General features: G+C 45.6%; 47 protein-coding genes and 1 riboswitch (1 of these 48 running past the window's edge). Of the genes, 26 read left to right on the top strand and 21 right to left on the bottom strand.

Translation table 11 applies throughout. From position 1 onward, the window contains the following. On the bottom strand, positions 1-733 hold the 5' portion of the coding sequence (locus NXS07_RS02420) for a LysR family transcriptional regulator (RefSeq protein WP_038208047.1). Its footprint begins 158 nt before the window's first position; only the first 733 of its 891 coding nucleotides appear in the window; it begins with the start codon at positions 731-733; its stop codon lies beyond the left edge, outside the window. Between the two features lie 199 nt (positions 734-932). Here NXS07_RS02420 and NXS07_RS02415 point away from each other — a divergent pair, with 199 nt between their 5' ends. Both NXS07_RS02415 and NXS07_RS02410 read left to right on the top strand, forming a co-directional pair. Next, a complete protein-coding gene (locus NXS07_RS02415) occupies positions 933-2,120 on the top strand; it encodes an MFS transporter (protein ID WP_038197197.1) in 1,188 nt (395 codons plus the stop codon). A gap of 339 nt (positions 2,121-2,459) precedes the next feature. Further along, a complete protein-coding gene (locus NXS07_RS02410) occupies positions 2,460-2,933 on the top strand; it encodes a MarR family winged helix-turn-helix transcriptional regulator (RefSeq protein WP_038197215.1) in 474 nt (157 codons plus the stop codon). Between the two features lie 67 nt (positions 2,934-3,000). Here NXS07_RS02410 and NXS07_RS02405 read toward each other — a convergent pair whose 3' ends face one another. The 10 genes from NXS07_RS02405 to NXS07_RS02360 all read right to left on the bottom strand — a co-directional run bounded on the left by NXS07_RS02405 (position 3,001) and on the right by NXS07_RS02360 (position 14,330). Continuing rightward, positions 3,001-4,128: a DUF4056 domain-containing protein gene (locus NXS07_RS02405; protein WP_046338104.1), complete on the bottom strand. Its 1,128-nt coding sequence runs from the start codon at positions 4,126-4,128 to the stop codon at positions 3,001-3,003. A gap of 8 nt (positions 4,129-4,136) precedes the next feature. After that, positions 4,137-5,288 (bottom strand): BamA/TamA family outer membrane protein, encoded by a 1,152-nt coding sequence (locus tag NXS07_RS02400; protein ID WP_038208044.1) that lies wholly within the window; start codon positions 5,286-5,288, stop codon positions 4,137-4,139. After that, positions 5,288-6,280, bottom strand: coding sequence for a putative outer membrane beta-barrel protein (locus NXS07_RS02395; protein WP_258086100.1), 993 nt, complete (start codon positions 6,278-6,280; stop codon positions 5,288-5,290). Before NXS07_RS02395 ends, NXS07_RS02400 begins: the two co-directional genes overlap by 1 nt. A 218-nt stretch (positions 6,281-6,498) precedes the next feature. Beyond that, a complete protein-coding gene (gene cas6e, locus NXS07_RS02390) occupies positions 6,499-7,173 on the bottom strand; it encodes a type I-E CRISPR-associated protein Cas6/Cse3/CasE (RefSeq protein WP_046337604.1) in 675 nt (224 codons plus the stop codon). Further along, on the bottom strand, positions 7,160-7,912 hold the full coding sequence (gene cas5e / locus NXS07_RS02385; protein WP_046337603.1) for a type I-E CRISPR-associated protein Cas5/CasD: 753 nt from the start codon (positions 7,910-7,912) through the stop codon (positions 7,160-7,162). Before cas5e ends, cas6e begins: the two co-directional genes overlap by 14 nt. 12 nt (positions 7,913-7,924) lie before the next feature. Continuing rightward, the gene (gene cas7e / locus NXS07_RS02380) at positions 7,925-8,962 is read right to left on the bottom strand and encodes a type I-E CRISPR-associated protein Cas7/Cse4/CasC (RefSeq protein WP_258086099.1); all 1,038 of its coding nucleotides are present in this window, start codon (positions 8,960-8,962) and stop codon (positions 7,925-7,927) included. A gap of 27 nt (positions 8,963-8,989) precedes the next feature. Further along, positions 8,990-9,541, bottom strand: a complete 552-nt coding sequence (gene casB, locus NXS07_RS02375; protein ID WP_046337601.1) for a type I-E CRISPR-associated protein Cse2/CasB — start codon at positions 9,539-9,541, stop codon at positions 8,990-8,992. After that, positions 9,534-11,138 carry a type I-E CRISPR-associated protein Cse1/CasA gene (casA, locus tag NXS07_RS02370; RefSeq protein WP_258086098.1) on the bottom strand — a complete coding sequence of 535 codons (1,605 nt, stop codon included), beginning with the start codon at positions 11,136-11,138 and terminating at the stop codon, positions 9,534-9,536. The genes casB and casA overlap by 8 nt, the downstream gene beginning before the upstream one ends. Then, positions 11,135-13,879 carry a CRISPR-associated helicase Cas3' gene (cas3, locus tag NXS07_RS02365; RefSeq protein ID WP_258086097.1) on the bottom strand — a complete coding sequence of 915 codons (2,745 nt, stop codon included), beginning with the start codon at positions 13,877-13,879 and terminating at the stop codon, positions 11,135-11,137. The genes casA and cas3 overlap by 4 nt, the downstream gene beginning before the upstream one ends. A gap of 64 nt (positions 13,880-13,943) precedes the next feature. Further along, positions 13,944-14,330: a bleomycin resistance protein gene (locus NXS07_RS02360; RefSeq protein ID WP_046337598.1), complete on the bottom strand. Its 387-nt coding sequence runs from the start codon at positions 14,328-14,330 to the stop codon at positions 13,944-13,946. 906 nt (positions 14,331-15,236) lie between these two features. On the opposite strand from NXS07_RS02360, the gene NXS07_RS02355 reads away from it, so the two are divergent. From NXS07_RS02355 to vapC, 3 genes are all read left to right on the top strand, one after another. After that, positions 15,237-15,407, top strand: coding sequence for a hypothetical protein (locus tag NXS07_RS02355; protein WP_258086096.1), 171 nt, complete (start codon positions 15,237-15,239; stop codon positions 15,405-15,407). Between the two features lie 72 nt (positions 15,408-15,479). Beyond that, entirely contained in the window at positions 15,480-15,722 is a 243-nt protein-coding gene (vapB, locus tag NXS07_RS02350; RefSeq protein ID WP_038208019.1) for a type II toxin-antitoxin system VapB family antitoxin, read from the top strand. After that, positions 15,715-16,119: a type II toxin-antitoxin system tRNA(fMet)-specific endonuclease VapC gene (vapC, locus tag NXS07_RS02345; protein ID WP_238098540.1), complete on the top strand. Its 405-nt coding sequence runs from the start codon at positions 15,715-15,717 to the stop codon at positions 16,117-16,119. The genes vapB and vapC overlap by 8 nt, the downstream gene beginning before the upstream one ends. Positions 16,120-16,297: 178 nt before the next feature. Here vapC and NXS07_RS02340 read toward each other — a convergent pair. Next, positions 16,298-16,994, bottom strand: a protein-coding gene (locus NXS07_RS02340) for an IS6 family transposase (RefSeq protein ID WP_258086095.1) whose coding sequence is annotated in 2 segments (ribosomal slippage) — positions 16,298-16,525 and positions 16,527-16,994 — 696 coding nt in all. Because the reading frame shifts where the segments join, the coding sequence is not laid out codon by codon here. A gap of 463 nt (positions 16,995-17,457) precedes the next feature. Here NXS07_RS02340 and NXS07_RS02335 point away from each other — a divergent pair. From NXS07_RS02335 to gntU, 8 genes are all read left to right on the top strand, one after another. Then, complete coding sequence (locus NXS07_RS02335) at positions 17,458-17,763, top strand: PTS sugar transporter subunit IIB (RefSeq protein ID WP_038194529.1); 306 nt, start codon at positions 17,458-17,460, stop codon at positions 17,761-17,763. A 27-nt stretch (positions 17,764-17,790) separates the two neighbouring features. Further along, positions 17,791-19,101, top strand: coding sequence for a PTS sugar transporter subunit IIC (locus NXS07_RS02330; protein ID WP_258086094.1), 1,311 nt, complete (start codon positions 17,791-17,793; stop codon positions 19,099-19,101). A 23-nt stretch (positions 19,102-19,124) separates the two neighbouring features. Continuing rightward, positions 19,125-19,472 (top strand): PTS lactose/cellobiose transporter subunit IIA, encoded by a 348-nt coding sequence (locus NXS07_RS02325; RefSeq protein WP_080717492.1) that lies wholly within the window; start codon positions 19,125-19,127, stop codon positions 19,470-19,472. 12 nt (positions 19,473-19,484) lie between these two features. After that, on the top strand, positions 19,485-20,795 hold the full coding sequence (locus NXS07_RS02320; RefSeq protein ID WP_258086093.1) for a 6-phospho-beta-glucosidase: 1,311 nt from the start codon (positions 19,485-19,487) through the stop codon (positions 20,793-20,795). 46 nt (positions 20,796-20,841) lie between these two features. Further along, positions 20,842-21,816, top strand: coding sequence for a LacI family DNA-binding transcriptional regulator (locus NXS07_RS02315; protein WP_038194535.1), 975 nt, complete (start codon positions 20,842-20,844; stop codon positions 21,814-21,816). A gap of 141 nt (positions 21,817-21,957) precedes the next feature. Continuing rightward, positions 21,958-22,953, top strand: coding sequence for a gluconate operon transcriptional repressor GntR (gene gntR, locus NXS07_RS02310; protein ID WP_038208000.1), 996 nt, complete (start codon positions 21,958-21,960; stop codon positions 22,951-22,953). A 221-nt stretch (positions 22,954-23,174) separates the two neighbouring features. Further along, positions 23,175-23,714, top strand: a complete 540-nt coding sequence (gene gntK / locus NXS07_RS02305; protein ID WP_258086092.1) for a gluconokinase — start codon at positions 23,175-23,177, stop codon at positions 23,712-23,714. Further along, a complete protein-coding gene (gene gntU / locus NXS07_RS02300) occupies positions 23,711-25,051 on the top strand; it encodes a gluconate transporter (RefSeq protein WP_258086091.1) in 1,341 nt (446 codons plus the stop codon). The genes gntK and gntU overlap by 4 nt, the downstream gene beginning before the upstream one ends. A gap of 380 nt (positions 25,052-25,431) precedes the next feature. Here gntU and NXS07_RS02295 read toward each other — a convergent pair whose 3' ends face one another. The 8 genes from NXS07_RS02295 to thiB all read right to left on the bottom strand — a co-directional run bounded on the left by NXS07_RS02295 (position 25,432) and on the right by thiB (position 35,831). Next, complete coding sequence (locus tag NXS07_RS02295; protein WP_258086090.1) at positions 25,432-26,643, bottom strand: SGNH/GDSL hydrolase family protein; 1,212 nt, start codon at positions 26,641-26,643, stop codon at positions 25,432-25,434. Beyond that, positions 26,630-27,766 carry an SGNH/GDSL hydrolase family protein gene (locus NXS07_RS02290; protein WP_258086089.1) on the bottom strand — a complete coding sequence of 379 codons (1,137 nt, stop codon included), beginning with the start codon at positions 27,764-27,766 and terminating at the stop codon, positions 26,630-26,632. Before NXS07_RS02290 ends, NXS07_RS02295 begins: the two co-directional genes overlap by 14 nt. Further along, entirely contained in the window at positions 27,753-29,174 is a 1,422-nt protein-coding gene (locus NXS07_RS02285; protein WP_258086088.1) for an MBOAT family O-acyltransferase, read from the bottom strand. The genes NXS07_RS02290 and NXS07_RS02285 overlap by 14 nt, the downstream gene beginning before the upstream one ends. A gap of 341 nt (positions 29,175-29,515) precedes the next feature. Beyond that, positions 29,516-30,289, bottom strand: a complete 774-nt coding sequence (locus NXS07_RS02280; protein ID WP_038194549.1) for a protein bax — start codon at positions 30,287-30,289, stop codon at positions 29,516-29,518. A gap of 1,593 nt (positions 30,290-31,882) precedes the next feature. Continuing rightward, a complete protein-coding gene (locus NXS07_RS02275; protein WP_230579980.1) occupies positions 31,883-32,224 on the bottom strand; it encodes a DUF3761 domain-containing protein in 342 nt (113 codons plus the stop codon). Positions 32,225-32,549: 325 nt separating this feature from the next. Then, on the bottom strand, positions 32,550-33,245 hold the full coding sequence (thiQ, locus tag NXS07_RS02270) for a thiamine ABC transporter ATP-binding protein ThiQ (RefSeq protein WP_258086087.1): 696 nt from the start codon (positions 33,243-33,245) through the stop codon (positions 32,550-32,552). Further along, positions 33,238-34,842 carry a thiamine/thiamine pyrophosphate ABC transporter permease ThiP gene (gene thiP / locus NXS07_RS02265; protein ID WP_046337578.1) on the bottom strand — a complete coding sequence of 535 codons (1,605 nt, stop codon included), beginning with the start codon at positions 34,840-34,842 and terminating at the stop codon, positions 33,238-33,240. The genes thiQ and thiP overlap by 8 nt, the downstream gene beginning before the upstream one ends. Further along, positions 34,818-35,831 carry a thiamine ABC transporter substrate binding subunit gene (gene thiB, locus NXS07_RS02260; RefSeq protein WP_438818360.1) on the bottom strand — a complete coding sequence of 338 codons (1,014 nt, stop codon included), beginning with the start codon at positions 35,829-35,831 and terminating at the stop codon, positions 34,818-34,820. Before thiB ends, thiP begins: the two co-directional genes overlap by 25 nt. Positions 35,832-35,904: 73 nt before the next feature. Further along, a riboswitch (TPP riboswitch) is annotated at positions 35,905-36,008 on the bottom strand. A 116-nt stretch (positions 36,009-36,124) separates the two neighbouring features. Here thiB and rppH point away from each other — a divergent pair. The 12 genes from rppH to recD all read left to right on the top strand — a co-directional run bounded on the left by rppH (position 36,125) and on the right by recD (position 54,750). Further along, on the top strand, positions 36,125-36,655 hold the full coding sequence (gene rppH / locus NXS07_RS02255; protein WP_038222283.1) for an RNA pyrophosphohydrolase: 531 nt from the start codon (positions 36,125-36,127) through the stop codon (positions 36,653-36,655). Positions 36,656-36,664: 9 nt separating this feature from the next. Beyond that, positions 36,665-38,911, top strand: coding sequence for a phosphoenolpyruvate--protein phosphotransferase (gene ptsP, locus NXS07_RS02250; RefSeq protein WP_258086086.1), 2,247 nt, complete (start codon positions 36,665-36,667; stop codon positions 38,909-38,911). Positions 38,912-39,052: 141 nt separating this feature from the next. Further along, the gene (gene lgt, locus NXS07_RS02245) at positions 39,053-39,931 is read left to right on the top strand and encodes a prolipoprotein diacylglyceryl transferase (protein ID WP_038194561.1); all 879 of its coding nucleotides are present in this window, start codon (positions 39,053-39,055) and stop codon (positions 39,929-39,931) included. Next, entirely contained in the window at positions 39,928-40,722 is a 795-nt protein-coding gene (gene thyA / locus NXS07_RS02240; RefSeq protein WP_038185291.1) for a thymidylate synthase, read from the top strand. Before lgt ends, thyA begins: the two co-directional genes overlap by 4 nt. 274 nt (positions 40,723-40,996) lie before the next feature. Further along, on the top strand, positions 40,997-41,512 hold the full coding sequence (locus NXS07_RS02235; protein ID WP_038194562.1) for a prepilin peptidase-dependent protein: 516 nt from the start codon (positions 40,997-40,999) through the stop codon (positions 41,510-41,512). After that, positions 41,509-42,120 (top strand): prepilin peptidase-dependent protein, encoded by a 612-nt coding sequence (locus tag NXS07_RS02230; RefSeq protein ID WP_038194563.1) that lies wholly within the window; start codon positions 41,509-41,511, stop codon positions 42,118-42,120. Before NXS07_RS02235 ends, NXS07_RS02230 begins: the two co-directional genes overlap by 4 nt. Before the next feature lie 4 nt (positions 42,121-42,124). Beyond that, positions 42,125-42,565, top strand: coding sequence for a YgdB family protein (locus tag NXS07_RS02225; protein ID WP_038194565.1), 441 nt, complete (start codon positions 42,125-42,127; stop codon positions 42,563-42,565). Continuing rightward, entirely contained in the window at positions 42,562-42,939 is a 378-nt protein-coding gene (locus tag NXS07_RS02220) for a prepilin-type N-terminal cleavage/methylation domain-containing protein (RefSeq protein ID WP_038207965.1), read from the top strand. The genes NXS07_RS02225 and NXS07_RS02220 overlap by 4 nt, the downstream gene beginning before the upstream one ends. Continuing rightward, positions 42,932-46,327, top strand: coding sequence for an exodeoxyribonuclease V subunit gamma (gene recC / locus NXS07_RS02215; protein WP_258086085.1), 3,396 nt, complete (start codon positions 42,932-42,934; stop codon positions 46,325-46,327). The genes NXS07_RS02220 and recC overlap by 8 nt, the downstream gene beginning before the upstream one ends. Positions 46,328-46,346: 19 nt before the next feature. Then, a complete protein-coding gene (gene ptrA / locus NXS07_RS02210) occupies positions 46,347-49,232 on the top strand; it encodes a pitrilysin (RefSeq protein WP_258086084.1) in 2,886 nt (961 codons plus the stop codon). Next, positions 49,229-52,846, top strand: coding sequence for an exodeoxyribonuclease V subunit beta (gene recB, locus NXS07_RS02205; RefSeq protein WP_258086083.1), 3,618 nt, complete (start codon positions 49,229-49,231; stop codon positions 52,844-52,846). Before ptrA ends, recB begins: the two co-directional genes overlap by 4 nt. Beyond that, positions 52,843-54,750 carry an exodeoxyribonuclease V subunit alpha gene (gene recD / locus NXS07_RS02200; RefSeq protein WP_438818359.1) on the top strand — a complete coding sequence of 636 codons (1,908 nt, stop codon included), beginning with the start codon at positions 52,843-52,845 and terminating at the stop codon, positions 54,748-54,750. The genes recB and recD overlap by 4 nt, the downstream gene beginning before the upstream one ends. Here recD and argA read toward each other — a convergent pair. Then, on the bottom strand, positions 54,744-56,078 hold the full coding sequence (argA, locus tag NXS07_RS02195) for an amino-acid N-acetyltransferase (RefSeq protein WP_258086082.1): 1,335 nt from the start codon (positions 56,076-56,078) through the stop codon (positions 54,744-54,746). The genes recD and argA overlap by 7 nt on opposite strands. A gap of 237 nt (positions 56,079-56,315) precedes the next feature. Here argA and amiC point away from each other — a divergent pair, with 237 nt between their 5' ends. Further along, positions 56,316-57,563, top strand: a complete 1,248-nt coding sequence (gene amiC / locus NXS07_RS02190) for an N-acetylmuramoyl-L-alanine amidase AmiC (RefSeq protein WP_038207947.1) — start codon at positions 56,316-56,318, stop codon at positions 57,561-57,563. Positions 57,564-57,671: the final 108 nt, after the last annotated feature.

Raw genomic sequence — 57,671 nt, 5'->3', positions numbered from 1 at the left:
TGATGGCTAAATCAGGAATACAAGTAATTCCAAGACTATTTTCTGCAAAAGACACGAGAGGGTCAAGTGTGTTAGTTACCATTCTGGTAGGCCATTCTAGCTGTAAAGTTGGGTTATCTTGACTTATTGGCCAAATATCCAGCTTGCCTGTGCTCTTATAACGATACATCATGCAGAAATGATTAATCAGTTCTTCTGGTTTTTTAGGTATTTCAAATTTTTGAAAGTAGGTGGGAGAACCGACGATAACTCTTTTGTAAGAGCCTAGTACACGCGCCATTAATCGTGAATCAGCAGGTTCTCCGGTGCGTATTACGGCATCGAATCCTTCTTCAATTAAGTCAACTAAGCCGTCAGTGCTGTCTATTTCTAATTCAATTTCTGGGTACTGCTGACTGAACTCGGCAAACTTGGGCATAAAGAGTACGCCAATTGATGGCATACTAACTTTTAACTTCCCATACGGTACAGATTGTGACTGGGAAAGTTCATTTTCTGCGGCTTCTATTTCATTCAGAATGCGGCGGCAGCGTTTGAGAAAAAGTGTACCTTCTGGAGTTAAGGTCACTGTGCGTGTGGAACGGTGGAAAAGTCGTACGCGTAGCTTTTCTTCGAGGCGACTTATTGCCTTGCTTATAGCGGAGGATGACACGCCGAGTTGATTGCCTGCTGCCGTGAAACTCCGTACTTCACTGACTCGAACAAACACTTCAAGGACGCTAAAGTTATCCATTACTCGTTTTCCTATTGATGACATATTTGTCATATATATTTTGAACTATAGCCTATTTTTAATACTAATATGCGCCTTCATACTGTCTACCTATGAGCCGATCTAGCAATCCACATATTCTGTGAACCTCATAGGGTGCGTATAATTTAACTCGCTCTTATGTATTTTCAGATAAAGAATTTTACAGGAGGGCAGTTAAGTGAGATCAACCACAAGTCACACGGGTGAAACAAATGCTTTGCCATTAGCGTCATTGCTTGCACTGGCAATGACGGGCTTTTTGGCGCTGATGACAGAAACTGTCCCTGCGGGAATGTTGGCGCAAATTAGTATGGGATTGAATATTTCGGAATCGATGGCAGGACAATTTGTCACGTTGTACGCCATTGGCTCTGTGATTGCGGCTATCCCATTAACGACGGCAACTCAAAGCTGGCGACGTCGTCCGCTTTTATTGGTAGTTTTAGGCGCGTTGTTTGTTTTTAATACACTGACTATATTGACATCTAATTATACTTTTGCGCTGATTGCCCGGTTATTTGCAGGGATGGCCGGAGGTTTGATTTGGGGTATGTTGGCGGGTTATGCGCGCCGGATGGCATCAGAACCACTAAAAGGGAGAGCGCTTGCCATTGCCGGGGTAGGAGCACCACTGGCACTTTCATTAGGCGTTCCTTTAGGGGCATTTCTAGGCTCACTGATTGGGTGGCGCATGACGTTTGGCCTACTCTCATTGTTGACTTTAGCGGTCATGGTTTGGATTCGTTTACGGGTGCCAGATTATCCCGGACAATCATCAGAAAAACGTTTATCGATAAGATCGGTATTTGCCACTCCAGGTGTTCGACCAGTATTAACGGTACTTATTTTCTGGGTGCTGGCACATAGTATTCTTTATACCTACATCATGCCATTTCTTGCTCCTGCGGGTCTTTCCCATCGAGTTGACATAATTTTGCTAATCTTCGGGGCTTCTTCAGTCCTTGGCATATGGTTGGTTGGGGTATTGATCGATAAATATTTGCGGTCGCTTGTTTTGATAAGCATCGGATTATTTGCTTTGGTCGCACTGGCATTGGGGCTTGCGGGTATTTTGCCTGCTGTAATTTATATCTCTATGGCGATATGGGGGCTAACTTTTGGCGGAGCAGCCGCGCTATTGCAGACGGCCTCTGCGGATGCTGCGGGTTCTGGTGCAGATGTCGCTCAATCAATCTTGGTTACCGTCTGGAATTTATCGATAGCTGCTGGCGGTATGTTGGGAGGCATATTGCTAGACACTCAGGGTGTTCATATCTTCCCTTGGACTTTGCTTGGATTGCTTGTGGTGGGATTGATAATCGCTTGGGGAGCTAAAAAACATGGCTTCCCTGCCACGCTGCAATGAGATTAATGTTATGTCTAACGTAGCCCACGCGATAACGATGGGCTGCGTTAAATTTTGTCATATAAATTAAAATCATCTCCGCCATAAACGTTCACTCGGCATCTGACCATAACGGGCTTTGTATCCGGCGCTGAAACGTCTCACGCTCGTTATCTCCCCATCTATTACGATAGCCTGCATGATATTGAAACAACTTGGGCTGCATACATACGTTCCGAGATTTGGCTCACTTTTATCAGGAAAACATTGATGGGGTGACTATTGTGAGCGTGTTTTTCACGGATGAACCTTTTAGAATTGGAAGACAAAACTTCCCGAAATAGAAAGGTTGTTGAAACTATGCCAGATTCAAAAGTGTTTGTTGATAATTACTTGCCTGCTTTGCTTGGGCAAGCATGGATGCTGGTTTCTTCTGAGTTTCATGACATCGTTGAGGCACGGGGGTTGTCCGTGCTGGAGTGGCGTGTTTTATCGGCGCTGGCTGGAAGTGGCCCGATTGGTATTAGCCTGCTGGCGCAAAAAACAGTCAGTAAACAACCGACAATTACCCGAGTATTGCAGCGTCTTGAATTGCAGGGGCATGTCACTCGTTTTTCCAATGGTGGTGGAGATCGCCGTATCACGTTAGTGCATCTTACCGACAGCGGCCGACAAGTGGTGGTCGGATTACTGGCAGAAGCAGAATCCCATGAGAAAAGTATACTGGAGCCGCTGGGAAGCGGTAAAAGTCAGTTACTGAAAGAGGTTTTGCAGGAACTGATTAAGCGGCATACGCCGATGCGCAGGGCGTTGGGGAGATTCGGGAAAGAGTAAGGAGATAGTGGTGCTATCTCCTTGCGAATTTAATCGAAAGGCTTTGCCGAGTCACTGGCTACGGTATTTATTTGCTACTCAATAACAACTGTCGCGCATCTTCATGCTGGGCATGTTCTGCCAGCATGTTAAAGTCTTTCATTGTCCAATAGGAATTGGGAACAGGTAAGTTTTTCATCTGTTCGGTTGGCCATAACTGTAGCTCAGCCAATTTATCCAGCGAAAACGGCTTATATTCATCAGGCAGGGACAGACGCAGCGCAAACTTTTCTTTGCCTGAAGGCATTAATGGATAACGATTGTCTTGGGTTTCATAATTCCTGCGCAGGACTAAAAATTTTTGCGGAATACGTTCATGACTATTCCACCATAGCCCGTCGATCTGATTAAACATCTTTTTTGTGTCTGATTTGGAATAAGGTTCGAGTTTATGCAAAGCAGAAGGCAATATGGCTGCCATTGAGGTAGTAAATTGAGTCACCGAAGAAGCATGACCTTGCAGGATCAGGGTCAGAGCCAGCCTTGCTCCCAAGAGATTGGAATAGAGGTCTTCCGGGGAAAACGCGGAAATGCCCTCGGGGAACCCTGGGACTGATTGATAGCCATACCATTGGGCGATTTCGTGCCAAGCCGCCAACTGAAATGCCAGTTTTGCCGCTAAATAAGCGCTTAAGGTGTAGCGCTCAACGAGATCTACCGGCGGAGTAAAGGCAAAAAAGTGAATTTTACGCGCCGCAAGCTCATTACTTAGGCTTAATTCCCGCTCCTGACCCAGGTGAGCATAAATCTGGCTAAAGAGATACAGCGTATAGTCTGCGGTATCTCTCACATGGGAGATATCAATAAACCCGCCTTTCTGGGTATATAACAGACCGATTTTTTCATTGCTTATCCCCAATAAAGCGGCACTGGCACCCAGAGCACTGTCGTTATAGTGATGTTCTCCCAGTTTCTCGGCCTCCACGATATTGTCGATATCATAGAAAGGAACGGGAACCCCCACCACCTCGGTTTTAAGATCGTAACCAAATGCGCAGCAGGCTCTTAAGCCTTCAGGTGGTTCAATAGGGGTCAACGCTGGCCAGTCGAGCTCTGGCTGTTCTTGAGTATCACTGACGAGTACAGGCTCTACAGGCATGACGGGAGCAGATTTACCCTGACATGCCATGAGCAGGAAGCTGAATAATAGCGTCATCAATGACTTCAAAATGCTTCCCCTACCTGAAAGTAGAATCCAGTGCTGTCTTTACCAACACCAAAATCTAATCTGACATTCATGCGTGGCTTAAACTCGAAACGATAGCCCACACCAATAGAAGGAAGCCAGTGCTTTGCACCTAGCTTTGAAGGGGAATCACTTAATGTGCCTGTGCCTATCCAGCCGACAATACCGTGGCGCCAGTCAAGTTTATGTCTTAATTCTAATTGTGATGTGAAGATATTGGTATCGCGATAGCGCCCTTCATAGTACCCGCGCATCCGTTGACTACTGCCCAGCAGGGATAATTGATTCCACGGCACATCGCCAGAGCTGAAACGGGCATAGTTATCGAAAGCCAGCACGGATTTTTCGGATAGCTGGTGATAGGTCGAAAACTGTAACTGTGTGGTATTGAAACGATTATCTCCCCCTAATTCTGGGGAAAAGTGGGTATAAACGATTTCAAATGCTTGCCCGTGCTTTGCATTAGGCAGGAAATCCCGCGTGTCATAACTGAAGTATGCACTTACACCGGAACTGATGACGGAGCGTCCGCCGACGGACTGCGCGAAATATTTTGCGGCACCGATATCCGGATCACTGGCGTTGAGGGATGAGAAATGCCAGCCTAATCCCATATACATAGCATCTGTCACGCGATAGAGCAGGCGAGGGCGAATATCAAATTCCTGAGCTCGATATTTTTCTTTATTGCCATTATTTTTACCGGCGTCATAACCCTTGCCCCAATAGTAAGTCGGCGTGTTATTTAGCGTCCCGGAAACAAATAACCGCCACTGATCACGAGCCAGAAAATTATAATTGGTAAAATTCAGGCCAAATGCGCCGGTAGATGAACCAAAACCGCTGAGACCCAGTGAGGAGGTCTGGCTGGTGTGGTCTGAGTTATCGGGACGGTAAAGCCCGACTACAGCGACCCCAATGCCCATTCCCATTTCAGGGGTGTAAAAAGGGCCGGGCAGCACGCCCCAGTCAACCTTCTTGCTGGCATCGAATTGATTACTGCCGCCTAATTCGCTGAGCCAACCATCGATTTTTTGCCGATCGGGCAAGATATCAGCCTGTGCTGATGATGCGGTAAAAATAAGAAGGCTGGATATCACCAGCCTCTTGATTGTCATGCGTCGGAACATTAGAAACGAAACTCACCGGAAACAAAGAGGCTGTTTCGGTTGCCGAAACCCACTTCAGATAGGATATTGAAGTTACGAGTGATTTCGAAACGCGCACCCACGGTGTTATTCCATTTATGTGCAAGGTGCTGTTCGACGTCGAATTTGATATCGGTTTGGCTTTGAACCATGCCAAATAACTCTGATATTTCGGAGGGTAAATTGAGTTTACTGACATCACCTTTAAAGCGCTGGGTGATATCTTGGTACATGGCACCTACCCACACCTGAACTTTGGCGTTTCCTTGACCAGTAAACAGCGGTTCAAAAACAAACTCATAACCAACGCGTGGAGTAACAACGAAGGCGGAAATATCACCGTCTAAAATATCCAAATTGGTTCGGGTATAATTTGCATCTAACGTGGCAAAAAATTGGTTATAACCACCAGCGAAAGTTGCTCCACCACCATAAGTTTTCCCTTTAAAACTCAGTTCAAAAGGAATATTTCTATAGGTTTCATCATCGCCAAAAGCGACAATGTTATCTAAATTTGTTTTTGATTTACCTTTGGTTGTTCCATAGACACCATATACATTTAAGAAGGGTAAAACCCATGTATCCAGTTTCAGCATATGGGTTTCATTTCTTTCCCGGGTATCACCCGCATTAACAATAATTTGGTCTTTCCAACGCTCTTCAATTAATGGATTGGTAAATTGAAATTTAATGCTGTCTATAATGATATCTTGGCGCAGATTCATATAACCATAACTTACGCCAAATGGCTCAGGCAGATCGTAGCCTTTAGCTCGCGCTTCATCACCCCAAATTGGCAGAATGCGAGATTCTGATTTTGTAGAATGAGATAAACTACCATCGCTATTTGTCTTCTGAACACCAGACTCTGCCATCGTTAATGAAAAAAGTGGGCGTTCACTATCTGCATGGCTGTATGAAGTCGCGAGGCAAAGTGTAGCGGCTAACAATTTGCTGAAGTTAGTTAAGGTCATAATAAACTCAAAGGAAAATGAAGGACGCAGTAGATTATCATAGCTTATGTTAAGCCCGTTAACGAATAATGCTGGGAAATGAGTAACTAAAGTTGAATGTTTCGGCTAGTGACTTTAGTAAAAACAATTTTGTCCTGATGAGTCTGAGTCATGGAGAACACTCAAACATTTCGCAGACGAAATTTCAGAAGGGTAGTTTAAATACCTACGGGGAACACTTACAGAGTCCTTATCAGCATCATCCCACAGCCAAAGGATTTCGCCCGACCAAAGCCCTTAGCGTATTGCGCCAGAAAAAGTTCATGATCTGAAAGGGTGAGCACGCCCTGAAAATCAACGCTCGAAAATGCCACTTTCTGGCCGGAAGGCTTGCGACAGCGATGTTGGGTATAGCGTTCAACATCAGGATCGAAATCAAACTGAATACCCCAGTTAGTCAGTCGTTTTTCATCCTGTATCCATGCCTGTACAGCCTGCATCATCAGCGGCTGGATTTCGTCAGTGCTAACACCCGCCAACTGTGCCTGACGTTTGGCATTCATCAGTACATCATGACGCCGCTGTTTGCCGGAATCCTTATCTGTGATGCAGATGGTGGGATTTAGCCGGAGCTTAAACGCCAGTTTCTGCCCGCTGCGTAATTGCGGGGTAAATGCCTTGCTCTGAATCTGGAACATCGCCGAGTTGGGTGTTGGCGCTGTATGGGACAGTACGAAGAACTCAGGTGTACCGTTGATGCTCATATCTTCCCTGAACAGAAAATTGCGCTCTGCCTGTTCCGTAAACAGTTGCCACAATAGCTGGTGGGAAGAATAAACACTGTTTTTCGCCATTTTTGACAAAAACTGTTCCCGATAGGCAGAAGGTCGTAAGGTGACTTTAGACAGGTACATGTGCCTTCTCCATCAGTGATAATTGGTGCATAGTACGTTGGGTGAACTGCCAGCGGGTTCGTGAAAGCGGTTCGTCCCACAATTGGCTGGTCAATACCGCCACATCAGGGATCTCAATCTCGTTTTTATCCCCTTCCCAGAAATAGCTCACGATACCGTTGTCGCCCAGCCAATAGTGATCGGCTTTCTCCGACTGCGTTAAAGGCGGAAATTCCGTATCCAGAGCCGCCTTCAAACAGGGAGATCGGGTTATTTGCGGCATCATAGGAATGCACAGAGGGCAGGATTTGCGCCCAAGGCTTAAGGTGAAAACCGGTTTTAACAGCGCATCACGCAAGGTTGCCAGCGTCAGATGGGCTTGGTCGGTCAGTGAAATTGCGATGATCCACAGCCCATCACTGCGGTAATCCCGTGAGGATAAAACCGTATTCAGTTCAGATTCACCCAACTCACTTTTACGGGTGAGGTGTTGCTGTTTGTTGTTTTGGGAGGGGACTTGACTCGTGTGATAATCCCTCATCAATGAACTGGCCACGATTTGTTTGATGGCGATGTTGACACTTTGCTGTAACTCGGCAAGGCGCATTTCATCATCACGCCGGATGCCCAGTGCTGCGCCCAATAGCCCCAAAATCGCTGAACGAGTCGGATACAGGCTGGTGGGGCGGCTTTCACCGACGGCTTCTACGCCCCAACTGGCCAGCACACCATATAATCGAAAAACCAAATAGGTTTGCATTCCGGCCTCCTTTTAATTCGTGATGAATTTAATCAGTTCGGCAAAACTGCCTTTTCCGGTGAGGGTATTGATACTATGGCGGGCGTCAGCACAGTCACCATAAACGTTATCGAAGTTTTCGACCTGTTCTTCCAATGCTCTAATGGCAGACGCAGCCTGCTCTTCATCGTTAATGGGTTTCAAAAATGCGACCGACAAGGAGCGGGGCTGATATTCCCCTTTTTCAGCCAGAACATAACTGGCATAGGCGCGGGAGCCAAAACTGTTTTGCTTGCCGGAAGGGGAGATTTTGACGGCGGCTTCGGTCAGGGCAGCAATGGCTTGATTGACCAGGATTTGGTTGTCTGCCAGATTTTCCATCAGCAGGGTTTTGTTGATACAGATATAGCTGTAGAACAGGGCCGCTGCAAATCCGTTTTCTCCGATGTGTGCTGAACCTGTGTCACTTTTGCCGTCGTTCAGATCATCCACCGCGGTAAAATAGTCATCTTCAATCATTACATCATGTACGCTGATGGCATGGGCAACCTGACAAGCGGCCTCAATATTATAGGCGGGGCTGGAAGCGAGCATACGGCCAAACAGGGCGATATCCACAGCCATTCTCTCTTTGCTCAACAGACTTAACTCTTCCTTGGTTGGCGCCCGATTTTCGTTGGCCAGTTGTTTTGCCAGGGAGATTGTGGCGGCTTTTTCTGTAGGGCTGATATGGGCCAGTTGTTCTATTTCCAGTGGCGTGTCTTTTTTATTTTTGCCAAATACACCCGCAATGGCAGAAGCACACTCTGTCGCCTGCTTTTCTTTAACGTCCGCTTCGATCAATTGTTGATAAATTTCGAGGCCAAAGCGTTTTGTCCGAAATCCAAGGTGTCCCGCAAGTGCTGATTGAAACAGATCTGAGACTCGCCAGTGGCGTTTCAGGCTTTGGGAGCTGATTCTTAATCGATCAAAACCCCCCATTCTGGCTGTTTTAGGGCGCCCTGTATCATCACGGTTCAGGTTGGCAGGCGGGTAGGAGGTTAGCAGATGTAATTGAATAAATTGGCTCATTTAGGATACCTCAAAGGTTAAAAGTGATTATTTTGCTGCTTTGTAATACTCCAGCGCCCATTGCACGCTGAGACGCTGATTCGCTCGACGGGGTCTTTGCTGGTGGCATTCGTGAGCCCATTGCTCAATATCTTTTGCCAGATCCAGCATGGAAACTTTTCCATCAATGAGCTGCAAGGTGCGTCGTAAGCGGGTAACAAATTCGTCGGGGGTTTTGGCGCCCTGCAATTGGGCGAAGCGGAGTGCACTGACGACAGGTTTATCATTTTCTGTTTTGGTGCCGGCTGCGGTTGCCAGTGTTGTGGTTACATTGTGTTTCACATGCACGCCCGTCATGGCAATCATTGCCCATTTTATGATGGTTTTTTCATCGACGGTTTCAGCGTTTCTTTCTTGCAAACTCAGCCACAAGGTGCGAAAGCCTCCGGTTAACATGGCCGCGTCGATATTCTGGCAGCGTTTTAACTGCGCTTTATACACCGTTGGAGCGGGGTATCTGCCTTTAGCTTTCAGTTCTGATGGTGATAGAAACATGCTTTCCCACCAGCGCAGCAAGGTACTTTCGCTCAACTTATTCATTGATCACCTCTTTCTGTTGGCGTTCGATTTGGTATTCAGTCATAAATGATTTGATCTCTTTGGCACCAAATAACCACTGAGTCAAAAAATGCCTTGCTTTGACTTTTTTCGGCAGCGTTTTCGGATCGACGCTTTCTGACAGCACATATTCATCAAACAGATCGAAACAGGTATTTCTCAGTTGATAGAGCCAGCTTTTGGCCTCCTCTGGCGAGAGATAAGAAGATGCTTGCTGGCTGCTGATAATCTGTTGTATCGCTTTAAAAAAAGCCGTTTGAGTACGTTGATAGAACGCAGCATCAATAAATGACATATCGCCTTTCACATCATTTGGGCGATTGAACCAACCACTTTTGATTTGGGAACGGCATTGGCTCAGTGCATTAGCAGAAAGGGTCTGTAAATTTCTGGCTCGCCGGAAAATGACATCCTGTTTTTCAACGGCGATGGAAAACAGGGGAAGTGTAGTGGAATACCAGCCTCTGGCTTTCATATTGTCCATATCATAGCCAAAGACCCATAGCCGGGGTGTTGCGCTGTGTTCCTCTGCAAAATAATCACAAATCTGGTGGAAATGATCGACGACCAGAGCGGCTTTTTGTCCCTCGTTATTTCTGGAAAATGCCAGACTATTCCATAGTTTATAAGTGATCCCTCCCGGTTGCCCTTTGATAGAAAGGTGATCGTCGTTGGCTTTTTTCGGATTCCATTTATAAGGCGTGAGTGGATGTTGCCAATTTCCGGCATAGTTGTTGCCATAGTTTTGGGTTCGATAGCGGGTAACAGATTGTTCGGTGGGTTGTCCGGTCAGTTGGCAAATAGCGGGTTTATCGTCGATCTGCAGACGGATACGCCGTGGCATCGCCCAATACATATAGAGTTCATGAACATCAGAAGCGTAAATTTCCGTACCGGCGGGCTGGCTGAGTTTGGTTTTGCCTAACCACGGAAAGACACTGGGGCTGTGGAGGTCTGCTTCGGGATAGCCGCAGTATTCTTGATTGACGATATTAAGCCAGAGTTTGTGCCAGAGTGGGGTATCCAGCGTTAGGGGTTGAACCAGAGTGGTCAGAGGGCCACCGCCCCGCAAGCCGACACGATGCCCGACACCACCGGCAGGTGCATTAATCTGCAAGGTGAAAAGTGCGATAGCCGCCATTTCAGGCGAGACGATTTCACATTGGCCGCGTTTAATAAAATGGTCGGTGTTAAGTTTGAGCGTATTCGCTCCAGGCGCTTCAATGAGTAACCCAGAAATCGTCGTTGATTTGACGCTATCCAGCGAATCAAAATCCTGCATAAATAGCGGCCCGTTACCTGACAGATTAAAGGCATGTTCCACGCGGTCAAAGGCTGTCTGTAAATCTGCTTGTGTTGGGGGAGCCTCATAAAAATCATGCCATTGAAACTTATCTACGGGAGCAAACACTGTTTGCAGCAAGCCGATGGCTAACTGATAGGCCGCGCCCTGAAAGTCTGCCCGTGGCAGGGCAAAATCCATGACGTTGGGATTGCAGATAGCCGCCAGTGGCAGTTTCTTTTGACTACCATCCCGCATTTTAAAGGTCAGCCATGCGTCTTTAATAAGGTTCATCATGCCTCCTGCTGGTGGATTTCATAAAAACCGATAGTAGGGTCGTAACTGAAATTGGGGTCGAGTTCGGGCAGCCAGATTTGCAGGTATTTAGCAGATTTGAATTGGCTCTTTAGCTGTTCTACAGCATGAGAAAACGATTCTGGAACCGCCAGTAACTTATCGGCAAATTTGTTTTTTGGTAGCCTGATGGTACTGAGTTGAACGGCAAATTTTCCCTCGTTCGCCCACGGTATTAATGCACCTTTGTCAGTCAGTTTAACAAGCAGAACCTCAACCGTTTCGATATCACTGAATCGCGTGCTGATATCGCTGTCATCGTCATACCATCCGCTGGCACTGTGATTGCAATATCCATGTTTCCATCGCAAGGTCTGTGATTCTGCTTTGGCCTCTTTGCTGTGGCCTTCTCCAATAAATTCATTTTCCTTATGTCTTAAGGTGTCAGGTATGTGTTCATACGCATCGTCACTGTAAACCGCTTCGATTAAAGTTCTGGCTTCGGCAGGCACTCTGATGGCGCCCAATCGCCGCAGTTCACGCAACCCCAGCCACAGGCGCCCCGGTGAGCGATAAACATATTGGGTATTGCGAAAATCTTTACTCAGCCAGTCTGCTTGTGGTTGATCGTCCCATTTTGGGGCGTGGAGATACAACACAGGGGCAGGACGACCATCGTTAATACCTTGCTGATACTTCCCTTCAGCATTGCGGGTATGGCGGTGCAGGCGGCCTGTCCGCTGGATCAAATCATCGATTGGGCAGATATCGGCAATCATCTCGTCAGCATCAGCATCCAGACTTTCCTGAAAAACTTGGGTGGTAATCAGAATCTTGCCTTGCCGATGCAGTTGGGTGCTATTTTTGCCAAATATCTCCAGTACAAGATCTTCGATCTTCTTGCGATCGTGCAAAATAAAGCGGCTGTGAAACAACAGGCAATCTTCTGGATTATTCATCTGTGACTGAATCAATCGGAAAGCGTGTAAAGCATCATCAACGGAGTTGCGTACCCAAACCACGCATTGCCCCTCTTTGGCGGCGTTAAGGGCGGTTTGCACACAAGCATCCAGAGAGTCCAGTGTTTTCACGATGACTTCACGGCTGACATCTGAGCGGCTGTGCAGGGGTTGTTCAATAATCGGATTTTCAGGAGTGAGCGTAATTTTGGTTGCCAACGGAAAGGCCGTTTGCCGCAGTTTCTGCGGTGTTTGGCCTGCGGAAGATAGCCAGATATCCGCCAGTTTCTGGCGTTGTTTCAGGGAAAGTGTGGCAGTAAGTAATATCACCGATCCCCCTTGATGAAGATGCAGGTTCAGCAGATTTTCCAGCAGGGCAAACATGTATTCATCCGCAGCATGGACTTCATCAAAAATCAGGATTTTACGATTCAAGCCAATCAAACGCAGCGACTGATATTTTCGGGGCAAGACGGCAAGCAGCGCCTGATCGATAGTCCCTACGCCAACGGGTGCCAGTAGTGCTTTTTTGCGCGAGTCCGCCAGCCATTGATGGCATTGTGCTGTCGCTGTGATCTCATCTTTGGTGTAGTCGTTATCGCTGTTTTCAGAGGTCAGGATGATGTCATTGAAAGCATCGTTCATCTTACTGGCGCCATGTGCCAGAACGATGCTCGGTGGCTTGCCGCTGGTATTGAACATTTCACGATAGTGTTTGGCGATGCGGCTAAACATGGCGTTAGATGTTGCCATTGTCGGCAGGCCAAAATAGAAACCTTCTGCGACTCCGGCCTGCATCAAGCGATGGGTTAAAGTGAGAGCGGCTTCGGTTTTTCCGGCACCGGTCACATCTTCCAGAATGAAAAGCTGGGGAGAATCATCAATCGGTACTTTTTCTGCCCATTGCTGTAATGGCGTTGGTGAAAAACCATAATAATGCTGGATAGATTTATACGGCGATATGGCTGGTGTGTATTGCATATCAATAGCATTCAGGGCAATTTGCGCCTGTTGTTCGGCGGTTTGCCAGTATTCTGCCAATGGCATGGAGCTGGTTTGATAGCGAAAGCGTGCACTGTCAGAGCCTATCCAGTCGGCCATGACAACGATGCCAGCCAACTGCCAACTTACTTGCTTCAGGTTATCTTTCCATTCTTTGGAAAGTAATTTTTCCAATGACAGGTGAGGTTGGAATAGGGCAATGAGATCATTTGTGAAGGCTTTTGCATCAGTTATATTTTGGGCTTCGGTAAAATCGCCAATTGCCTGCCAGTCGCTATCATCAATCGGTTTGCCGTGATGACCGAGCATACACTGCATTAAGACCATCAACGTATCCTGCGCCCGATCTTTATCTCTGCGTTGCAGGTTGTTGTCTCCCACCAAAGCAAACAGCACATCGTCCTGGATCTGTTTCCAGAAAAACAGCCCTAAACGATCATGGCGATAATGTTTGCCATCGTAGGGTTTGCAATGCTGAGGTTTCAGTAGTTCAGTGTGTTGTTCTGGGGAATATAATTGCTGGAATGCGGAAGAAAATTTACCGATATCATGCAGAAGCAAAAAAAATACAAATAGGTTTTGTAATTCTTCTTTTGATAATTCCAGAAAATCCGCAATATCGGCGGTAATTTTTTTGTGGGGAGCCAGTAGATATTTGCCAACTGCCGCAACATCCAGACAGTGATAAGCCAGAAGGTGATAATCGGCATCAGAATAGATATTTTTCTGGGCCTTGCCCCAATATCGGATGATATAACCAAAATTATTTATTAACGTAGGCATAGGTTTCCGAAATGAAATAAAGTTTTAACTGAGTTTTATTCATTAATTGAGGAAGACTTTATTTTTACTCTATGTATTGACTGAACCTTAGCAAATAACCATCAGGATCTTGAACGAGAAATTCTCTCTGACAGATGTGGGTATCGCCTGTGGCGTAGTTATTATCCTTCAATGGACGGTAAAGTTTTATCTTGTTGATTTGCAGGCGATTAAGAATGGAGTTGATATCATCCACTTCTATTTGCAAATTAATGCCACGTCCCAGCGGCTTATTAAGCTCTGCCGTATTCCAGCCAGTTTCGTGAAACGTTTCCAGCATCAGTTGAGCTTTCCCTAAATGAAGATAGGCAAAATCGGGATCTTTTCGCCGTATCATTATGTTGAATCCTAATATTTGTACATAGAAATCCAGGGACACAGGAAAATTTGTCACTGTGAGTTCCGGCACCATAGGGTTCCAGTAAGTCGTTTCTGTTGTCGTATTGATAGTCAACTGAGTTTCCTGATTGTAATATTTGAGAAAAAAGAGTTTTGGACAGTGGATGAACAGATATTTTATATTAATCAAGTAATAGAAAAATTCACCACCTTTTTTGTGTTGTTTTTATTAATTCAATTAGATTATGGAATGACGCTCACATTTAGAACTATATGAAGGGATAAATGTGAAAAGTTTATAGAGTTATGTTTTAAATGTGAATTCTTTGTTTTCTTATTTTCCTGCTGAAGCTGTTCTAAAATATTTTTACCATTCAAAACAAGAGCTTAGTTACGCCACCTGTTCAGAGTAGTTTTAGAAATACCTTCTGTTTTAGCTAACAAACTGACGCTTAGGTTATAGGGGGGAGTAATTTTTTTTGGAGCTCGTTTGAGTTTGAGTGGATAATGTTTCATTGGTTTACTTCCTATAGAGATTTTTCTGTATGGTAGCTTTTGTAAAAAGCTGGTTTGTTTTTTACAGACAATTAATCATGTTATTTAAATCAAAAAGAAAAAAAACTTTATTATTTTCAAGATTGTTCAAGCAAAAATCATAATTTGTAATATCTAATCGGTCATTTATCCCCGTACTTACGGGGAACACTGATAACTGATAATCAATCAAAGTGAAAATAACAACGATTTATCTCCGTATTGGCAGAGAACATATAATAGTGATTGATTACTGACAAGATTGTACTATTTTGTTCTAAACAGATGTAGAACCACACGAAAATAAGTTGGTAAATATAGCTTATTTAGGACTTACCTGTTTTTCGGCGGTATCCCGCACTCACGAGGAATACAATATGCCAGCAGGGAAAGAGATAGTGCATGTCGGTTTATCCCTGTACTCACCTATCTTGTTGTGCTTCCCGTGCCTGACGCACTTTATCCTCTTTATCTTGTTGTCAACCCCGTGGATCTGGAACACGTTTTTTGCCAAATCGATACCAATCGTTATAACAGTCATATCGCGCCTCCGCTGGTAGTGTTATCAACAACATCCTACCGCTGGTTCAGGGAAGGGGCGACCATTCCATTATAATGGGTCTTGTGCGTATCTTTAAAAATGCTATATACTTATGCTATATAGCAGAAATTTTAAAGGATAAACACTATGATCCAGCAAGGTAAAGTCTTTATGAGTAATCGAACTCAAAATGTTCGCTTACCGGCAGATACACGTTTCCCTGATAACGTTAAAGAGGTTATTGTTCGAGTTAGCGGAAAGGAACGTATAATCTCTCCCGTCCAAAACGCATGGGATAGCTTTTTCTTATCAGATCAGTCTGTAACAGATGATTTTTTGCCAAACAGAGCTGATCAGATAACAAGCGAAAGAGAATCCTTCGATGATTAAATATTTATTAGATACAAATATCGTAATATTTACGATTAAACGTAAACCAGAATCTCTATTACCTAAATTTAATCAACACACTAATCAACTTGCTATTTCTGCAATAACGCTCGCAGAGTTAATTTTCGGAGCTGAAAAAAGCATGAATCCCACTAAAAATCTAGCCACTGTTAATGACTTTGTATCACGTTTGACCGTTTTACCTTATGACGAACAAGCAGCATTTCACTACGGTGATATAAGGGCTATTCTTGAAAAAAAAGGAAAACGTATTGGTGATAACGACTTACACATAGCGGCTCATGCCAGAAGTAAAGGACTTATTGTAGTAACAAATAATACAAGAGAGTTTGAAAGAGTTGATGGATTAAGAATAGAAGATTGGACTAATCCCTAGTACGAAAAAGCCAGTAAATTACTGGCTTTTTAACATCAAGCTGTCTTAGGTGAATCTAATTTGTAGGTACTAAGTAGTAATGTCATTTTTCTCCAATATAGAAATGTCCCTTTATGCTGTGGGGACGGTTCTGTCGCATTAACAGAGAGATCGCGAGCAAAATCATCTTGAGTGATTTTTATGCAGTGAGTTGATAGAAAAAAGCGGCGGGTGAAATTGGGTATTCCGGTTCTTGTGGGTATTGTCCTTTACGCAACATACTGACCCGTTCAATCCCGGCTAACAGGGTCTGAGTCCCCCTAAAGTTTTTGAGTCCCAGCATAGGACGTGTTCGCCGTTTGACGTTGCGATGATCCTGTTCAATCAGGTTATTAAGGTACTTACTCTGCCTGATATTAATCGGCTTATTTTTTCGGTTTTTCCTTGTTTATTTCGCCCAACGCCGCTTTATTGGCACCGCTTTTATCAAGAGTTACCCCGTCAGGTTGTCCATGTTGACGCATCACCTTTTTGAAGAAACTCAATGCCGCTTTTTTATCCCGATGAGCTGTCAGCAAAAATTCAACCGTATTACCGTCTGAGTCTACAGCACAGTAGAGGTAACGCCATTGTCCTTTGATTTTGATATCAGTTTCATCCATTCGCCACCGACGCTTAACTTCGGGCTTGCTCCGCCGATAACGTTTAACGATCAACGGAACCCAGCGATGAATCCAACGAGAGAGCGTGGAATGATCAACGGCAATCCCGCGCTCAGCCATAATTTCTTTCAAATTACGCAGGCTCAGCGCGTAGGCCAGATACCCGCGAACGCACTGAGCGATGATATCAACAGGATAATGTCGGCGTTTGAACACATTTCGGATCAGGGACATCGTTCTGGATTCGCTAAAAAATAGGGAGCTTACCTGATGTTCCGTTAATGCGACAGAACCCCTGAAACGCAGGTCAATGAATTTTGTCGGCTACGGTTTATCCCCGTACCTACGGGGAACACATTCCTAACCTCCGTTATTTGCCCTCTGGTTCCGGTTTATCCCCGTATCTACGGGGAACACTCTAATTTCATCCATCTGTTTTATAACAATTTTTTTGACCTCCAAAATTCTACCATTTTTTAACCACCTAAATCAGCCAAATTCCTGCCGTATTTTTTGCCATACCGATCATCAGCAACGCTGATCGCATTTTGTCCATTTTCTAAGCTATTGCTTATCTATTATGCGAACCTCATCGCAGCAACGGAAAAATAACCTGTTAGCCTTAACCAAAATGAGAGCGCTCTCATTTTCGAATTAGACGAAATCATAATGGGACAACAACAAAGAGAACAAAATCATGAAAACCATTCTATTGTGTTGTGCGGCGGGGATGTCTACCAGCATGTTGGTACAGCGTATGCAGGCGGAAGCGGAAAAACGGGGGCTGGAAGTCGCCATTAAGGCAGTGCCCGCATTGGAGTTGGACATGTATATCAATGAAGCCGATGTGATTTTACTGGGACCGCAAATCAAGTATGAACTGCCTCGATTTACCGCTCTTGCTGAACCACTGGGTAAACCTATCAGCTTGATTGAGATGATGGATTACGGCGCCCTGCGTGGTGATAAGGTACTGGATCACGCCTTAAGCCTGCTGGAATAACCTTTTCATCATCAGATGGAGTGGATTATGAGTTTTTATACTTCCTTGACGCGTATTGTAGAAAATCATATTGCGCCCATTGCCGGACGAATCGGTAGCCAACGGCATATTATTGCGATACGTGATGGTTTTATCTCGGCCATGCCCTTTCTGATTATTGGCAGTATTATGCTGATTGTGGCAAATCCGCCATTTGATGTTCAAACCTCCTCTTCTTTTGGTCAGGCTTGGCTGGCGTTCGCCAAAGCGCATTGGAAAACCATCACCATGCCTTTCTTTATGACGATGGGACTGATGAGTGTGTTTGTCTCCATCGGTACGGCTTATAGTCTGGCGAAATCTTATGGCCTGGATGGACTGACATCGGCCTTGCTGTCGTTGATGGCGTTTCTGTTGGCAGCGGCTCCGCAGGTTGATAACAAAATGCCGCTCGATTTTTTGGGAGGAACCGGAGTATTTACGGCGCTGATCTGTGCGATTTGGTCGGTGGAATTAATCCGGTTGCTGAAAAAATACAATATTTCGATAAAGATGCCATCACAGGTTCCACCTGCCATTGCCCGCTCTTTTGAACTGCTGTACCCCGTTGTTGGTATTTTGCTGACGGTTTATCCCATCAGTCTGCTGCTGCAAAGCGAATTTAATTTGCTGCTGCCTGCGGCTGTTATGCAGATATTTGAACCATTGATTGCGATCGGGGATACGTTGCCCGCTGTTATGCTGGTGGTGTTGATTGCCAATTTATTGTGGTTCGCCGGTATTCATGGCGACAATATCGTCACTGGGCTGCTGAATCCCATTTTTATGGCGAATATCGCCGCTAATGCCGCCTTGATGACACAGGGCATGGCAACGACTCAAATCCTGACCGCGCCTTATTGGTCTTTTTACGTCTGTATCGGCGGCTCTGGTTCTACGCTGGTATTGGCGTTCCTCTATCTGCGTAGCCGCTCAATTCACCTGAAAACCATTGGTAAACTGAGTGTTGTACCCGCCATGTTCAATATCAATGAACCGTTGCTGTTCGGATCTCCGGTGGTGATGAATCCGACGTTATTGATCCCGCTGCTGGTTGTGCCGCTGATTAATGCAGTCTTGGCCTATGGCGCACTGCATCTGGATCTGGTGCAGAAGATGATCGCGATTGCGCCGTGGACGGCACCCGCGCCGGTGGGGGCGTTGATTTCTGCTGCCTGGGATTACCGTGCGGTCGTGTTGGTTGGGCTGTTGATGGTGATTGATCTGCTGATTTGGTATCCCTTCTTCAAAGTATATGAAAAACAGCTTTTGGCAGAAGAGCAACAGCAGGCAAAAAGCCTCGCTGACGCTCAGGCGTAGCGATAACCTCCGGAGGATGCAGTGTGAATATTAGTTTTGAACAGCAGGATTTTGAACAACAGATCGTCGAATTGCTGGTACATGCGGGCAGTGCGCGCAGCAGTGCGTTAATGGCTTTACAGCAGGCGAAGGCGGGAGATTTTCAGCAAGCAGGAATGTTGATGGAAGAAGCGCGACAGGAAACGCGTGCCGCTCATGCTATTCAGACTAAGCTGATCGGATTGGATGAAGGGTGCGGAAAATTACCGATTAATCTGATTACTGTTCATGCCCAGGATCACTTGATGAATGCGATGGTGATTCAAGATCTTGCCAGCAATATGATCGATCTTTATCAGCGCTTGCCGCCACAAGATCGCCAGTCAGAATAACAGGGGGATGACATGAAACCGATCAAAATTGCCGTTATTGGCGGCGGGAGCAGTTATACACCAGAATTGGTGGAAGGAATTATTCAGCGTAGCCAAACTATTCCGCTTTCTGAGCTGGCGCTGGTGGATGTGGAAGCCGGGCGGCACAAGCTGGAAATCATCGCTGCGCTGACTCGCCGTATGCTGGATCGTCATGATTTGGATTATGTTACTGTCACGGTGCATTATTCACCGGATGAAGCGATTAAGGGAGCCAGTTTCGTACTCACTCAACTGCGCGTTGGTCAACTTCCTGCCCGTGCCGCTGATGAGCGTCTGGGGTTGAAATATGGGTTGTTCGGGCAGGAAACAACGGGCGTAGGCGGGTTTGCCAAAGCATTGCGTACCATCCCTGTGTTACTGGATATCGCTCATAAAGTTGAACGCCTTGCGCCGGAGGCATGGATTATCAATTTCAGCAATCCCGCCGGCGTCGTCACGGAAGCGGTTTCCCGCTATAGCAAAGCTAAAATCATCGGGTTATGCAATGTACCAATCTCAATGCACCATATGATCGCCAATATGCTGCAACGGCCATATCAGGACGTGCAATTACGTTTTGCTGGCCTTAATCATATGGTCTGGGTACATCAGGTATTAGTGAATGGCAGGGATGAAACCGAGCAGGTATTGGAATTGCTGTGCAATGGCGCAGAGCTGACGATGAACAATATCAAGGAAGAACCGTGGCCGCCGGAGTTTTTACAGGCATTAGGCGCAATTCCCTGCCCGTATCATCGCTACTTCTATCAAACCGGCAAGATGTTACAGGAAGAGAAAGAAAGCGCGGCGAGCAAAGGGACACGGGCAGAGCAGGTGATGCAAGTGGAGCGGGAGCTGTTCGAGTTGTATGCCGATCCTAAACTGGATCACAAACCCGCTCAGCTCAGTTTTCGTGGCGGATCTTTCTATTCTGAAGTGGCGTTGGAATTGATCTCGGCTATTCATAATAATCTCGGTACGCAATTGGTCGTCAATACGGCGAATCGGGGCGCTATCATCGGCCTGCCAGATGATGCAGTGATCGAAGCCAACTGCATTGTTGATGCTCAAGGGGCGCACCAGCTGGCGTTTGGTCACCTGCCGGACAGTATGTCAGCCCTGACCCAGCAAGTGAAAGCATTTGAGCGCCTGACCATCGAAGCCGCCGTCCACGGTGATCGCAGGGCAGCACTGCTGGCAATGGTCGCTCATCCGCTGATTGGCGATGTTGCGTTGGATTCGACATTATTGGATGAAATCTTAGAGATTAATCACATGTATTTGCCCCAGTTTAAACGGTAAGTTGCGTCGATCAGGAATAGGAGCATGGAGTTAACAAGGAAAAAGTATGATAACACTGGAAGATGTGGCGAGTTATTCAGGCGTCTCGCGCGCCACGGTGTCACGCGTTGTTAATGGTGACAAAAAAGTGAAGGCAGCAACCCGTACCAAAGTTGAGAATGCCATCGTAGAATTGGGTTACAGTCCCAATCTGGCGGCGCGTGAACTGGCTTCAAATCAGAGCAATACGCTGGGGTTGGTGACCACTTCCTATCGTGGCGGCTTCTTTGGTGCCTTGATGGATAGCATCCAGACGGAAGCTGAATCACATGGCAAACAGCTTCTGGTCATGCAGGGGAGAAATCGTGCTGAAAACGAATGGCAGGCTATTATGCATCTGCATAGCCTGCGCTGCGGCGGGATGATTTTACATGTGCGTGCCATCAGTGATGATAAGCTGAGGCAACTCGCTCAAAGTGGCCGTTCGTTTGTGTTGCTGGATCGTCTGGTGGCAGGGCTGGAGCCGCGCTGTGTTGTGTTTGATCACCACAAGGCCAGCTATCTCGCCACGCAAACCTTGGTCGAGCATGGACATACTCGCATTGCCTGCGTGAGTGGCCCTTTGTCACGCAATCCAAGCCAGCAGCGCCGTCAAGGGTTCTTGGATGCCATGCAGGATGCGGGATTGAATCCTGTTGCTTGTCTGGAAGGGGAGTATGATCTGCAAAGTGGCTACCGGCAAACCCGAACCATTCTGGCAAAATCACGGCCTGATGCCTTGTTTTTCTGTAGTGAAGAGATGGCGCTCGGCGCATTGCTGGCGATTACAGAGCTGGGGCTGTGTGTACCAGAGGATATCTCTATCATCTGTTATGACAGCGGAGAGCGAGCGGCATTTGTCTATCCTGCACTGACTAGCGTCCATTTTCCCATTACTGACATGGCGTGTTTCGCGACGCGTTTATTGATCGAACCTGATACACCTCCCCCAGAATTTACGCCCCAAATTATTTATCGGAATTCTCTCAGACAGAGTAAGTGATCACAGTTCTATAACTACAGCTCTATGAGATGAGAGTAAGCCAGCATTTTTGGCTAAAAATCGTATTGTTGTGGTGTATAAATGTGTTAAAACCGCTTTTTATTAGTCTGAATATAGATAGCTGATTGCATTACATTGAAAATGAAGAAAAAACGTCCAGTTTTACAAGATGTCGCAGACCTCGTTGGGGTCACAAAAATGACGGTCAGCCGTTTCTTGCGTAACCCGGATCAGGTCTCGGAAGCATTGGGAAAACGGATCGCTGAAACGTTGGATCAACTGGGTTACATTCCCAATCGTGTGCCGGATATCCTTTCCAACGCTACCAGCCGAACGATAGGGGTTTTACTTCCTTCACTGACCAATCAGGTATTTGCCGAAGTCATTCGTGGGATCGAGCAGGTAACTGATCGCAATGGTTATCAGACGATGCTCGCCCACTACGGTTATTCCGCTCAGAAAGAAGAAGAGCGCCTGCTTTCTCTGCTTTCTTACAATATTGATGGCCTGATCCTGGCAGAGCGGACGCATACGCCCAAGACCTTGAAGGTACTGGAGACGGCAGGCATTCCGGTTGTGGAACTGATGGATAGCGTCTCTCCCTGCCTTGATATTGCTGTCGGGATCGATAATTTTGAGGCGGCGCGGCAGATGACGGTGGCTATGATCGAACGTGGCTGCCAAAACGTGATCTACCTCGGAGCGCGGCAGGATGAACGAACGCTGATCCGCTTGGATGGGTACGAAATGGCGATGCGCAGCGCAGGGTTGCAGCCGAGGAATGTGATGACGCCTGCCAGTTCGTCCTATTCACTGGGTGCGCAGCTTTTGCGGGAAACCTGCCAGAAATACCCTGATGTTGATGGTCTGTTTTGCACCAATGATGATATTGCGATTGGTGCGATTTTTGAATGTCAGCGACAGGGGATCAATGTCCCGGAACAGATCGCTGTCGCTGGATTCCACGGCCATGATGTTGGTCAGGTGATGATGCCAAAACTGGCCAGTGTACTGACTCCGCGTGATCTGATCGGACGCAGGGCGGCGGAAGCCCTGTTTGCTCGTTTGAAGGGACAAAAACTGGAACAAACCCTTATTGATGTTGGATTTACGCTTTCATTGGGAGAAAGTGTTTAATTTTTGTAGATCAAAATGATGCTTTCCTATCTTCAATTGCGATAAGCCTCACATTTTCCTTTTTTGCCGATCCTGATTAATTGCTCGCGATCTTGTGTTGCTGGTAATGTTACCGATAATAAGTTACCGGTAACATTTTATGGATAATATTTCATAGAGAAAATTTTGCAGGTACGTCACAGAGATAGCCAAGTAACAAGATCTGCACAAAGGAGTTTGATATGAGCAATACCCAACAGCCAAATCATGTTTTTGTATTGATGGGGGTATCTGGCAGCGGTAAATCTGCGGTTGCCAGTGGGGTTGCCCGTAAGTTGGGCGCGGCGTTTCTGGATGGTGACTTTCTTCATCCCCGCGCCAATATTATTAAGATGGCACAAGGCCACGCTTTGAATGACGATGATCGTCAGCCGTGGTTAAAAGCACTCAACGATGCCATTTTTGCCATGCAGCGTACAAATAATGTCTCTTTGCTCGTGTGCTCTGCCCTGAAAAAAAACTATCGGGATATGCTGCGTAATGGCAACAAAAACCTGTCATTTCTGTATATGCAGGGGGGTTTTGATTTAATTGAAAGCCGTCTGAAAGCTCGCAAGGGACACTTCTTCAAACCCCAAATGCTGATCTCGCAGTTTGAGGCATTGGAAGAGCCGACTGACGATGAAAAAGATGTCCATCACATTGATATCAGACCAGACCTTGATGAAGTAATCAAAAACACAATGACAACAATTGATCGCATTACCGAGGGGCATTCATGACTACATTAACTTTGGTGCTGACGGCCGTCGGTTCTGTTCTCCTACTATTGTTTTTGGTGATGAAAGCCAGAATGCATGCTTTTATCGCTCTGATGTTGGTTTCAATGGGAGCGGGGATCTTCTCTGGTATGCCATTGGAAAAAATCACCCAGACTATGCAAAACGGGATGTCAGGTACTTTGGGCTTTCTGGCCATTGTGGTGGCGCTGGGTGCCATGTTTGGCAAGATCCTGCATGAAACAGGGGCGCTTGACCAGATTGCCGTGAAATTGCTGGGTGGTTTTGGTGAAAAACGTGCGAATTATGCATTGGGCATCGCGGGGCTTATCTGTGCCTTACCACTGTTTTTTGATGTGGCAGTTGTGCTGTTGATTGGCGTGGTATTTGCCGTTGCACGTCGTACTGGCGGTAATGTGGTGAAACTGGCAATCCCACTGTTTGCCGGTGTTGCAGCCGCTGCGGCGTTTCTGGTTCCGGGGCCGACGCCGATGTTGCTGGCTTCTCAGATGGGAGCCGATTTTGGCTGGATGATCCTGATTGGCCTGAGTGCTGCGATCCCCTGCATGTTGCTGGCCGGCCCGATGTACGGCAATTTCATCAGTAAACATGTGACACTGGAATTACCAGAGGATCTGAATACACCGAGCATTGGCAAAAGCCAGATGCCTTCCTTTGGTTTCAGCCTGGCACTGGTGTTATTCCCGCTGGTATTGGTGGGTTTGAAGACTATTGCTGCACGTTTCGTCGATCAGCAGTCAACGTTGTATCAATGGCTGGAGTTTGTCGGTCATCCTTTCACCGCGATTTTAATTGCCTGTCTGGTGGCGATTTATGGCTTGGCGATCCGTCGCGGTATGAGTAAAGACAGAGTTATGGAAGTGTGCTCTGCGGCGATTCAGCCTGCGGGGATCATCCTGCTGGTTACGGGGGCAGGTGGCGTGTTCAAGCAAGTGCTGGTGGATTCCGGTGTCGGGCCAGCGCTCGGTAATGCTTTGGTGGGGGCTGGTCTGCCAATCGCACTGGCATGTTTTATTCTGGCAGGGGCGGTGCGCGTGATTCAGGGCTCGGCTACCGTAGCGTGTCTGACTACTGTGGGTCTGGTACTGCCAGTCATTGGCGAACTGGGTTATTCCGGTGCGCAAATGGCGGCGTTGTCAGTGTGTATTGCTGGTGGTTCGTTGATACTCAGCCATGTAAACGATTCGGGCTTCTGGCTGTTCGGTAAGTTTACCGGTGCGACAGAAGTACAGACACTGAAAACATGGACCATTATGGAAACCATTTTGGGTACTGCGGGTGCCATTATCGGCATGATCTATTTTGCCATGCTGAGTTAAATTTTCCCTGAAACATCGCTAACGGCATTTTACTGATTGATTAAAATGCCGTTTTTTTATATTTATTTTCGGGTTTTTCAATAAAAAATCCGATGGGTGTTTGCTGTGGGGATGGCGAGGTGATTTGAGTAAAAATCATAGAATTTCCCTCGGTTAATTTTGTGATTTAACGTGGTAGAATTTTTACGTCTAATAAAATATATTTAAAACAGACGGTTATATTTAGAGTGTTCCCCGTAGGTACGGGGATAAGCCGGCTAAATATAAATATGCGTCATTGGATGATATGTGTTCCCCGTAAGTACGGGGATAAACCTGCTGAAACTACGGTTCTGCATTTATTCCACTGAATGTCTTTGCTTTCCACACCTTGTCATTCACTACTCAATCAAACCAATAATCTGGCTATAAAGCGCTTCGGCACTGCGTTCATACCCTGCGGCGGAGAGATGAACATAGTCGGGACGAGCGAGATTCTGCTGCTGCCAGCTTCTGATTGAACATGACCCACCCATAAACTCCTGCCAATTCCAGAACAGGGTGTGCTGCTGTTTGGCGACGGTCTGCTGAGCCTGAATTATGCCATTGAGCAGAGCGGGTTGTTGTTCGGCACAGCTTGCGGCGGTTTTGTTTTTCAGCGAATCACTTGGCCCAATCAGCAGAATAACTACTTCTGGCATCGCCTTGCGAATTTCCTGCACTTTTGATGCCAGTTCCTTCTGATAGGCAACAAGATCCAGTGAATCGTTGAAGGCTTCATTGGTGCCATAAGCAAGGATCACCATATCCGGTTTCAATTGGACCAGTGTATTGATCCACTGTGGCTGCCATTTATCCAACATACTGATGGTGGCACCATTAATCCCCAACGCGGATAACATAATGCCGGAGCTTTGGCGTTTGATCAGCCAGCCACCGATTTTCAAATGCGTATCCTGTGCATCGACCCTGAGTGGGAAAGAAACACTGTGTTGTTGCGAAAACTGCCATTCGCTTTGTGTGGCCGGCAGATCCCACTGGCTAAACTGCGTCCTGATTTGGCTTGCCTCATGGGATTGATAAAGCGCGCTTATCCCGTACTTCTCAAAAGTAGAGGGTGATAAATTCATCCGTATTGTGCTGCTGACATTTTCTGGTGTGGCAATAAAACCCCCCAGTGGATAATCCGCACGATTATCTTTCCGGCTGCTCGAAAGCCACCAGTTTTTTTTATCATCCGTGAACCTGACGGTCGCCGTGCGCTGGCCGGGAATGCTGATCGGGCTGATAAAACCAGGGCCAGCGTCACCATAGCGATTCTGCAATAAGCTACGCAGCTTGCCGGTAAAAAAATCGGCGGCGGTATGTGAATCGCCCAGTTGCACGAAATGGAGTTGGCGCGAGTTGCTATGACGCAGCTTATCCGCCAGTAATGGGAAATTTGGGTCGCCAAAATTTGTCAGTTGATTTTGGCGATGTATTTGCGTCGTCTGCAATTCAGATGACGGTTTGGATTTTTTGCCGTGGCATGATAATAGGCTCACAGAGAGCGCGATAACCAGACCTGCACCCGTTATCCGATAAAACCAACGGAACGGTCTAAATGGTTGCATCTTTTTTAACTGGCTCCTGAATAAATGTCATTAATGAAAAGATAGCGTTCGCGATGGTCTGCTGCCCATTCAAACTGAAATGAATACCGTCGCCACTTCGGAGTTTGATTGCACTACTGCCATCACCAATATAGTCTGAATAATCTTCTGACCGATATTTGAACATATCATTAACTGAAACATAGATCTCACCCATTTTTGCCACCTCTGCCTGATACAATTTATTGAGATAAGCCATGCTGCCGGAAAGTTTTTTCTGCCGCATATTGGGTGGGCCAACCCAAATCACATCCACCTTATGCTGGTGAGCATCATTTAAAATCGTTTCGATTCGCTGACGATAAAGGTTTTCCCAATCTTCACTCGCGAATTTCAAATAGGCTCCTCCGCGTTTTGTCGGCATATCCCAGGGATCATTGGGGCCTAAAAACACCACAACCAATTTAATATCCGGATTTTTCCTTAGTGTATCGCCGATTGTTTTGGGCCAATCAAAGAAACCGGGATAGGCCAACCCTGTACTCTGCTTGCTCAAATTAATACTGGCGATGCCATGTTCCTGGTAAAGACGGCGTTTTAAATGCGGAGCAACGCCTTGCATCATCGAATCCCCTGCAAACAGTACCTGATCTTTTTTCCCCAAACTGACATTGGTTTTTGGGGTAATTTCGATAACCGCATTTGATGGTGAATGATTTCGTAATAAGGATGATTGAGTGTGCCGGACATCTTTGTGCAGTAAATCAGGGAACGTCAAATAGCGACTCTCGATAGAGTACGTATATCCTTCCAGAAAACGCAGACCAACCTGAAAATCAGGAAGAATCACGCTTGGAGTAGCATCAATATTCATGGCCTGTCGCTTATTATCCTGATGAATCCCCCTTGCATATGCCATAAATGTTTCGCTGGCGGCAATGGCACCTTGCTGCATATTGCTGCCCAAATCCCACATTGGCTCTCCCTTAAGGGCTGTCCACGGACTATTACGGTGATACTTCTGTTGCCAGAAACTATCCAGCGAACGTTGATTCAGCCAGATCAGCAGCAGGCTGGTTAAAGTGACGATAAACATCACCTGCCCGACTTTTTTAAGATTAAAGGTAAATTCAGAAGTTGGCATAGATAAATCCCGGCATTCCAGAAGGTGACAGCATAAATACCAACGTGAGGATCAGGGCTAAGGGAATGGGGTAATAAGCCCATGATATTAAGCTATGGTTCTTTTCCATCGTGTCTCTGATATTCACCAGCCAAGGATAGATAATAAAGAATCCCCAAAAAGCGACTAATAAAGTGCTGCTGGACAACAGTGCCGTGAACACATCTCCTGAGCACAGTTGGTTTAATACAGCCAGAGCGTCATTAAATGTTGGGCTGCGGAAGAATACCCATGCAAAACAGACAAAATGGAATGTCATCACGCGTGATAAAAATAATGAAATCGGATTTTTATTTCGCGTCTTATTGCGATTTCCGGCGGAGGGAAACAGTGCGTTTTTAATATTGTGGAAAATTAACCCTAACCCATGAATGGCGCCCCAAATAATAAAGCTCAATCCGGCACCATGCCATAGACCGGAAATGACCATTGCCGAGAATAGATTCATATTCTTGCGGACAGTGCCTTTTTTATTACCGCCCAGTGGAATGTAGACGTAATCGCGGATAAACGTCGACAGGCTGATGTGCCAGCGCCGCCAAAATTCCTGTAAATTCTCAGCAAGATAAGGGGCATTAAAGTTCTGTGGCACTGTAAAACCTAATAGCAGGGCAATACCCGTCACGAGGTCGGTATAACCTGAAAAGTTGAAATAGATATTCCATGCATAAGCATAAATCGCGACAAGGACTTGTCCTGCATGGTAGCCAGTGGGGTCATCAAAGACTGGATTAACAAAATTTTCAGAGAGAGTCGAACTGAGCAGAAACAGCTTTGCAATGGCCAGTGCAATCAATAACAGCGCTTTGAATGGCTCCAGTATCACTCTGGATGAAGCTTGGATCTGCGGCAGGAAATCTTTGGCTCTATTGATTGGCCCGGCCACGATGCTTGGAAAAAAGCAGAGATACAAAATAACATCAAGCAGCGGAGCGTGAGGCAGTTCTTTCTTGCAAACCGAAATCACGTAACTGACGGAATGAAAAGCATAAAATGACAAGCCTAATGGCATCAGCAGCTCAAGTATGGGCAGTTCGACAGAAATTCCTAAATTGGCTAACGATTGCTGGATCGCCTCTTGAAAGAAAGAATAATATTTGAAGGCGGTAAAACAACCCACAATACCGAAAATCAGGAGCGTGAATATGGCCTTATTGGACAAATAACGACTGAAAATATTCGCCAAAAAGTAAATGAACAGCGTATAAGCGAACAGAATACAGGCAAATTTTGCTGAGAAAGTGAAAACAAATAAATAACTAACTAAAATTAATAAGCCATTCTGTAGCTTGGGAGCTTTTTGTAAAAGCCAATAGGCAAGAAGCAGAATAACAAACGAACCAAGAAACTCAAAAGAAAAGAAATTCATATTAGGCTCTGGCTAACCATCTATCATTGAGAGAAAGGGAGTGATTCTGAGGTTCATTATAGTATGGAATTTACTTGTGTTTACAATAGGTAGCAGGCAGAGAAGTTATAAAAAAATAATCCGCTGTGTAATTAATACATAGCGGATTATTGGGAGCCTGCCGTATAGGCAGGTTCATTGCCTTTTTATTTAATAATGATTGAACATTAAACAATACGAAAGGTATGACGAATACGTAGGTGATTTATACCCAATAGATTTCAAGTTACAGCGCGGCGGCAAGTGGTCGCAGCCACCAAAAGCCGCAACTAGAAAGACGACGGATATAAATGTACCCGTATTTATTGGGCTGCCAGTTCCTGTACCTGTGAAATCAGCTTTTTATTGCCATTAAATACCTGATGCAAATAGCGATTATAGTTAGCGCCCAGCTCGGAATAACCGTTCAGGTTATCGATCAATTTACTGGTATTCAGAGGTGCTTGTGTTGTCCTCTGTTTTGCCCGTGAAGTACGAAGTGATTCGTAGGCACGGTGTGTATTCATATTTTTCATGTAGGCGATGACGGAATCATCAACATTGCGATAAACCGAATAACCTTTGATTTTTCCTTTGGTTTTGCTGCATGAGTTGCAACGCATACCAAACAGGTTATTGTTCTTCTTGGCAAGTTCTGATGTTCCCCAGCCCGATTCTGCGGCTGCCTGAGTAGCGACAAAATGGGTCGGTATAATGTCAACTCGACTTAGCAGTTTGTTCCAATTGACCTGTTTCGGTGATGTGCAGGCCATTTTGTAACTTGCGCAGATTTTCTGCAATCGACTGATATCCTGTACAGACCAGTGACGAGTTTTCTGGTGTGACAGCAGCCATTTTCGGTCTTGCATAATCTTTTGATTATGCTCATCAATGACAGGGACAACAATGTTTAAAAACGCTTTCTTCCGGGGTGTACCTGAAGGATATTGTCGCAAATCTGGCAAACTCTCCTGTATGCCATTGTGAGAATACTCTTTCATTTTTGAGGTACTGGTCGAAGCATAACTCAGACCGGTAAAAATTAATGAGAGAAAGAAAGCGAAGACGGCAGTTGTCCTCATGATTAAAGAGGGCATTTGCTTCTCCTCGTTTTATTGCTCTGGATAAAAAACATACGAATATTAGCAGAACAATCAATATCTGGCTACCATTATTCACCATTCATAAAGTTCGTTTCTGTAACGAATGCTAGCACATTACTGACAATAACCTATATTTTTCATTTTATTCAGTAAATTAGTGTAATGATTACTAGGATTTTATCCTGTTAATCGTGTTGTTGATTTAATGTTTTTATAGGATTAGCGGCGTAAATTCGCGGTTTTTGCTGCATAGATCATTATTGTGATTTAAGTCTAATTTTTAGAAAAGGAGCTTTTATTTATGTTTAATCGTCTATTGCTTCTATTAAGCTAATGGTATTATTAAATTAATATTATGATTAACATAGTTTATTAAGACAATCTTAATAAACTATTCCCAGATAATCATCTATTCAGAATGGTATTTCTATAAAGCAAAAATTTTTTGTAACGGAATTTATTAGTTTAATCAATGTAAAAATGAGGAATGATAAAAATAGCAATTAATGAATAATCATCAACTATATTTTCACGGTGCAAATACAGTTTGTAAATTTTATTTATTTATCGATGTGGATAAATTTTATTAATTATATTTCATTTCTTAAATGAAAATAAAGTAATTTTACACTTGTGATAAATTTACAGCCCATCATGTGAGATGTAAAAAATATTCAAATTAATGTCATTAAAGGCATCATAAAAATAAAGAAAGTGACAAGTATATAATTCCAAGCTTCATAGTATTTTATTATGGAAATAATGAAAAATATAAATAGAATAATTAACATCATTTTTATCGACGAAAAAAAGTCGGCTGAAGTTTTATTAATCCAAGCCAGAAAATCTCCATGAGTATTTTCTCTCTCCAAAGAAAAACACCGTAACAGAGTTAATTGCTCTTTAAATGTAAAAATGTCTGTGATGCGTTTTCTTGCTTTTTTATCATCGTCAATATAAATTTTGATCCCCTGTGTATTTAGGGGCGGGTAAGCCTTGTTTTGTGATTCCGGTACAAAAAATATTTTGTGATTAATGCAGAATATAAATAATTTTATGCCGACAAGGTAGCCACATCCAATTATTCTGGCTTTATTCAATATAGCTAAACATAAAAAACAGGATAGATAAAAATAAGATTGTTGAAAATTAAAACAGCATAGTGTGATTTTGGTGGACTGATATAAGTAAAAACGGCCAAGATAATGGAAAAGAACGTCGTATTTTTTGCTGATTCCATAAAATTATAGGCTAATCCCTTTAACCAATTGGAAAAATCATCTCTGGTTTCATGCTTAACTAATCTAAAGCTCTTAAGCATGATGATTTGTTCTGTAAAGGTAAATAACCTGATTATCGATTTTCGTATTTTCTTATCGTCAGTTAATCGCATTATTATTCCGATTTTTTCTGGTTGGATGGTAATTTATTATTTATTCATCATGATATTATTGAATAGATTGATGAATAAATAATTAAGTTATTGGAGTATACCATTATTTCCAGTTAAAAAAATGCGATTCATATTGAAAAATAATTAGGGAGCCGAAGCTCCCTAATTAGGTATTATAAAGAATCAACGGAAATTTATAACCATTTAGCTACACCGCCGTGGCGAGAACATGCACCTTTATGGGTTTTGCTCTTACTATAGGTTCCGTCTTTACAAAGGGCGCTATTAGCCCCTTTCTCTGCGCTTCCAGCTTTTGATTTCTTACTGTTGTTTTTCTGTGACGCTTTTTGGCTTTTTGATCCTTTGGTAACTTTCTTTTCTAATGAGCTAACGTTGTCTTTAGCCGTTTTGACATTATGTTCTACCGCGGTGGCTGTTTTTGAAGCGTGTTCGAGTGATACTGCTGGCGCTGCAAGTGCTGTACTTGAAAACAACACCAGTAATGCTGCAACTGATAACTTCAAGCTTTTCATCATATGTGTCCTCTGATTAGAGTGTCTTAACCCGAAACCAACTCTTGCAGTTTGGAGTATAGCTTTGAATGATTTCATTACAAATTTAGCATAGGAAATACTTATATTTCGATTTATGTCTGTTTTGTATTTTCTTTTTATAACAAGTGTTTGTGGTTTGTAGATATTACGGATATAGAAATCATGACATTTTTTTAAATGATTAAGGCTTTATGATGATGAGTTGCTTACTTGGCATAAGATAATAAAAATTGCTGTATCTGAATCAATGGCACTTCAGGCAGGGGCATGGCTGCTTGGAGTGGCACAGATGGTGTCATTTAACCACTCATCCTATCCCCAAAATCGCCGCCTCAGGCGCTTCCCCATTAACTAACTTCGCTGTTGCACTATCATAATAAATCCGCCCATCCACAATAAGTAAAGAACGCGGTGCTATTTTGGCGGCATCATCAAGATTATGAGACACCATCATTAAAGTGAGCCGGCGCGCATCACAAACTTGCGTCAGTAACTCCAACATTTCATTGCGCAAAGCAGGATCAAGTGCCGAAAATGGCTCATCGAGCAATAAAATAGGCTGCTGGCGTACCAGACAGCGTGCCAGTGCTGCGCGTTGGCGCTGGCCGCCGGAAAGCTGGGCTGGCAGGCGGTTAAGATAATCTTGCAGTGATACTTGGGCAGCAATTTGCTGTAGCGTCTTTTGTTGCTCACCCGTTAGCCGTAAGCCGGGATGTAATCCCAGACCGATATTTTGCTCAATGGTTAAGTGGGAAAACAGGTTATTTTCCTGAAACAACATTGAAACTGGCCGTTTGGAAGGCGAGGTATGGGTATGATTTTCACCATTTAACCAGATATCGCCACTTTCTGCGGATTGAAATCCTGCTATTAAACTTAACAGCGTGCTTTTACCCGCTCCGCTGGGGCCGAGGATTGCAACGCGTTCGCCTGCCTCAATATTGACATGGAAATGCATGGCAAGGTGTTCGTAGGTATAAATGACATTTTCGAGTTTAATCATGGCGTCGGCCCGGTAAGCGTTCAAGCACACTGAACAAGATAAAACAGAGAAGCAGCAGCAAGAAGGCGGTGACTGCACCGTCTTGACTGCGATATGCCCCGATTTGCTGATAAAGATAGAAAGGCAGGGTGCGGAAATCTTCGTTGCCAAATAACGTGACAACGCCAAAATCCCCAATCGATAAAACACAGGAAAAAGCCAGTGCTTGAGCCAAAGGAATTTTCAGTGCCTTAAGCTCAATCCAGCGCAGTCGGTGAATCCCTTGAATATTAAGGGAACGGCACAGGGGATTGTAACGTTCCGCCAAATCACGCATTGGGTTATCCAATACCTTCAGAGCATATGGGATCGCCATTAATCCATTGGTCAAGATAACCAATCCGTAAGGAGAATGTGGCAAGCCAACGGTGGTGTTCAGCAGAATAAAAAAGCCTGTTGCAAGAACAATGCCCGGCATGGCAAGGATTAATAAACCGCTGGTTTCCATTGCCTGTCCCCAGCGAGGAGAGTGGCGCAAGCGTAATTCACGGCTACTCCATAGCAGCATCATAGTCAGCATGACACACAGCAAACCTGCTCCCAGAGCGATAATGGCTGAAGTCGTAAAAGCTTGCCACAAAGCTGGCTGGCGCAGGACATTAAGTACAGCACCGTTCAGACCGTCCACAATGACCGCCAGTAATGGTGGGATCAAAAGTAGTAGTGCCATAACGATGAATAGCCCATCACACCCTTTTTGCAGCCATGAATCCTGCGGATTCCGCCATTGTTGCTGGTGACCGTAACCGACAAAGAGTGTGCCTTTGAGTTTTTGGCTGACCAACACCAGACCAAGACAGCAAAATAGCTGGATAAGCGCAAGCAGGGCAGCATGACCGAGATCGTAGTCATAGCTGAGTGCCTGATAAATGGCCAGCTCTATGGTGGTTGCTGCGGGGCCGCCTCCCAGTGCGAGCACGGTGGCAAAACTGGCAAAGCACAGCATGAATATCAGTGCACCCGTCGGCAGAATTTGACGGCGCAGATAAGGCCATTCTACAAAACGAAAATGCTGCCATTCATTCATACCAAGCTGTGCTGCGAGTTGCCGCTGCTCTATCGCAATATTTTCCAGCGATTGGAGCAGTAACCGGGCTGCCATTGGCATATTGAAAAAAATATGTGCCAGTAGAATTCCTTGCAGCCCGTAAGGCGTAAAACGGTATTCAATACCCATCCATTGGGAAATATTTGCCAACCAGCCGACTCGACCATAAACGGTCAGTATGCCAAAGAGGGCAACTAAAACGGGAAGTACCAACGTCATGGCGCATAAGCGTAGAAACAGCGCTCTACCGGGAAAACGACGGCGATAAAGTGCTCTTGCGAGGAAAATCGCTGGCGTCACCGATAACACGGCAGACAGGAAAGCCTGCCAAAAAGTGAACCGAATGACATGCCACAGGTAACTGTCGTCTAAGAACCCTTGCCAGTGGCTTTCCGGCGCATTGAACCAAAGCGCTCCAAATGCTGACAGAGCAACGACAAGTAACAGGCCGGAGGCAATCACCCCCGGCAATAACCAACCCGCAATTAACGGCTTACGGCGCTTTGCCATGTACGGATCCACTGATTACGGTGTTTGGCCACATCATCTGCGCTGAATTGCAGTGGTTTTGCGGGCATAGGAAGCTGCTTGAAAACCTCAGGCAGAGGAATGTCGATAACCGGATACATCCAGTTAGTCGTCGGAATTGCCTGCTGGAATGCAGGTGAAATCATGAACTGCATGAATTTCTGCGCCAGTTCAGGTTGCTTACTTGAGGCTAACTGAGCGGCGACTTCAATTTGCAGGTAATGACCTTCGCTGAATATGGCGGCGGCATAGTTATCTTTTTTCTCTGACAGAATGTGATAGGCCGGTGATGTGGTATAGCTAAGTACCATATCTCCTTCACCTTTAAGGAACAGCCCATAGGCTTCACTCCAGCCCTTGGTGACGGTCAGCGTTTTTTTGGCAACTTTCGGCCACTCCTGTACCGCTTTATCGCCATAAATATCCTGCATCCAGAGTAGCAGACCCAAGCCAGGGGTGCTGGTGCGCGGATCTTGATAAATCATCTTCAGATTCTGGTGACTGTTGATTAATTCATCCATACTTTTGGGAGGGTGAGGTAAGGTGTTCTTGTTGTAAACAAAGGCAAAGTAACCGTAATCGTAAGGAATGAAGGTTGCGCTGTTCCATGTGACAGGTAATTTCAGTTTTGAGGTATCAATATGGCTTGGTGTAAACAACCCTGTCTGCTGGGCAGCCTGAATCAAGTTGTTATCCAGCCCTAACACGATGTCTGCTGATGTCTTTTTGCCTTCCATTCTCACTCGGTTCAGCAGGGATACTCCATCTTCCAGGGCGACGAGTTTCAGTTCACAGTTACACTCTGCTTCAAAGGCTTTTTTAATGGCAGGTCCCGGCCCCCATTCAGAAGCAAATGAATCATAAGTGTAAATTGTTAGTGTAGGCTTGGCCTGTGCCGTTTGAGCAAAGACACATGCAGAGATCGATAGCGTACTGATTGCGATAAATCTGGAAAATAAGTTTTTAAACACTTTGCTCTCCTGTTGTGATTAGCAGATAGATAAAGGATTTGAGAAAGTGCTAAATGGAAAATATTTTTATATCAATGATTAGCGTCTCAAATTCCTACGTCGGTACTAGCCGGATCAGGTTCGACGGGTTTTTCTCAGCAATGCAGTTTTACAACAGCAGCACCCCGTTGAGATGGCGGTATTGTAGAGACTTCCGCTGCGGCTGCAAAGTCCAATGATAGAGGTTTACCGCTTGAGATGAGTGTGAAACAATTAGCTATCTTTTCAAATTTGTTTTATCGAGAGGTAGTCTGGTGATTGATGATGATGGCTACCGCCCGAATGTAGGAATCGTAATTTGTAATCGCCAAGGGCAGGTCCTTTGGGCTCGCCGTTATGGGCAGCATTCCTGGCAGTTTCCTCAGGGGGGTATCAATCCAGGGGAATCACCAGAACAAGCGATGTATCGCGAGTTGTTCGAAGAAGTGGGTTTAAATCGCAAAGATGTACGGGTTCTCGCATCTACCCGTAGCTGGCTGCGTTACAAATTACCCAAGCGTTTGGTGCGTTGGGATACAAAGCCCGTCTGTATTGGGCAGAAGCAGCGTTGGTTTTTATTACAGTTGCTTTGTAATGAAGTCGATATTAATGTGCAGCGCAGCAACGCACCCGAGTTTGATGGTTGGCGTTGGGTCAGTTATTGGTATCCTGTCAGGCAGGTGGTTTCTTTTAAACGGGATGTGTATCGCCGCGTAATGAAAGAATTCTCTTCCATTGTGATGCCAGTGCAAGAATCCGCTCCACAGCTACATTCACCTTATTTACATCGTCGCAGAAGAAGTTAGGTAACTGTTATGCTCATGCGCTTACGGGAAATTGTCGAAAAGGTTGCCATGGCAGCTAATTTGTCTGAAGCGCTTGAATTATTGGTCAATGAGACCTGTCTGGCAATGAGCACGGATGTCTGTTCCATCTACCTGGCAGATCATCAGCGGCATTGCTATTACTTGATGGCTACTAGAGGCTTAAAGAAGCCAAAGGAACGAGCGATCAGCCTGGCCTTTGATGAAGGTGTCGTTGGTGAAGTCGGGCGTTTATCTGAATTAATCAACCTCGCCGATGTGCGCGATCATCCCAGTTTTAAATATATCCCCCAAGTAAAAGAAGAAGGTCTGCGGGCTTTTTTAGGCGTACCGATTGTTTACCGTCGTCAGTTGCAAGGTGTGCTGGTTGTTCAACAAAATGAACGACGGCTATTCAATGAAAGTGAAGAGTCTTTTATGGTCACGCTGGCCATGCAATTGGCGGTTATTCTCGCTCAGGCACAGACAAAAGGGCTATTTGGCCAGTATCGTCAGACACGCATTAAGGCGCTTGCCATTTCCAGTGGCATCGTCATGGCTCAGGGTTGGCAAGATGGCTCGCAGCCATCACTTGAACAAGTTTTTGAAGTGTCAACGCTGGAATATCAGGCAGAACGTTCTCGGCTGACCGAAGCCCTTGAGCAGGCAACCGCCGAATGTCGCCGTATCAGCAAGCGTTTTACCTCCAGCTCACAGAAAGAAAGTGCCGCTATTTTTGACCTCTATTCTCATTTGCTGAATGATCCCAAACTTAAGCAGGATCTGTTTTCTTCCGTCGATAACGGGTTTGTGGCGGAGTGGGCAGTTAAAAGTGTTGTCGAAAAATATGCCGAACAGTTTGCCAGCCTGCAAGATCCCTATATGCGGGAGAGAGCTTCTGATTTACGGGCGCTTGGGCAGCGGGTATTGTTCCATCTGGATGGTTCTTTCACAGGTGATAGCGAATGGCCAGAGCGCTTTATTCTGGTTGCCGATGAACTCAGTGCCAATTTACTGGCTGAGATGCCACAGGAACAACTGGCTGGTGTGATTGTACGGGATGGCGCAACCCATTCCCATTCCGCAATACTGGTTCGGGCGATGGGGATACCAGCTATCATGGGAGCCGATATCCAGCCTGAATTACTGCATAATCGGATGCTAATCCTTGACGGTTATCGCGGCGAGGTTTTTGTTGAACCAGAACCACTGATTATTCAGGAATACCGACAGATTATTGAAGAAGAACAGGTTCTCAGCGAATTAGCCGAGGGGGAGCTGAAACAAAAAGCACAACTCAAAAATGGCGAAAGAGTGCTGGTGCAGCTCAATGCAGGGTTAAGTTTAAAATACGAGCAGCAGATAGGTGGTAGTATTGATGGTGTAGGCCTGTATCGTACTGAAATCCCTTTTATGCTGCACCGTGGTTTTCCATCAGAAGATGAGCAGAAAAACCGTTATCAAGAGATGTTGGCGCTTCTCCCAGATAAACCGGTGGTGCTACGAACATTGGATATTGGTGCCGACAAACAACTGCCTTATATGCCCATTAGTGAAGAAAACCCCTGTCTTGGCTGGCGAGGAATTCGTATCACGCTGGATCAGCCGGAAATATTCCTGATTCAGCTCAGAGCGATGTTGAAAGCCAATGTGCTGATCGGTAACCTGAAAATATTACTGCCGATGGTCACCAGCATCGAAGAAATTGATGAAGCCAAGAAGTTGATCGACAGGGCGAAAGCTGAAGTTGAACAGACAATTGGTAGTACGATTACCATGCCCCAGATTGGCATCATGGTTGAAGTACCCTCCACCATTTTCTTGTTGCCGCAGTTGAAGAAACGGATTGATTTTATCTCTATTGGCACGAATGACTTAACCCAGTATTTGCTTGCGGTGGATCGCAATAATACACACGTTGCCGCTTTGTATGACAATTTGCACCCTGCGGTCATTAAGGCCTTGAAACTGGCCTTTGATGAAAGCCAGCGTGTTGGTCTTCCCGTGAGTATATGTGGCGAAATGGCGGGTTTGCCGATGGGAGCGTTAATCTTAATTGGCCTTGGTTACCGTAGCCTGAGCATGAGTGGCCGAAGTGTTCCACGCATAAAATATTTACTGCGTCATTTGGATACCAACGATCTTGAGCTGCTTATCAAAGAAATATTGAAAGCAGAAACCAGTCAGCAGGTGAAAGCCCTGTCTACTGAATTTATGGAGGCCAATGGTCTCGGTGGTTTGGTGCGGGGGGGTATTTAGCTTATTTTGTGTAAATACTGCTCCCGCCTGAAGTAGGATGGCTCTTAATCCATTTTACTGTCTGTGATATTATTTGCGATTATTTGTCTTAAGACGTACAGATAATATTCATTCACACAACATTACTTTTAGTGGGGAACGATGAGCACTAGTTATCTGGCATTTCCTAATATTGACCCTGTCATATTCTCAATCGGGCCTGTATCCCTCCACTGGTACGGTTTTATGTATCTGGTTGGTTTTATTTTTGCCATGTGGCTGGCAAATCGACGCGCAGCAAAACCAAACAGTGGCTGGAATAAAAACGAAGTAGAGAGCTTGCTTTATACAGGGTTTGTCGGGGTGTTCGTCGGTGGACGCCTCGGTTATGTTCTGTTCTACAATCTCCCGATGTTCCTTGATAATCCGTTGTATCTGTTCAAGGTCTGGGATGGCGGCATGTCTTTCCACGGTGGTCTGGTCGGGGTTATATGTGCCATGTGGTGGTTCGCCCGCCGTACTAAACGTCACTTTCTACAGGTTTCTGATTTCGTTGCTCCATTGATTCCCTTTGGTTTGGGGATGGGACGTATCGGTAACTTTATCAATGGTGAATTGTGGGGGCGTGTTACGCTTGATACACCGTGGGCGATCTTATTCCCAAGTTCTCGCAGCGAAGATATCGCACTGGCGACAACCAATCCCTCTTTATGGCCGATTCTGGAAAAGTATGGTGTCCTGCCTCGCCATCCATCACAACTGTATGAAATGGTGCTGGAAGGGATAGTGCTGTTTATCATCCTCAATTTATTTATCCGTAAACCACGTCCGATGGGAAGTATTTCAGGCCTGTTCCTGATTGGTTACGGTGCCTTCCGCATCATTGTCGAGTTTTTCCGCCAGCCTGATGCACAGCTCGGGTTGTTTGAGGGGATCAGTATGGGACAGATCCTTTCCATTCCAATGATTTTAGTAGGAATTTTAATGATGTTTTGGGCTTGTAAATGCCAGCGTAATAACAAGGTACAAGAGGCAAAATGAAGCAGTATCTGGATTTAATGAAAAAAGTGCTGGAAGAAGGCACGGCAAAAGATGACCGTACAGGTACGGGAACACTCTCGATATTTGGTCATCAGATGCGTTTCAATTTGCAGGATGGTTTCCCGTTGGTGACAACCAAACGCTGTCATATTCGCTCCATCATCCATGAACTGCTGTGGTTCCTGAATGGTGATACCAATACCCAATATCTGCGTGATAATAATGTGACTATCTGGGATGAATGGGCCGACGAAAATGGCGATCTGGGGCCAGTTTATGGCAAACAATGGCGTGCCTGGGGCTCTGCAGATGGCCGTCAAATCGATCAATTGGCAAAAGTCCTTGAACAGTTGAAAAGTGACCCTGATTCGCGCCGGATTATTGTTTCTGCATGGAACGTCGGGGAGCTGGATAAAATGGCATTAGCGCCCTGTCATGCTTTTTTCCAGTTCTACGTCGCGGAGGGTAAACTGTCCTGCCAGCTTTACCAGCGTTCCTGTGACGTCTTTTTAGGGTTGCCATTCAATATTGCAAGTTATGCTTTGCTGGTTCATATGCTAGCTCAGCAATGTGATCTGGAAGTGGGCGATTTCGTCTGGACAGGCGGTGATACCCATCTTTACAGCAACCACTTAGAACAGACCAAACTTCAGTTGAGCCGTGAACCGCGAGCGTTACCTAAGCTGATCATCAAGCGCAAGCCGGCGTCATTATTTGATTATCGGTTCGAAGACTTTGAGATTGTGGATTATGATCCGCATCCGGGTATTAAAGCCCCAGTCGCGATTTAAACCTATACCCAATTTAAAAGATGAAGGGTATCTACCAAATTGTTAAAGAGCGGGTTCAGCCTGCTCTTTTTACATTTATCGGCGGTTGTTCTCAATATTAAAAAAATAGCGACTTGCCATTTCTGCGTATCGCCCCGCAAATAAAATGTAAACGTCATTTCATCGCTATATTTCCCTCGAAGCGCTTCGCATAACTCAATTAACCGCCTTTTTATCTCCCCATGAATCAAAGATATTCAGTTGCAGGAAAACACACCGATATGGCAATAAGACAATGGCAACAAAAAATGGAGGAAGTATTAATGGACAGTCTGGATTTACATTACTGGAATTACTGATAGCTATGGCCTTAATTTCAATGAGTCTATCCTGGGGGTTATATCATTGGGGGCAATATCAAAACCGCCTGCGTTTACAGTCAGCGGTACAGAATGTGTTGTCTTTTATGGAAAGGCAACAAGGGTTGGCAAATTATATGAATCAGGAGCGTACATTGTGGCTGGTGATAGGACAAACGTGGTGTCTGATTTCTTCGGTATCCAGGATATCTGATTGCCATGAGGGGGAGGGAGAGCGAGTTAACTCACCTTATGACGATGTATTTTTGGCATCAGCAACCAGTGATCGCATTGATTTTTATGGTGTCAGAAACACCGCTATGCCAGCCAGTTTTGTGCTGGCAAATTCAGCAGGAGAGATTAGCGTGGTGATTTCAGGACGTGGAAGAATCAGAACATGCAGCAATAATATTAGCCAACTTCCTAATTGTGAGGGAATAAAAGGTTCATGACATTGGCTATACCCCTTTTAAAGGGAAAACAGACCGGATTCTCCTTACTTGAAGTCATGGTTGCCATGTTGATCAGTAGTGTGATTTTTATCGCCATGACAAAAACTTATCCGGTTTTATCAGGTCAGATCCTCGATCTATACCGGAAATATCGCCTCCATTATCTGGTGAATAGAACTGTCTATATGATGGAAAAAGATCTCAGGCGTGCGGGTTATTGTCGGGACAGAAAACAATGTGAAGGTGAGCCATTGCTGATTAACAATAAAAATACAGAAGCTGCTAATTCCTGTTTTATTGTTGCTTTTGACCTTAATTTAAATAACCAATGGGAGAAGCCTGATCATATTGAATCGGAGTTTTTTGGTTATCGATTAAATAATCATGTCCTCGAATGGAAAAGAGGCGTGGAGAATTGTCAGGGAAATGGCTGGGAAAGATTGTTTGATCCAACGGAGGTTAGGGTTGATGTTTTTCACCTTGAAAAATCACAGGCAAAAAATGGGCTTATTTTTATTACGTTGTCCATTAATACCCGCTGGCTTAAATCTCCATCCATTATATATCGTCACCAAATGACAGTTCGCCTGCGTAATATAAGGAAATAATCGGGTGGATGGGCAGCGGGGCAATATTTTGCTGGTATCGATACTCATGTTAATGGCACTGAGCTTAATGATGTTGAAAGCACTCCATTATCAACAAGAGAGTGCCATGCTCATGATGATGGATGAGAAAAAGTACCTGAACGCTTTTCAGCGGGCAGAGTCATCGCTGGAATGGGGAAAGGTGCAGTCATGGCAATTCAATGCGCAGGAAGAGGAAAACTGGTTTTGCCAGCAACAGCCGGAATTTCATTTGCAAAGCTGCCTTAAACACTATGCGGATAATCTTTTTCTACTAAAGGGGGTGGCTCAGTTCGCGTCAGGGGAAACTCTTGAACTTTATCAATGGATGAAACAGATGAAAAACGCAAATAGAGATACACTTATTCCTATTGAAAGTGGTTGGCTGGATTTCTGCCCTGTTCCGCAGGCTGAATTTTGTTTATGAAACGATTCCATCTCCATCGACACGAGCGGCAAAATGGCATGAGTTTGCCGGAAGTTATGTTGGCATCTGTCGTGTTTGCGATCTCTTTGTTGGGCTTAATGCGTTACCATCAGGCACTGTCATCAAATTTTCAGCAGTACTGGTTGCAGCTTAAGGCGGTGAGATTGGCGCATGACCAGTTGGAACAATATGAGCGGTTGGAAGGGCAGATAGTGTTGGAGGAAACTGAATCACAGCAAGGGTGGAAAATCGAACTTCAACGGGAATTTCGTTCTTTGGGATGCTATCAAATAACCGTTAATGTGACAAAAAGTTATAATCAATCTAATAAATTAGATCGCTGGTTTTGTGCAAGTGGGGGTATTGATGTTTAGAGTTTATCATTCAAATCAACTCGATATTCTTAAGGAGTTGATGGCAATATTTATCGGGGAAAATCCCCTTACCGACCCATTTGGCAAAGAAGTGGTTCTAGTGCAAAGCCCCGGCATGTCACAGTGGCTGCAAATCCAACTGGCAGAAAAACTGGGGATTGCCGCGAACATGGAATTTCCACTGCCAGCTACTTTTATCTGGCAGATGTTTACGCAGGTATTGCCTGATGTTCCTAAAGATGGCTCATTCAGTAAGGATGCCATGAAATGGAAGCTGATGACGCTGTTACCCGGCTTGTTAACAGAACCTGAGTTTTCATCTCTCAGGCACTATCTCGACCAAGATATCGATAAACGTAAGATCCACCAGTTGGCAGGCCGAGTTGCCGATTTGTTTGACCAATATCTGGTTTATCGCCCTCAATGGCTGGAAAGCTGGGAAAGCGATCAGTCAATTGATGGGTTAAGTGATAACCAAGCGTGGCAAAAAAGATTATGGCTTGAACTGACAGAATATACCCGTCAGCTAGAACAACCGCTGTGGCACCGCGCTAACTTATATCATCGATTCATTTCAACTTTGCAAGAAGGCCGTTTTCCACTGGAAAAGCTGCCTGCACGGGTATTTATCTGTGGGGTATCTACGTTACCTCCTGCTTATCTGCAAATATTTAAGGCATTGGGGCAACATATCGATATTCATCTGATGTTCACTAATCCATGTCTGTACTATTGGGGGGATATCCAGAGTTATGCCTTTCTGGCCAAGTTAAATAGCCGTAAACCAAAACATTATCAAAGCCAGCAGTCACTGGAGCGATTTAGAGATCCAGAAAATGCGTCATCTCTCTTCAATGATGAAGGAGAGCAGAGTCTGAACAATCCCTTGTTGGCATCATGGGGGAAATTAGGCAGGGATAACCTCTACCTGCTATCGCAGTTGGAACCCGACTCTGATGTTCATGCTTTTGTTGAACTGGAGTCGGGTTGTATCCTGCATCAAATCCAGCGGGATATGCTGAATCTTGAAGATCACGCTCAAATTGGTTCCACGGAACACTCTTTCAAAAATAGCCTAAAAAAACGTCAGATTGATGGTGAAGACCGCTCGCTATCTTTTCATTCATGTCATAGCCCACAGAGAGAGGTGGAAGTTTTGCAGGATCAGATCCTGCGTCTTCTGGATGATGATCCCTCACTGACACCACGAGACATTATCGTGATGATGGCGGATATCGACAGTTATGCTCCCTATATTCAGGCGGTTTTCGGCAATGCACCGGAGGAGCGCTATATTCCCTTTGCGATTTCTGATCGTAAAGCCCGTCAGGCTCATCCCGTTTTGCAGGCTTTCATTACCTTACTGGAGCTGCCGCAGAGTCGTTTTACAGCGGAGCAGGTACTGGCATTACTGGAAGTGCCCGCACTGGCCAGCAAATTTGCCATTCAGGAAGATGGATTACGTCTGTTACGGCGCTGGGTGAAAGAATCAGGGATTTGCTGGGGGTTGGATGACGACAACATAGAAGCACTGTCGTTGCCTGCTACTGGGCAGAACACGTGGCGTTTTGGTTTGACACGTATGTTATTGGGGTATGCTATGGACAGTCATGCAGGCCCATGGAATGACGTTTTGCCTTATGATGAATCCAGTGGTCTTGCCGCAGAACTGGCGGGGCAACTGGCGGAATTTTTAATGGAGCTGAACCGCTGGCGTAAAATTCTGAGTGAAGAGCAGAGGTTGTCGGATTGGCTGGCAGTATGTCCGCAACTGTTGGAAACTTTTTTTGATGCGGATGAGGAAACAGAGCTGGTATTGGCCTTGATCACTCAGCAGTGGCAGAAAGTCATTGATAATGGTCTGAATGCTCATTACAGCGAGAGTGTCCCTTTGGTGCTGTTGCGTGATGAATTGGCGCTGCGTTTTGATGATGAGAAAATCAGTCAGCGTTTTCTCGCCGGTTCGTTGAATTTCTGTACTCTTATGCCCATGCGTTCCATTCCTTTTAAAGTTGTTTGCCTGCTGGGAATGAATGATGGCGTTTATCCACGAACTATTCCGCCACTTGGGTTCGATCTGATGGCAGAAAAAAGCCAGCGGGGAGATAGGAAGAGGCGCGATGATGACCGTTATCTTTTTCTGGAAGCCCTGATTTCGGCAGAAACGTGTCTTTATATTAGTTACATCGGTAAATCGATTCGTGATGATACAGAGTGTAATCCTTCCGTATTGGTCAACGAGTTACTGGATTATGTCTGCCAGAGCTGTTGCTTGCCGGGAGATGAGATGCTGAATGTTGATGACAGTGCAAGGAACGTTAGAAATCACCTGCTGTTACAACATACTCGTGTTCCTTTTGCGATGGAAAACTTCGTGCCTGATCATTATCAGCAAAGTTATGCCGCAGAATGGTTGCCGGCGGCCAGTCAGCAAGGCGTTTCACCCGTCGATTTTTGCCAGCCGATTGGGTTTGAGAGCAGTGAGATAAAGGAAGTGACGCTCGATGAGCTGATCCGTTTTTACCGTTACCCCGTCAGGGCATTTTTCCAGCGTCGGCTGAAGGTGCATTTTGTCATTGAAGAGACGGAACTGCCTGAAGAAGAACCTTTTGTACTCGATCACCTGCAACGTTATCAATTTAACCAACTGTTGTTGAATATCTTGATAGAAGAAGAGCCACCTGAATCTTTGTTTTATCATCTTCGTGCATCGGGTGGTTTGCCACATGGGGCGTTTGGTGAGGTTTACTGGCTGAATCAATTAGAAGCTATGCAGCCATTGGCAAATAAGATTCGGGAAGAGAGAATGGAGTCTTCTTTCATCGATTTACACCATGAGTTAGATACCGTGGTATTGACTGGAAAAATTCATCAGGTGCAGCCCGATGGAATTTTACGTTGGCGTCCAGCGAACTTAATGGCCAATGATGGTATCCAACTATGGATTGAACATCTTGCTTATTGTTTTTCAGGAAACAACGGTGATAGTGAGAGCCGCATGTATGGAAGGGAAAACAGCGAGTGGCGTTTTTCACCATTGACATCGGATGAGGCGAAAAAATATCTGAATCAGATGGTTGCCGGTTATTTTCAGGGCATGTCTGAACCTCTTCCTTTGTTTTGCCGAAGCGGTTGGGCATGGCTGGATGATTGCTTTGACAGAGAGAGTCAGGAAATCAATTTCAGTGAGGAAGCTCAACAAAAAGCTGAAAACAAACTGATGCAGCAATGGCTGGGAACACAGGGAAAAAGTGGCGAAAGCAGTGATGCCTACGTTCAGCGCGCATTTAGGCAAGTTGATCAATTATTTTGGGTGCGTATGAAACGCGAAGTACAGAGTTATTTGTTGCCTATGGCTTGTCATTTAAGTCGCTCTTCATCTAAATAAATAGGGAAAATATTGGGTTATGCCTAAATATGTTATTCGCATCATGACGATGCTTTTTCTGCTCTTTTGGGGAACCACAGCATATGCAAAGTTGCCTTGGCAGCCTTTGCCTGAAACTATTAATAAAAGTGAACGAGATCTTCGTCAATATAAAGCCATCCAATTACCCAATGGCATGACGGTTTTACTGGTTTCTGATGAGAAGGCCATTAAATCATTGGCTGCCATTTCAGTACCGGTTGGTCATATGGAAAACCCTGATAACCAGCTTGGTCTGGCCCACTATTTGGAGCATATGGTGCTCATGGGTTCCAAGCGATACCCTCAATCTGGGGGTTTCACCGAGTTTTTGCAGAAGCACAGTGGAAGTCACAATGCCAGCACTTCAAGCAATCGTACCGCATTTTATCTGGAAGTTGAGAATGGCTCACTGACAGAAGCGACAGATCGCCTTAGCGATGCCCTTGCTGAACCGCTTCTTGATCCGGTTAACGCCGATCGTGAGCGTCATGCTATTGATAACGAAATGACCATTGCCCGTGCTGGTGAGGGTCATCGTATATGGCAGGTCCGCTCTGAAACGCTCAATCCCGCGCATCCCAATGCCCGTTTTGGTGGTGGAAACCTTGAAACGCTGAAAGATAAGCCCGATAGTAAATTACAGACTGCACTCACTGATTTTTACCAGCGCTATTACTCTGCCAATCTGATGAAAGGGGTGCTGTATGGTCATCAACCGATCGACAAACTGGCTCATATTGCGGTAGAAACCTTTGGCCGTATTCCGAACCGGCATGCTTCAGTACCCGCTATTACGGTTCCGGCGATAACGGATAAAGAAAAAGGCATCATTATCCATTATGTGCCTTCGAAGCCCTACAAATCGTTACAACTGGAATTCAGCATTGCTGACAACAGTGCGGATTTTCGCAGCAAAACAGATACATATCTGGGATATCTGATTGGTAATCGTAGTGCGAACACGCTGTCTGACTGGTTGCAGAAACAAGGATTGGTTGAAGGTATCAGTGCCAGCGCCAGCCCGACAACGGATGGTAACTCAGGAACGTTTGGTATTTATGTTTCATTAACGGACAAAGGGTTTGAGCAGCGTGATCGGGTTATTGCGGCCATCTTCTCTTACATTAATCTGTTAAAGCAAAAGGGCATTGAAAAGAGCTATTTTGATGAAATGGCCAAAGTACTCAATTTATCATTCGAGTATGCGTCAATCGTGCGGGATATGGGCTACATTCAGTGGTTGTCTGATGTTATGCAGGATGTCCCTGTTTCCCATGTACTGGACGTCGGCTATCTTGCGGACGAATACAACCCACAAGCTATCTCCAGCCGTCTGGCTGAACTGACACCTGAAAATGCGCGTATTTGGTTTACCGGCCCGGAAGTGCCACATAACAAGGAAGCTTACTTTGTTCATGCGCCCTATCAGGTCAATAAAATCACACCACAACAGCGGACGGAATGGCGGAAACTCGAAAAAGAGGTTTCGCTCTCTTTGCCAGAACTGAACCCGTATATTCCTGATGATTTATCTTTGATTAAGGCATCTGGCAGTCAAAAACACCCGAGAATGATTTTAGAACAGCCAAATGTTCGTTTGCTCTATATGCAGAGCCAATATTTTATGGATGAACCCAAGTCCATCATCACATTGAATATGCGTAATGCGGATGGAATGAGTAATGCCAAAGATCAGGTTACTTATTCGTTATTGTCCTATTTGAGTGATATGGGATTGGATCAGCTTGGCTATCAGGCATCTGTAGGTGGCATGGGATTAACATTAGGGTATTCAGAAGGCCTGCAAATTGGAGTGAGTGGTTATACTCAGCACTTGCCTGAACTATTAACTTCGGCCATCAGCCAGTACATTACGTTCACACCCACTCAGGAAGAGCTGAATCAGGCAAAATCGCGGTATCGTGACCAAGTGAAAGCCGTCAATAATGGCAAGGCTTATGAAATGGCGACACACCCCGTCTCCCGTCTTTCTCGTGTGCCTTATTTTGAGCAGGCTGACCGTTTGAAAGTTTTGGATACCATCACGATTGACGATATTGTTAAATACCGTCAGAGAATGATTCAGCATTCGGCTTTACAGGCGGGAATTTTCGGTAATTTAACGGAAAAACAGAGTATCGATATCGTTAAGTCGGCACACAAGCAACTCGCAAATCAGGGTACTACGTGGTGGAGTGGCGACCATATCGTGGTTGATCGTGATTATGCGGTGAATTTTAAAGGAACTGCCAGCAGTACCGATAATGCACTGTCTGAAGTCTATATTCCAACGGGATATGACCGAATCAATGGTTATATCTATTCCAATCTGTTGGGGCGTATTTTGTCACCTTGGTTCTTTGAACAACTCAGAACATCGGAACAGCTGGGCTATGTTGCTTCAGTTTTCAACACTAGCGTGGGTGAACAATCGGGATTGGGCTTCCTGTTGCAGAGTAACAGCAAGCAACCCGATTACCTGCATCAACGTTACCAGAGCTTTTATCAACAGGCCGCAAAAAAATTACAGGCAATGTCTGATGCTGATTTTAAACAGTATAAAAAAGCGTTATTGACAGAAATGCGGCAGCCACCAGAAACTTTTTATGCAGAAGCATCCCGTTATAATTATGATTTTGGGAGTAATAACTTCAAATTTGATACACACGAAAAAACCATTGCCGCTACGGAGAAAGTGACTAAGGCACAACTGATTGCTTTTTATGATAAAGCGGTTATGAAGCGTCAAGGATTGGCACTGATTTCCCAAATTACCGGGAAAAAAGGGACAGCTCATCAATATGCTGAGCTGACAGGCTGGAAAACTTACTCTAACGTGTCAGATTTCCAGAAACAGTTGCCGGTTAAGGTGAATGCTCAGTGAGCACAGAAATACTAAACCATAAACTTAACCCATTAACACTGCCGCTGCATGGTCAGCGGCTGATTGAGGCTTCAGCGGGGACGGGAAAGACCTACACGATAGGTTTGCTCTATCTTCGTCTGTTACTCGGATTAGGCGGCGATGCCGCCTTTTTCCGCCCGCTAAATGTCGAAGAAATCCTTGTTGTAACCTTTACTGAAGCTGCAACGGATGAATTGCGTGGACGTATCCGTGAAAATATCCATCAGCTTCGTTTGGCGTGTATTCGCGAAGGAACGGAGGGAAGTGATCCTGTTTATCAGCAATTGCTGGATCAAATTCCTGACAGAGCAAGTGCTGCCAGTTGGCTTCTGGCTGCTGAACGTCAAATGGACGAAGCGGCAATTTATACTATTCATGGTTTTTGCCAGCGAATGCTGGTGCACAATGCCTTTGAATCCGGTGTTCTGTTTGACCAAACGTTGATTCAGGATGAATACCCGCTGCGCAAACAAGGCTGTGCCGATTTTTGGCGGCGTCACTGCTATCCGCTCTCGTTGTCAATGGCGACGGTGATCAATCAAGAGTGGAGTGGGCCAGAGGCACTGCTTAAGGATGTTTCCTCTCATCTACAAGGGGATATGCCTTATATCGTCAATGCGCCTGCCAGTGATGAAACTCTGATTGGCCGTCATGAAAAGATCATTGGTCTGATTGATACAGTCAAGCATCAGTGGAATGATGTAGCACCGGATTTACACGATCTCATTGCCAATTCTGATGTTGATAAACGTAGTTACAGTAAAAAGAATTTACCCAATTGGCTGAACAGTGTTTCTGAATGGGCTAAATCGCAGACTAGTGATTATCAGCTTCCCAAAGATTTAGATAAATTTTGTCAGTCACGATTGGCGGAAAAGACCAAAAAGGGAGAAACTCCTCAGCATTCGGTGTTTACTGTCATCGACGATTTATATCAGCAACCGCTAACACTGCGGGACATCATTATCTCCAAGGCAATTGTTGAAATACGTCAGTCCATCAATCAGGAAAAATTGATGCGCGGACACATGGGATTTGATGACTTACTGACGCGGCTGGACAGCGCCTTGCAACGGGAGGGAGGAGAACAGCTTGCGACGACTATCCGACAGCGTTATCCCGTTGCCATGATCGATGAATTTCAGGACACCGACCCGCAGCAATACCGTATTTTTCAAGCCATATATCGCGATCAGCCGCAAAATGAGCAGCGGGAGAATGGTTTGCTGTTTATCGGCGATCCCAAGCAAGCGATTTATGCGTTCCGTGGTGCGGATATTTTTACCTATATTCGGGCGCGTTCCCAAGTCAGTGCCCATTACACGCTGGAAACCAACTGGCGCTCTTCTGTGCCAATGGTGCAAGCTGTCAATAAGCTGTTTTCCCACACAGAGCGGCCCTTCCTGTTCAGCCAAATCCCGTTTATTAATGTGAAAGCAGCGGAAAAAAACCATAATCTGAGATTCTTGTTCCACAATCAGGAACAGGCTGCTTTGCAGTTTTGGTTACAGCCCGGAGAGGGGATTGCCAAAGGGGGATATGAACAAAGCATGGCGCGGCACTGTGCTGCTCAAATCCGGGATTGGTTGCTGGCTGGGCAACTGGGACAGGCATTTTTGCAGCAGGCAGAAAAAAGCCAACCCGTCATGGCGGCAGATATTACCGTGCTGGTGCGTAACCGTCGTGAAGCGGCACTGATCCGCGATGAATTAAATGCGCTCAAGATACCGTCGGTATTTCTTTCCAACCGTGACAGTGTATTTGATACGCCAGAAGCGAAGGATTTGCTTTGGTTGTTACAAGCGGTGCTATCACCGGAGAAGGAGCGTGAACTCCGGAGCGCATTGGCCAGTAGCTTGTTTGGCCTGAGTGCGCAGCAAATTGATCAGCTAAATCACGATGAAACCGCATGGGATCAGCTGGTGGATGAATTTTCCGGTTATGCCCGGTTATGGCGCTTCCGTGGGGTGTTGCCGATGCTACGGGCGGTCATGGTGAAATACCAGATTGCAGAAAATCTACTGGCCGGATATGACGGTGAGCGCCGGCTGACTGATGTTATGCACATTGGCGAGTTGTTGCAGGAAACATCACTGCAATTGGATAGCGAACATGCAGTGGTTCGCTGGCTGGCGCAACAGATTTCCCGTCCTGATCCACAATCAGAAACCCAGCAGATGCGGCTGGAAAGTGATAAGCATCTGGTGCAGATATGTACCATCCATAAATCGAAAGGATTGCAATATCCACTGGTTTGGCTACCGTTCATATGTAGTTTCAGGAAACAGGAACAGGCGATTTACCATGATCGTCAGAGTTTTGAGACTCACTTCAGTATCTTCCAGGATGATGAAAAGAAGGCACTGGCAGATGAAGAGCGATTGGCAGAAGATTTGCGTCTGCTCTATGTTGCCTTAACACGGTCTATTTATCACTGTAGTGTCGGGGTTGCGCCACTTATTCAAGGCAATAAGAAAAAAGCAGGCAATACGGATTTACACTTATCTGCCCTTGGTTATCTGTTGCAGAAAGGGCAGCAAGGTGATGCACAGTTACTGGCAGAAAGCCTTGATGAACTCAGTAATGGCGATATTCAGGTCACGCTGATGGAGGAAACTGATGATGCGCAGTGGTGTTCGCAAAATGACAACGAATCATTGCTGGCGGCCAGAAAATTCCGGCGCTCCATTCAGGATGATTGGCGGGTAACCAGTTATTCTGGCTTGCAGTATTCCTCTTCGCACTCTATTTCCCATGCGTATGCCAGCGCGTTTGGAGAATCGGTGGATGTCATTGTGCAGTCGATTGCCCCGAAACTGGATATTGATGCGCGTGGTGAAAAGCAGGAGGAACCCTCATCGCAGATGACACCACATACTTTTCCGCGCGGGGCATCTGCTGGTACCTTCTTGCATAGTATCTTGGAAGATCTCGATTTCAGCGAGCTGCCTGAGCAGATGTGGCTGGCAGAAAAATTAACGGCAGCCGGGTTTGATGAGAACTGGGCGCCAGTATTGCAGCAGTGGATAGCGGATTTCGTGACCGCAGAGTTGAATGAGCAGGGAATGCAACTTGCCCATGTTCCTCGTCATCAGCAACAAAGTGAAATGCAGTTTTATTTACCTGTCGATAAGCTGCTGCATTCACATACATTGAGTGCATTAACCCGTCGTTATGATCCGTTGTCTGCACAATGTACACCTTTATCCTTTCATCAGGTCAGGGGCATGTTGAAAGGGTTTATTGATTTAGTTTTTTGCTGGCAGGGTAAGTTTTATGTGGTGGATTACAAGTCAAACTGGCTGGGGGAGAGTAGTCAGTCATATACTCAGGAAGCCATGACCAGAGCCATGATAGAACATCGGTACGATTTACAGTATCAACTTTATACGTTGGCGTTACATCGTTATTTGCGTCACCGATTGGCGAATTATGATTATCAGCAGCATTTTGGGGGAGTTATCTACCTGTTTCTGCGTGGTATTGATAAGGCTAATCCAGGACATGGTGTTTATCGTTATTTGCCCCCCATTGAATTTGTTGACGAACTGGATAGGCTTTTCAGCGCTGCTGGCGAGGAGCAAGGCGTATGAGTGACATGAAATTATTGTTGCAGCAAGCCGTTGCCCAAAAATTACTGCGTCCGCTGGATGTGCAGTTTGCCTATGCGATGATTGAAAACGGAGATCCTCTGTTATTGCTGGTTACGGCATTGGTGAGTGCGGAATCGGGAGCAGGGCATGTCTGCCTGCCATTAGAGCGGATCTCGCCTGAATATTTATTTGAGGGGCGGCAGCCTGAATTGGCAGCATCGCTCTGGTCTTCGGCGGGGAAACCAAATCAGCAGCAAGTTATTTCAGCTTTACAAGCCTGTTCCGCAGTGAGCACTGGCGAATCTCCTGCCCCGATCATTCTTTCCCGCCACGCTCTTGCTGATTATCACCTTTACATGCAACGCATGTGGCAAAGTGAGCGTCGGGTCGCGGAGTTTTTTTCGTCGGTAGAATTTTCTGACGATATTGATGAAGTGCAGTTACGTCGCATTTTGGATGAACTTTTTGGTGTGACCGCCGAAGGGGAAATAGACTGGCAGAAAGTGGCGGCAGCAGTTGCTGTAACCAGCCGTATTTCCGTGATCTCTGGCGGGCCAGGGACAGGAAAAACGACGACGGTAGCTAAGTTGCTGGCCGCCTTGATCAAACTGAATGAAGGCAAAACACTGAGCATTCAATTGGCGGCGCCCACTGGCAAAGCGGCCGCCAGATTGACTGAATCGCTGAGTGAGGCAGTAGATAAACTGGCTTTAACATCACAACAATCGAATAGCATTCCTGAGCAGGCGCAAACGATTCATCGCCTGTTGGGAGCGCAGCCAGATAGTCAAAAACTGCGTTATCACCGCGATAATCCGCTATCTCTTGATATTTTGATCATCGATGAAGCCTCGATGGTGGACTTACCGATGATGGCACGTTTGATAGAAGCCCTGCCGCCACGGGCAAAAGTGATTTTCCTGGGGGATAAAGATCAGTTGGCCTCGGTTGAAGCGGGAGCCGTATTGGGGGATATTTGCCGCTTTGCTGAACAAGGTTATAGCACCAAGCGTGCTGAACAATTGAGTCAGTTGACAGGCTGTCAGTTAACATCGTATTCAATGCCTGATTCTGGAGAACATGCACTGGCAGTCCGTGATTGTTTATGTCTGTTGCGTAAAAGCTATCGTTTCAACTCGGCTTCGGGTATCGGGCAATTGGCATCGGCGGTTAATCAGGGGAATAGTGTCGGGGTATCTGCCGTATTAAGTCGGTCTTTGCCTGATGTTCACTTCAATCCTCTTTCAGGAGATGAAGATTATCAGCGTTTACTGACGCAAACTGCAGAAGGTTACTACCGTTATTTAGCGATGGTGAACGAACAGGCGGCTGACAAAGATATTTTGGCAGAATTTAACCGTTTCAGGTTGTTGTGTGCTTTGAGGGAAGGGCCGTTTGGTGTCAGCGGCTTGAACCAGCGGGTAGAGCAATTGTTACACCGTAAAGGCGTCATTTCTCTACCCAGAAATGCAGAGAGCCGTGGCTATGCCGGACGACCCATTATGATCTTGCGTAACGACAGTACACTGGGGCTATTTAATGGTGACATCGGTATTATGCTCAGGAATAAGGATAATGAGCTGAAAGCCCATTTCCAGCTATCTGATGGGACGATAAAGCCATTTCAGCCGAGCCGATTGCCTCAGCATGAAACGGCCTATGTGATGACTGTCCATAAATCCCAAGGTTCTGAGTTTGAACACACCGCGTTAGTCTTGCCGACTCAGTTCTCGCCAGTTGTCAGCCGGGAACTGGTGTACACAGCCTTAACCCGCGCCCGTGAAAAATTGACGCTTTACGCATATAAACCCGTCTTGGATAAGGCGGTGGGTACATCAACACAGCGGCGTAGTGGCTTGGCAGAATGGCTCAAGCCACAGGGAAAGTGCCAGTCAGGTCAGTGAATCTCTAAATTTAACATCAAGATTTTCGAACAGCGCTGGTAGTTATACAGCGCTTGTTTTTCCACAGGCAGCATATTGATTTCAGCAGGTTCAAAGCCTTTTTCCTGAAACCAGTGGATACTGCGGGTCGTGAGTACGAATAGTTTCTCCAGCCCTGCCTGTCTGGCCTGACCGGCGATGGAATTCAGCAACACTTCGCCACGGGAAGAGTTTCGGTAGTTTGGATGAACCGCAACACAGGCCATTTCACCAATTTTTTCGTCAGGGTAAGAATAGAGCGCAGCGCAGGCGATCGTTACATTATCGTGCTCTATCAGAGTGAACTTATCAATTTCCATTTCCAGTTGTTCCCGTGAGCGGCGAGCCAAGATGCCTGTCTGTTCCAATGGACGAATAAGCTCAAGAATGCCACCAATATCATTGATATTGGCTCGACGGATCTGTTCGGAGCGCTCCATGACTATCTGGGTTCCACTGCCTTCACGGGAGAATAATTCCTGAACCAGCGAGCCATTTTCCCGATAGCTGATCAAATGGCTGCGACGAACCCCACGACGGCAGGCTTTGATGGCTCCTCTCAAGAAGCGGACAGTACCTGAAGAATAATCTCCCTCACTTTCCAGCTCATTCAGTCGTGCTTGCCCCTCATTGGAAACAATTTCCGACAGGATATTTCCCTCTGCATCAAGTACGCCCTGTGATGAACAGAACCCGATCAATTTTTCGGCTTTTAATTTAATCGCCAATTGTGAGGCTATTTCTTCGGAAGTCAGGTTGAAACTTTCACCTGTGACGGAAACGGCAACGGGCCCAATTAATACAATGGAATAGTTATCCAGCTGCTGGTTAATGGCCTCCTCGTCAATACGGCGAACCCTGCCACTATGACAGTAATCAATGCCATCATCGACACCCAGTGGCTGGGCGATAATAAAGTTACCGCTGACAACGTTAATATTGGCACCTTGCAATGGTGTATTGCTGAGGCTCATGGAAAGACGGGCCGTAATATCAAGCTGTAGCAGGCCTGCGGACTGTTTGACCAGTTCCAGTGTCTTGGCATCCGTAACTCTGGTGTGCTTATGATAAATCGGCTGGCTATGGTATTCGGCAAGCTTTTGGTCGATTTGGGGACGAGCGCCATACACGACGATCAAATGAATGCCCAGGTTATGCAGTAGGCCGATGTCATTAACGATATTTGGAAAATTCTCGTGGGCGATAGCCTCACCACCCAACATAATGACAAAGGTTTTGCCTCGATGTGCATTTATATACGGAACTGAATGCCGGAAAACTTCAACCAATTCGGTACAGCGTTCTTTCATGAAACTCCCCTAATGAATTCTTATTCATAATTTTTGTATTTTTATTCTTTTTTGTCAAAAATGGCAAGAGGGAACATGGATAAAAATTACGATATTATTTATATTGATATTAATAAATTGAGAGAGCATAAAATGCTTTTTTTGATGACAGCCACTCGCTAATTAATTAGAGTTTGCCGCCTGACAGTCTTTTTTGGCAAGATTACCGCGTTTGGTTGTTTTTAAATGGAATAAACGATGAGTCATTCAGACCATAATTCTTCACGTCGCAATTTGTTGAAAGGCGCAGCAGCCATGTGGTTGTTGAGCATTAGCTCAATAGGACACGCAGCAACGTCAAAAATTATTGCTGTTCGTATCTGGCCTGCATCAAGTTATACCAGAGTGACACTGGAGGCTAATATTCCACTTAAATATCGTCAATTTTCTCTTTCAAACCCTAACCGGATTGTCATCGACTTGCAGGGTGTTCAGCTTAATAGTGTCCTGAGCGGTATGGGGTCGCAGATTCATCAGCGAGATCCCTATTTAAAATTGGTACGAGCCGGGCAATTTGATCCCAAAACCGTGCGCCTGGTGTTTGAAATTAAGCAGCCAGTTGCCCCGCATATTTTTACACTACCACCCATTGCGAAATTCAAGCATCGTCTGGTGTTAGATCTTTATCCGAGCAAGGCGGCAAATGTGGAGGATGATCCCTTGCAAGCGCTGTTGGAAGAATACAACAGCGGGGATTTGAAGAAGAATCTGCCTGCTGAAAAGAGAAAACCGGGGCGGCCGGGCAGGAACAGACCGATTGTTATTATGCTTGATCCGGGGCATGGCGGTGAAGATTCAGGTGCCATCGGGAAATACAAGACCCGTGAGAAAGATGTGGTATTACAGATTGCCCGTCGCCTGCAAACACTTATCAAACGTGAACCCGGCATGAAAGTATACATGACGCGTAATGAGGATGTTTTCATTCCATTGCAGGTCAGGGTCGCGAAAGCACGCAAGATGCAGGCGGATTTATTTGTCTCCATTCATGCGGATGCCTTTACCAATCGAACCGCCCGAGGATCTTCCGTGTTCGCGTTATCAACTAAGGGAGCAACCAGCAATACCGCTCGTTTTCTGGCACAGACCCAGAATGAGGCTGACTTGATTGGGGGAGTTAGCAAAAGTGGTGATGAATATCTGGATCATACTATGTTGGATCTGGTTCAAACCGCGACGATTAATGATAGCCTCAAGTTTGGCAGTGAAGTGCTCAAACGGATTGGCAAGGTCAATAAACTGCATAAAAATAGTATCGATCAGGCGGGATTTGCAGTATTGAAAGCACCGGATATTCCGTCCATTCTGGTTGAAACGGCATTTATCAGTAATCTGGAAGAAGAACGCAAATTGAAAACGGCGAAATTCCAGCAGCAAGTAGCGGAATCCATTTTTGCAGGTATTAAGGCTTATTTTAAAAGTGGTGTAGAGCTGGCGCGGCGGTGAAATATCCGCCTTTAATCAGTGCGAATAAAACAAACAGAATTAAAAAAACAAAGGGAAAATTGGAAAATACAAGGAAGTGAGATTGTGAAAAATACAAAAGAAAAGTTG

The sequence above is a fragment of the Xenorhabdus bovienii genome, from assembly GCF_024721015.1.
In the GTDB taxonomy this organism is placed as follows: Bacteria; Pseudomonadota; Gammaproteobacteria; order Enterobacterales; family Enterobacteriaceae; genus Xenorhabdus; species Xenorhabdus bovienii.
This window is presented reverse-complemented; position numbering and strand designations above follow the sequence as displayed.

Coding starts and splice junctions, on each gene's coding strand:
- NXS07_RS02315 (WP_038194535.1), top strand. CDS start 20,842: ATGATAACACTGGAAGATGTGGCGAGTTATTCAGGCGTCTCGCGCGCC.
- casA (WP_258086098.1), bottom strand. CDS start 11,138: ATGATGAACCTTATTAAAGACGCATGGCTGACCTTTAAAATGCGGGAT.
- cas5e (WP_046337603.1), bottom strand. CDS start 7,912: ATGCAAACCTATTTGGTTTTTCGATTATATGGTGTGCTGGCCAGTTGG.
- vapB (WP_038208019.1), top strand. CDS start 15,480: ATGATCCAGCAAGGTAAAGTCTTTATGAGTAATCGAACTCAAAATGTT.
- recD (WP_438818359.1), top strand. CDS start 52,843: ATGAGTGACATGAAATTATTGTTGCAGCAAGCCGTTGCCCAAAAATTA.
- NXS07_RS02295 (WP_258086090.1), bottom strand. CDS start 26,643: ATGCAACCATTTAGACCGTTCCGTTGGTTTTATCGGATAACGGGTGCA.
- cas7e (WP_258086099.1), bottom strand. CDS start 8,962: ATGAGCCAATTTATTCAATTACATCTGCTAACCTCCTACCCGCCTGCC.
- amiC (WP_038207947.1), top strand. CDS start 56,316: ATGAGTCATTCAGACCATAATTCTTCACGTCGCAATTTGTTGAAAGGC.
- NXS07_RS02405 (WP_046338104.1), bottom strand. CDS start 4,128: ATGACGCTATTATTCAGCTTCCTGCTCATGGCATGTCAGGGTAAATCT.
- NXS07_RS02275 (WP_230579980.1), bottom strand. CDS start 32,224: ATGATGAAAAGCTTGAAGTTATCAGTTGCAGCATTACTGGTGTTGTTT.
- ptsP (WP_258086086.1), top strand. CDS start 36,665: ATGCTCATGCGCTTACGGGAAATTGTCGAAAAGGTTGCCATGGCAGCT.
- NXS07_RS02320 (WP_258086093.1), top strand. CDS start 19,485: ATGAAACCGATCAAAATTGCCGTTATTGGCGGCGGGAGCAGTTATACA.
- gntU (WP_258086091.1), top strand. CDS start 23,711: ATGACTACATTAACTTTGGTGCTGACGGCCGTCGGTTCTGTTCTCCTA.
- cas6e (WP_046337604.1), bottom strand. CDS start 7,173: ATGTACCTGTCTAAAGTCACCTTACGACCTTCTGCCTATCGGGAACAG.
- argA (WP_258086082.1), bottom strand. CDS start 56,078: ATGAAAGAACGCTGTACCGAATTGGTTGAAGTTTTCCGGCATTCAGTT.
- thiQ (WP_258086087.1), bottom strand. CDS start 33,245: ATGATTAAACTCGAAAATGTCATTTATACCTACGAACACCTTGCCATG.
- thyA (WP_038185291.1), top strand. CDS start 39,928: ATGAAGCAGTATCTGGATTTAATGAAAAAAGTGCTGGAAGAAGGCACG.
- casB (WP_046337601.1), bottom strand. CDS start 9,541: ATGAATAAGTTGAGCGAAAGTACCTTGCTGCGCTGGTGGGAAAGCATG.
- cas3 (WP_258086097.1), bottom strand. CDS start 13,879: ATGCCTACGTTAATAAATAATTTTGGTTATATCATCCGATATTGGGGC.
- recC (WP_258086085.1), top strand. CDS start 42,932: ATGTTTAGAGTTTATCATTCAAATCAACTCGATATTCTTAAGGAGTTG.
- NXS07_RS02330 (WP_258086094.1), top strand. CDS start 17,791: ATGAGTTTTTATACTTCCTTGACGCGTATTGTAGAAAATCATATTGCG.
- NXS07_RS02335 (WP_038194529.1), top strand. CDS start 17,458: ATGAAAACCATTCTATTGTGTTGTGCGGCGGGGATGTCTACCAGCATG.
- NXS07_RS02410 (WP_038197215.1), top strand. CDS start 2,460: ATGCCAGATTCAAAAGTGTTTGTTGATAATTACTTGCCTGCTTTGCTT.
- NXS07_RS02395 (WP_258086100.1), bottom strand. CDS start 6,280: ATGACCTTAACTAACTTCAGCAAATTGTTAGCCGCTACACTTTGCCTC.
- NXS07_RS02360 (WP_046337598.1), bottom strand. CDS start 14,330: ATGGTGCCGGAACTCACAGTGACAAATTTTCCTGTGTCCCTGGATTTC.
- NXS07_RS02400 (WP_038208044.1), bottom strand. CDS start 5,288: ATGTTCCGACGCATGACAATCAAGAGGCTGGTGATATCCAGCCTTCTT.
- NXS07_RS02230 (WP_038194563.1), top strand. CDS start 41,509: ATGACATTGGCTATACCCCTTTTAAAGGGAAAACAGACCGGATTCTCC.
- NXS07_RS02285 (WP_258086088.1), bottom strand. CDS start 29,174: ATGAATTTCTTTTCTTTTGAGTTTCTTGGTTCGTTTGTTATTCTGCTT.
- gntR (WP_038208000.1), top strand. CDS start 21,958: ATGAAGAAAAAACGTCCAGTTTTACAAGATGTCGCAGACCTCGTTGGG.
- NXS07_RS02280 (WP_038194549.1), bottom strand. CDS start 30,289: ATGCCCTCTTTAATCATGAGGACAACTGCCGTCTTCGCTTTCTTTCTC.
- NXS07_RS02290 (WP_258086089.1), bottom strand. CDS start 27,766: ATGCCAACTTCTGAATTTACCTTTAATCTTAAAAAAGTCGGGCAGGTG.
- lgt (WP_038194561.1), top strand. CDS start 39,053: ATGAGCACTAGTTATCTGGCATTTCCTAATATTGACCCTGTCATATTC.
- gntK (WP_258086092.1), top strand. CDS start 23,175: ATGAGCAATACCCAACAGCCAAATCATGTTTTTGTATTGATGGGGGTA.
- ptrA (WP_258086084.1), top strand. CDS start 46,347: ATGCCTAAATATGTTATTCGCATCATGACGATGCTTTTTCTGCTCTTT.
- NXS07_RS02235 (WP_038194562.1), top strand. CDS start 40,997: ATGGCAACAAAAAATGGAGGAAGTATTAATGGACAGTCTGGATTTACA.
- thiP (WP_046337578.1), bottom strand. CDS start 34,842: ATGGCAAAGCGCCGTAAGCCGTTAATTGCGGGTTGGTTATTGCCGGGG.
- vapC (WP_238098540.1), top strand. CDS start 15,715: ATGATTAAATATTTATTAGATACAAATATCGTAATATTTACGATTAAA.
- NXS07_RS02220 (WP_038207965.1), top strand. CDS start 42,562: ATGAAACGATTCCATCTCCATCGACACGAGCGGCAAAATGGCATGAGT.